Origin of the sequence: Curtobacterium sp. WHRI 8282, assembly GCF_040223925.2 — a bacterium.
GTDB lineage: Bacteria > Actinomycetota > Actinomycetes > Actinomycetales > Microbacteriaceae > Curtobacterium > Curtobacterium flaccumfaciens.
On the sequence record NZ_JBEHCD020000004.1, the window covers coordinates 1 to 56,930 of the forward strand.

Genomic DNA, 56,930 nt, shown 5'->3' on the forward strand with positions numbered 1-56,930 from the left:
CGCGCCTCCTGTCTGTCTGCAGCCCGGTTCAGAACTCGCGGTTCAGTGACCAGGCCACCCCGCGGTAGCTGTTCGGGCCCCAGATGCCGTCGATGGGGCCGCTGTACCGGTCATGGGCGGCCGCCCACCGCTGCAGCGCTGCGATGGTCAGGGGGTGCTCAGTTCCGTAGAAGTTCCCTGACTGGTAGTACCCGCCGACCGCGAGGCGCTTCGCGACGAAGAACCAAGCGGGCGAAGTCATACGACCATCGATGTCACCCGAGTACCCGGCCCTGCTGGCCATGCACTGCAGCCGCTTGTAGAAGATCGTCCCCGGGACGCCGTCGAACTCCGTCGTGGTCGTCGGGACCGAACTGCACGCGGAGCTGATCCGCGTCGTCGCAGCCTCAGCCGGAGCCGTCTGGGCGACCGTGCCGGCAGTGAACAGGGTCACGATGAGTCCACCGACCAGGGCGAGGACGAGTTTGTTGTGGTGCATGGAGCCTCCTTTGTCGGCCTTCAACATTTCAGATGTTGAATCCGAGTGGACGCTCTTGGCAACTGTTGCCATCCGTGCGCATGCAGAAGGCCGGGCCCCCTCGGGACCCGGCCTTCTGCTTCGTGCATCAGGCGATGCGCTTGAACGCCTTGTCGACGTAACGGTCGACCGTGGCACGCGCTTCACGTGCGTAGTGGTCGATGGTCGCCGTCTGCTCCGCGTCCGGCGCGTACTCCCGGCCCAGCCGTGCGGTGGCCGCAGCGAGGACGCCGTCGGTCAGCTGCGGGTTGAGCGGCAGGATCGGGCCCTGCGTGTGCGTGCCGAACGACGTGCCGACGATCGCACCCTCGACCGGGGCTCCCGCCTGGTTGCCACCACCGGACACGACGTCGGCGAACGGGCTGACCCCGGCCGCGAGCTCGATCGTGGTGGCATGGTCCTCGAAGCCGGCGAGACGCTTCGGTGCTCCGGTGAGCAACGGGTACCGGGTCTCGAGCACGAAGTAGTTCACGCGGCGCTCGGCACCGCGGACGGCCCGGGCGTCGAACACGCCGAACCCGGCGACCGGCGCACCCTCGGTCGGCACGACCTCGTTCGTCGCCAGGTCGAAGCCACCGCCGACCGCGATGACCGGTACACCGTCGGTCGCGAACGCACGGAGCGCGCCGCCGATGCGCGTGACGTCGTCGCCCAGGGACCGCATCGCGCTGAGCGGTCCGTTGCCGATCACGACGACGTCCGCCGTGGTCGGGAGCTCGTCACCGGGCGCGTACTCGACGACCTGTGTCTCGATGCCCGCAGCGGCCGCACGGAGGACCAGGGCCGCGACATTGCCACGGTCGCCCGAGACGCCCATCTGCCGGGGGTAGACGTGCAGGATGGTCAGCCGGTCGGCCGTCATGCGGTCTTCTCCATGTCCGGGTGGCCCAGGGCCTTGCGGGCGATCATCATGATCTCGTAGTTGACGATGAAGTTCTTCGTCCCGCGGGTCGTCGAGCCGAGCTGCTCCATGTGCTTGATGGCTGCTTCGACGTCGGGCTCGACCCGGCCGATGCGGACACCGGCGTGCTCGAGCGCGATCGCGATCTGCCACGCCTTGTCACCGGAGACGACGTCCACGTGGTCGAGCTTCGAGAAGTCGATGTCGTAGATCCAGGAGATGTCGGGCGTGCCCTCGTCGATCGCCATGAGGACCTGCTCGGGCTGGTCCGGCAGGGCGTCGAGGTTCAGCTGCAGGCTCGCGGCGTTCTTGAACATCGTGAACTCGGCGGACTCACCCGCGATGGGGAGTCGCTCGCCCCGGCCGTACGCCGGCTTCATCGTGCCGAAGGCCTTGGTCACGGCGTCGGCACGGAACTGCGCACCGAGGGCCGCACTCGCCGTCGCGGTGGCCGCAGCGGCGTCGACCGCGTAGTGCAGGCCGCGGGCGGGCAGCCGGACCGGGATCTCGGCGCCGTCGAAACGGATCGTCGCGCCGTCGCCCGTGTGGGCCACGACCTCGGCGTCGGCGGTGTGCTGGGCACGGTCACCGGCATCGAACGAATCGGCGTTCTGCAGACCGTTCGGTGCTGCGGCGATGACCTCGTCGCTCGCACCGAACCGCAGGACGCGCTGCCCGGGGGCGCCGGAGTAGCCGTCGAGGAACTGGTCGTCGTGGTTCGTGATGACGTTCGCCGTCGACAGCGCGGCGGTGTCGAGCATCATCGTCGCCACGCGCTCGGTCTCGAAGAACCGGTACAGCTGGTCGACCTGCACGTTGAGCATGGTCACCGTCGAGGGCGACAGGATGCCGGCGAGCTCGACCGCGAAGGCCTCGTCGACCTCGAGGATGCCGATGTCGGCCTTGAGCCGGCCGGTCAGCGAGACCTCGGACAGCAGGGCCGACGCGATGCCCTGCGGCAGGTTCGCGCCGGACGGGTTCGTGAAGACCCGCAGCCCGTGTGCGCGGACGATGTCGGAGATCATGTGCGTCGTCGTCGACTTGCCGTTCGAGCCGAGCACGAAGACGACGCCGTTCGGGAACTGCTTCGTCACGTGCTGCAGGAAGTCCGGCACGAGCTTCAGGACGATGTACCCGGGGTAGGCGGACCCGCCGCCCCTCGCACGGGCAAGGGCACGGAGGATCCGCCCGATCAGGATCGGGATCAAGAAGCGCATGCCGGCTTACTCGAGGTAGTCGCGCAGCGACTGCGACCGCGACGGGTGGCGGAGCTTCGCCATCGTCTTGGACTCGATCTGACGGATGCGCTCACGCGTCACGCCGAACGTGTCACCGATCTGGTCGAGGGTCTTCGGCTGGCCGTCACCGAGGCCGAAGCGCATGCGGATGACACCCGCCTCGCGCTCGGACAGGGAGTCGAGCAGGCTCTCGAGCTGCTTCTGCAGCATCGTGAAGCCCACCGCGTCAGCCGGCACGACCGCCTCGGTGTCCTCGATGAGGTCACCGAACTCCGAGTCGCCGTCCTCGCCCAGGGGCGTGTGCAGCGAGATCGGCTCGCGGCCGTACTTCTGGACCTCGACGACCTTCTCCGGGGTCATGTCGAGCTCGCGGGCGAGCTCTTCCGGAGTGGGTTCGCGACCGAGGTCCTGCAGCATCTGCCGCTGCACGCGGGCGAGCTTGTTGATGACCTCGACCATGTGCACCGGGATGCGGATCGTGCGGGCCTGGTCGGCCATGGCACGGGTGATGGCCTGACGGATCCACCACGTCGCGTAGGTCGAGAACTTGAAGCCCTTGGTGTAGTCGAACTTCTCGACCGCACGGATCAGGCCCAGGTTGCCCTCCTGGATGAGGTCCAGGAACTGCATGCCGCGACCGGTGTAGCGCTTCGCGAGCGAGACGACCAGGCGGAGGTTCGCACCGAGCAGGTGCGACTTCGCACGCTGACCGTCACGGGCGACCCAGCGCAGTTCGCGCTCGGCGGGCTTCGAGAGCCCGGTCGCGTGCTGCAACTTGTCCTCGGCGAACAGGCCGGCCTCGATGCGCATCGCGAGCTCGACCTCCTGCTCGGCGTTGAGCAGGGCGACCTTGCCGATCTGCTTCAGGTAGTCCTTCACCGGGTCGGCGGTGGCACCCGTGATGGTCGTCGAGTAGACCGGCGCCTCGTCGTCGTCGGTCTGCGAGATGACGAGCGCACCGGCGGCGACCGCGGCAGCGGCGTCCGGCTTGGCCGTCTTGTCGTCGGTGTCGTCGGCCTCGTCGGTCGGCTCCTCGACGGGCTCGTCTGAGGCGATCGCCTCGTCGACGGCGTCGGTCTTCTTCGCCTTGGGCGCCGCCTTCTTGGCGGGCGCCTTCTTGGCGGGGGCCTTCGTGGCGCGCTTCTTCGGCGCTGCGGTGCCCTCGGTGTCCGTGGCGTCCTCTGCCACAGCGCCCTCGGGCTCGGTGTCCTTCGTGGGATCGATCGTCGTGCTCCGGGCAGCCATGCGATCACCTCTCTCGTCGTGCCACGTTCGTGGGGTCGTGGCCTCCCTCGCCGCCCAGGTCCCGCGCCGCAGTCCCCCGCGTCGTACGAGTCCTACCGTTCCGGGCAGCACTAGGACCCATGTCAAGTCCCCCGAGTTCACCGGCGCACCGAAGTGCTCCGACAGACAGGGGTCCCGAACGGGTCCGTGATCATTATTGCACGTGCCGCTTCCGCAGGCGTGCAACGAGTGCAACCCAGAGTGGCCCGACCCGTATTCCCTCTTCCGAGTGCAGCACGCGGCGGGTCCGACGGCGGGAGTGCAGGAGCATCCCGACGCCGAAACCGACCACGACGTACTGCACCGTGAGGGCGATCCGGAAGTTCTCCCAGGCGAACACCGTGGTGCCGGTGGCCCGCGCCGCCGCGTCGAGCACAACGCCGATCAGGTACATCATCACGAAGGCCGCCAGGAACCCGCCGACGTTCACCACGCCGTTCGCCGAGCCGAGCGAGCCGACCGGGTTGAAGGTCCGGGCGAAGTCGAAGCCGATCAGGGAACCGGGCCCACCGATCCCCATCGCGACGACGAGCAGCACGAGCAACCACGTCGGCGGGTGCCCGGGCCAGAGCAGGATCGCCGTCCAGAGCACCGCGAGCAGGACGACCACGCCGAGCACCAGGTTGGACCGGCGCATCGGGAACCGCGCGCAGAGCACGCCGAGCACCGGGCCGGCGACGAACCCGACGACCACGATGATCGTGAGGAACCCCGCCGCCTCACCCGGGGAGTACCCGAGCCCCCGGAGCATCGGGACACCCCACAGCAGCGAGAACACCGTGCCCGACGACTGCGTGACGTAGTGCGACCAGAACCCGAGCTGCGTGCCCGGGCGGCGGAGCGCGTGCCCGAACGTGCTGAACGCGGCACCCCACGAGTGCGGCAGCGGGATCGTGTCCGTCCGCACCGGCACGGGACCGTTCCGCACGAAAACCGCGGCGAGCACGAGACCGACGGCACTGGCCGCGGCCGCGACGCCGAACGCCGGGGTCCAGCCCACCGTGTGCAGGAGCACCGCGAACGGGAACGCCGACAGGATCTGGCCGATCTGCCCGAGGTTGCCGGTCCACTGCGAGATCTGCGGCAGGATCCGGCCGCTGAACCACATCGGCACCAGGCGGATCACCGAGATGAAGGTCATCGCGTCACCGGCGCCGACGAGCACCCGCCCCGCGATGGCCGGTCCGATCGACGGGGACACGGCGACGATCGCCTGTCCGACGACCAGCAGCGCGGCGCCGAGGAGCACCAGCCGGCGGGGGCCGACGCGGTCGAGGGCGATCCCCACCGGGATCTGCAGCCCCGCGTAGACGGCGATCTGCACGACGGCGAGGGTGGACAGGACGGCGGCGGAGACGGCGAACCGGTCTTGCGCATCGACACCGGAGACCCCGAGCGAGGACCGCTGCACCACGGCGAGGACGTACGCGAGGACCGCGACGCCCCAGATCAGGAAGGCACGACGGGAGTTCACCGGACCAGGCTACCGACGCGTCCCCGCGTCGATACGCGACGAGCGTCGTCGAGGTGCGTCACGTCGTGCGGGCGACCAGAGGACGGCCTGGAGGCGCGGTGCGGGGCCGCCACGGGCCTCCAGACCGTCCTGTCGGGACGTCCGGATCCCGCGACGGTCAGTCGGTCGCGTCGCCCTGGGTGCGCCGGTCGGCCAGGAAGCGCTCGAGCTCGGCCGCGATCGCGTCCGCCGTCGGCACCTCGCCGTCGACGCCGGTCAGCGGCGACGCAACGGGGTTGCCCTCCATGTACGTGTCGTGCCGCTCCTCGAGCACGGAGACCAGGCGCTGGAGCTCGGGGTTGCCGGCCACCTGCTCCTCGACGCGGGTCAGGAACTCGCGACCCGACTCGCGCAGGGCGTCGGTCGGGAAGATGAGCCCGGTTGCGGCGGCGATGCCGGACAGCGCCGCGACGGCGGCGTCGGGGAACTCGGTGTCGGACAGGTAGTGGGGCACGAGCAGCACGAGCCCCGTGACCTGCGCGCCCGTCTCGGCGAGGCGGTGCTCGACCAGGTGCAGGACGTTCGCCGGCGCCTGGGTCTCGGGCTTCCAGACGCTCATCTGCTCGACGAGGTCGGCCCGGGTGCCGGAGACGGTGAGGCTGATCGGACGGGTGTGCGGGACCGGCATCGGGATGGACTGCACCCACGTGGTGTCGGCCACCTGCAGGTCGGCGGCGAGCCCGGTGACGGCCCGGACGAAGCGGTTCCACTGGAAGTCCGGCTCGTAGCCCGACAGGAACAGGAACGGCTGGCCGATCTCGTCGCGCACCAGGTGCAGGGCCAGACGGGGCGGCTCGACGGCGCTGATGTGGTCGTGCTCGAAGGTGATGACCGGCCGACGGGCCCGCCAGTCGAGCAGCACGTCGGGGTCGAACTCGGCGACGAGTTCGGTGTCGAGGTCCTCGAGGATCGAGTTCGTCACCTGCGCGACGGCCGATCCGGCATCGGCGAAACCGGTCAGCCCGGCGATCAGGTGCAACCCTGCTGGCACGGTCGGGGCGTCCGCGTCGAACGTGTAGAGCTCCTCGGGGTGGTTCACCGTCCCCATGCTAGGCGGGGCCTCCGACGTCCCCGGTGCGCGACGACCACGCCGACAGCGAACAGGCCCTCGGTAGGGTTGGAGCATGGTCCGACCGACGCTCTCCACCACCAGTTCATCCCCCGAGACCACCACCGCCGACGTGCTCGTCGTCGGGGTCCGCCCGGGCTCGTCCGGCGAGGCCGACAGCACCGCCGTGCTCGCTCCCACCGCCCTGGGCACGCTCGACGCCCTCGCCGGCCTCGACCTCGCCGCGATCGGGGTGACCGGCGCGAAGGACCAGCTCGTCCGCCTGCCCGCCACCGGCGTCGGTGCGAAGTCGGTCGCGCTGATCGGGCTCGGCTCCGCCACGGGTGCCGCGGCGATCCGCGCGGCCGCCGGCAGTGCCGTGCGACAGCTCCCCCGCGTCGACTCGATCACGCTCGCCCTGCCCACCGACTCTGCCGAGCTCGTCGACGCCGCCCTCGAGGGCGCTGCGCTCGGCGCGTACACCTTCACCCGGCACAAGGGCACCGGCACCAAGGCCCCGGCCCGCGGTGACCAGCGCATCGAGGTCGTCGCGCCCGCCGACGTCGCAGCCGACGCCGCCGTGCGCCCCGCGATCGTCGCCGACGCCGCGTCGCTCGTGCGCGACCTCGTGAACACCGCCGCGGGCGACCTCGGGCCGCAGGACGTCGCCGACGTCGCGACCGGGTTCGCCTCGGACCTGCCGCTCACCGTCGAGGTCCTCGACGAGCAGGCGCTCGAGGAGCAGGGCTTCGGCGGCATCCTCGGTGTCGGCCGCGGTTCGGCGCGTCCCCCGCGCCTGGTCGTCGTCCGGTACGCGCCGGAGTCCGCCACGAAGCACCTCGCCCTCGTGGGCAAGGGCATCACCTTCGACTCGGGCGGCCTCTCGCTCAAGCCCGCGGCGTCCATGCTCGGCATGAAGACCGACATGACCGGTGCCGCCACGGTGCTCGCCGCGACCGTCGCCGCCGCCCGCCTGGGGCTGAACGTGCGCGTGACCGCGTGGCTCGCCCTCGCCGAGAACATGCCCTCCGGCACCGCGACCCGCCCGGGCGACGTCCTGACGCTGAAGAACGGCACCACGGTCGAGGTCACGAACACCGACGCCGAGGGCCGCCTGGTGCTGGGCGACGGGATGGCCGCCGCGTCGCTCGAGCAGCCCGACGCGCTCGTCGACGTCGCCACGCTGACCGGCGCCCAGGTCGTCGCGCTCGGCGACCGCACCACCGGCCTGATGGGCAGCGACGACCTCGTCGCGAAGGTCCGTGCCGTCGCCGAGGGCGTCTCGGAGCCGATCTGGCCGATGCCGCTGCCCGAGGAGCTCGAGGCCCGGCTGTCCAGCGACGTCGCCGACATCGTCAACGCCACGGTCGGCAACCCGGCCGGCGGCATGCTGCTCGCGGGCAAGTTCCTCGAGCGCTTCGCCGGCGAGGGTGTCCCCTGGGCGCACCTCGACATCGCGGGTCCGTCGGAGAACAAGGGCGGCGGGTACGCCTGGTTGGGCAAGGGTGCGACGGGCGTGATGGTCCGGACGCTCATCGCTCTCGCAGAAGACCTCCAGTCCGAGTAGTAGGTTTGGTACCGGTGGGAACGGCGCACCGACGCGCCTCCCACCGGTACTGCACGGGACGGGACCGGAACCACGCGGTCCGACCGTCGGACGCCGCCCTCCGCGGTGTCCACGTAGGGCCCGATCGGCCCGACACGCACGAGGGAGTTGCACCAGGTGACGGAACAGACTTACGACGTCGTTGTCCTCGGTGGCGGGAGTGGTGGGTACGCCGCTGCGCTCCGGGCCGCCGAACTCGGCATGAGCGTCGCGCTCATCGAGGGCGACAAGCTCGGAGGGACGTGCCTGCACCGCGGCTGCATCCCGACCAAGGCGCTGCTGCACGCCGCCGAGATCGCCGACGGCACGCGGGACGCCGAGAAGTACGGCGTGATCGCGGAGTTCGCCGGTGTCGACGTGCCCAAGGTGATCGACTACCAGCAGGGCGTCATCAACTCCAAGTACAAGGGCCTGCAGGGCCTGATCAAGGCCCGCGGCATCACCGTGGTCGAGGGCTGGGGACGTCTGACCTCGCAGAACACCGTGCAGGTCGGCGACCAGACCGTCACCGGCAAGAACATCGTGCTCGCGACCGGCTCCTACTCGAAGTCCCTTCCAGGGCTCGAGATCGGCGGTCGCGTGATCACCTCCGAGACCGCACTCCGCATGGACTACGTCCCGAACAAGGTCGTCATCCTGGGCGGTGGCGTCATCGGCGTCGAGTTCGCCAGCGTCTGGAAGTCCTTCGGCGCCGAGGTCACCATCGTCGAGGGACTGCCGCACCTGGTCCCCGCCGAGGACGAGTCGATGTCGAAGCAGCTCGAGCGTGCGTTCCGCAAGCGCGGCATCGAGTTCTCGCTCGGTGTCCGGTTCCAGGGCGTCGAGCAGCACGAGAACGGCGTCGTCGTCACGCTGGAGGACGGCAAGACCTTCGACGGTGACGTCCTGCTCGTCGCCGTCGGCCGTGGCCCCGTCACGCAGAACGTCGGCTACGACGAGGTCGGCGTGGCGATGGACCGCGGGTTCGTCACCACGAACGAGCGTCTCGCCACGAACATCCCGAACGTCTACGCCGTCGGCGACATCGTCCCCGGCCTCCAGCTCGCGCACCGCGGCTTCCAGCAGGGCATCTTCGTCGCCGAGGAGATCGCCGGCCTCAACCCGGTGGTCATCGAGGACAAGAACATCCCGAAGATCACCTACTCCGACCCCGAGGTCGCGTCGGTCGGGCTCTCGCAGGCCAAGGCCGAAGAGCAGTACGGCGCCGACAAGGTCGACTCGTACGAGTACAACCTGGCCGGCAACGGCAAGAGCCACATCATCGGGACCTCCGGCTCCGTCAAGGTCGTGCGCGTCGTGGACGGCCCCGTCGTCGGGGTCAGCATGATCGGTGCCCGCGTCGGCGAGCTCATCGGCGAAGCCCAGCTCGCCGTGAACTGGGAGGCCTACCCGGAGGACATCGCTCCCCTGGTGCACGGTCACCCGACCCAGAACGAAGCCCTCGGCGAGGCGTTCCTGCACCTCGCGGGCAAGCCGCTGCACGCGCTGTGACCGGCACCGGTCAGCGCACTGTGACAATGACACCAACAACCACTGCAATCCCCCGCGAAGAGGAGTCCACCCGATGAGCGAATCCGTCAACCTCCCGGCGCTCGGCGAGAGCGTCACCGAGGGCACGGTGACCCGATGGCTGAAGAACGTCGGTGACCGGGTCGAGGTCGACGAGCCGCTGCTCGAGGTCTCGACCGACAAGGTCGACACCGAGATCCCGTCGCCGATCGCCGGCGTCGTCGAGGAGATCCTGGTCCAAGAGGACGAGACCGTCGAGGTCGGCACCGCCCTCGTGAAGATCGGTGACGGCTCCAGCTCGTCCGACGGCGGTTCGGACTCGTCCGACTCCGGCGCCGACGACGCGAACGCCGCCGCTGCCGACGCCGAGGAGCCCGAAGGTGCTCCGAGCACGGAGCAGGAGGCCGAGACCCCCGCCCCCGAGCCCACCGAGCCCGAGCCCGCCCCCGCCGGTCAGACGCAGCCCGCCGCCCCGCAGGCACCGTCCGCCCCGCCCGCAGCAGCGCCGGTCCCGGCCGCCGCTCCGGTCCCGCCGCCCGCAGCCGCACCGCCGGCAGCCGTGCCGGCCCAGGCCGCTCCGGCAGCCGCACCGGCTCCGGCGTCCGCGCCGAGCGCCACGGCCGCCGCCGCGGTGCCGAACCCCACGCAGGACGGCGCAGCCTCCGGCTACGTCACCCCGCTGGTGCGCAAGCTCGCCAACGAGCAGGGCGTCGACCTGTCCACGGTCACGGGCTCCGGTGTCGGGGGGCGCATCCGCAAGGAGGACGTCCTCGCCGCCGCCGCGAAGGCCCCGGCCGCCTCGGCTGCAGCAGCACCCGCCGCCGCTTCCGGCCCGTTCGTCGCCGAGGTCTCGCCGCTGCGCGGAACCCGCGAGAAGATGACCCGCCTGCGCAAGGTCGTCGCCGAGCGTGCCGTGCAGTCGATGACCTCGACCGCACAGCTCACGAGCGTCGTCGAGGTCGACGTCACGAAGGTGGCGCAGTTCCGCGATGCCCACAAGGCGGAGTTCCTCGAGAAGACCGGCTCGAAGCTCTCCTTCATGCCGTTCTTCGCCCTCGCGGCGTCCGAGGCGCTGAAGGCCCACCCGAAGATCAACTCCACGGTCGAGGGTGACGAGATCGTCTACCCGGAGACCGAGAACGTCTCGATCGCGGTGGACACCGAGCGCGGGCTGCTGACCCCGGTCATCAAGGACGCGGCCTCGCTGGACCTGGCGCAGTTCTCGAAGTCCATCGCGGACCTCGCCGAGCGCACCCGGAACAACCAGCTGAAGCCCGACGAGCTCGCAGGCGGCACGTTCACGCTGACCAACACCGGTTCGCGTGGCGCGCTGTTCGACACCCCCGTGGTGTTCCTGCCGCAGTCGGCGATCCTCGGCACCGGCATCGTCACGAAGCGCCCGGCGGTCGTGAAGGTCGACGGCCAGGAGGCCATCGCCATCCGCTCGTTCGTCTACCTGGCGCTGTCGTACGACCACCGGATCATCGACGGTGCGGACGCCTCGCGGTACCTCGTCGCGGTGAAGAACCGTCTCGAAGAGGGCAACTTCGCCCCGAACCTCGGGTACTGATCACCAGCAGCACGGCCGACGGCCCCGGTTCCCCTCGTGGGAGCCGGGGCCGTTCCCGTTCCCGGTCGGGTTCGGCGTCACCCGCCGCCGAGCAGGGTCAGCGCGGCGACCGCCGACCCGACGGTGACGACGAGCCCCACGAGGACACGGCGGAGCGGGAGTCGTCGTCCGGCTCCGAGTGGGACGCCGTGCTCGACCACGTCCCGCAGACGATCGAGCAGTCCGTCCTGCCCATCCGGTGTCGGCGGTTCGCCGAACACGAGGTCGCTCGGCACGGGGGTCCACCGGAACGGGCGGGGCGCTGCGGCGGCACGGACGACGTCGAGTGCTGCTCGTGCGCTCGGCCCGTCACCGTCGAGGGCGTCCTGCAGCGCGCCGAGCACCTGGGCCTGGGCGGGGTCGGCCGGGTCAACGCGGTCCCACACGCTCCGGGCTGCGAGCACGAGGGTCCGGGTCGCGTCCGCCGGGTGCGCGGTGCGCGTCGGGGTCGTCGCGTCAGTCGGGTTGGTCGGGCTCGCCGCGTTCGTCGGGCGGTCGCAGAGGACGACCGCACCGGAGTCGTCCACCAGCACGTCGTCGATGCCGGCGGTACCGAGCAGGACCGCGCCGTCGTGCACGGCCACCAGGAGCTCCAGGAGCGGGACCGTCAGGGTCACCGCGACCCCGGTCGTCGGGGTGCCGAGCCGGTCGAGCGCCGGCGCGAGCGGCGTACCCGTGGGCCGGTCGAGGTCGACCACGAGACGCCCAGTCGGCGTCCGACCGACCGCGGACACCGGGACGAGGTGGCGCTCGGCGGCTGCGGAGCGGTCGGCGACCCACGTGAGCACGTCGTGCTCGTCGTGCCCGTCGTGCCCGTCGTGCCCGGCGTGCCCGTCGTGTTCCTCGTGCTCGTCGCGCTCGTTGCCGGTCGCGATCCAGCGATCCGGGTGGTGGTCGGTGCTCGTCTCCATGGCGAGCAGCGTGGCGGTGGCGCGGCGGGCCTCCAGGCTCTCCCGCACCATCTGTGGACAAGACGTGTTCGCGCACAGCCGGACACGCGACGGTCTCCCCCGGCGCACGGAGGCCGTATCCTGTTCGCATGGCACGCAGCTCTTCCACAGACAAGAAGGCGAAGGAGCCGGGGCGTCTCAAGCAGATGTTCCAGGTCTTCCAGATGACCCGAAAGGCCGACCCGTCGTCGGTCTGGTGGTTCGCCCTCGCCTTCGTCGGTCCGGTCGTCCTCGGTGTCCTGCTGGCGCTGCTCCTGCCGGGGCAGAACTGGCTCGCGATCGTCCTGTGGATCGTCGCCGGTGTGCTGCTCGGTGTGCTGCTCTTCCTCATCGTGCTCGGTCGTCTGGCCGAACGTGCCGCGTACTCGCAGATCGAAGGCCAGCCCGGCGCCGTCGGTGCCGTGCTGTCGAACTCGCTCCGTCGCCAGTGGCGCTCGAGCGAGATGCCGGTCGCGGTGCACGGTCGCTCGCAGGCAGCGGTCTACCGCGCCGTGGGTCGCCCGGGTGTCGTCCTGATCACCGAGGGCCAGCGTGGCAACCTCAACCGCCAGGTCGACGAGGAGCGCCGCAAGGTCCAGCGCATCGTCCCGAACGTCGCCGTGCACGTGCTGCACGTGGGTGACGGTACCGGTGAGAGCCTGACGCTGCACAAGCTGCCCCGCGCCATGAACAAGCTCAAGAAGTCGCTCAACCGCAACGAGGTCCTGGCGGTCGCGAACCGTCTCGACTCGCTGACGCAGAGCCCCGCGGCCTCGATCCCGAAGGGCATGGACCCGATGCGGGCCCGTGCCGGACGGCCGCGCTGACCGAAGCCCCACACACGACACGAGGACGCCCCCGACCACCTGGTCGGGGGCGTTCTCGTGCGTGCCGGGTGCGTGCGGGGTGCGTGCCTCGCTCGAAGCCGGTCTTGCACGGTGCGAGGTTCCGTACTCGGTGCGGGAAGCGCAGGCGGGCACCGAGTACGGAACCTCGCACCACGCAGCCCGGCTCAGCGCCGGACGAGCACCGTCCCGGCGATGCGGTCGTGCGCACCCCGACTGTCGCGGTCGATGATGAGCGCCGGGACCACCAGGCAGAGCAGCACCGTCCGGAGGATCGGCCGCCACACCCCCACGTAGCCCCCGCGCATCGGGACGACCCGCAGTCCGACGCAGATGTGACCGAACGACCCGGACAACAGGCAGATGAACAGGATCTGCAGCACGGCGAAGATGGCGATCTGCACCCAGGAGTGCGCGATGTCGCCCGAACCGTTCACCGGCGACCACACGCCGGTGACGTAGGCGACCAGGTCGGCCAGCGCGCCGTCGATCAGCAGCGCCACGACCCGCCGGCCGATCCGCCCGACACTCCGGGGGCCGGACTCCGGCAGACCGAGGTCCTTGCCCGGCCACCCGTCCGGGTGCTCGGAGGGCGCGGACGGACTGGGAGTGCTGCGGGCCATGGTCCCCAGCGTAGGCGACGGCCCGGGCGTAACACGCCCGAAACAAACCAGTCATGTCCGGGAAACCCCGTGTCAATAGCCTCGTCGGAGGTGCCTTGACCGGTGCCTCCGACATCACCCAACCCATTGGAGATCGGCCCCATGTTCAGCGATTCCTCCGAGGTCCTGGCCTTCATCAAGGACACCGACGTCAAGTTCCTCGACATCCGCTTCACGGACCTGCCCGGTGTGCAGCAGCACTTCAACATCCCGGCATCCACCGTCGACGAGGACTTCTTCTCGGTCGGCCAGCTGTTCGACGGCTCCTCGATCCGTGGGTTCGCGTCGATCCACGAGTCCGACATGCAGCTGATCCCCGATGTGACCACGGCGTACGTCGACCAGTTCCGCGCCGAGCGCACGCTCATCATGATCTTCGACATCTACAACCCGCGGAACGGCGAGATCTACGGCCGTGACCCGCGCCAGGTGGCGAAGAAGGCTGAGAAGTACCTCGCGTCGACGGGCATCGCGGACACCGCGTTCTTCGCCCCCGAGGCCGAGTTCTACATCTTCGACGACGTCCGCTACTCGGTCACGCAGAACGAGTCCTTCTACGCGGTCGACTCCGAAGAGGGCGCCTGGAACACCGGTCGCGACGAAGAGGGCGGCAACCTCGCCAACAAGACCCCGTACAAGGGCGGCTACTTCCCCGTGTCGCCGGTCGACAAGACCGCCGACCTGCGCGACGACATCACCCTCAAGCTGATCGACGCCGGCTTCGAGCTCGAGCGCTCGCACCACGAGGTGGGCACGGGCGGCCAGCAGGAGATCAACTACAAGTTCGACACGATGGTCCACGCCGCGGACGACATCCTGAAGTTCAAGTACATCGTCAAGAACACCGCTGACCAGTGGGGCAAGGTCGCCACGTTCATGCCGAAGCCGCTCTTCGGCGACAACGGCTCGGGCATGCACACCCACCAGTCGCTCTGGTCGGACGGCAAGCCGCTCTTCTACGACGAGAACGGCTACGGCGGGCTGTCGGACCTCGCCCGCTGGTACATCGGCGGCATCCTGAAGCACGCCTCGGCGCTGCTCGCCTTCACCAACCCGTCGATCAACTCGTACCACCGACTGGTCAAGGGCTTCGAGGCGCCGGTCAACCTGGTCTACTCGGCCGGCAACCGCTCGGCGGCGATCCGCATCCCGATCACGGGCACCAACCCGAAGGCCAAGCGCATCGAGTTCCGCGCGCCCGACGCCTCCGGCAACCCGTACCTGGCCTTCGCCGCGCAGCTGATGGCGGGCCTCGACGGCATCCAGAACCGCATCGAGCCGCACGAGCCGGTCGACAAGGACCTCTACGAGCTCCCGCCGGAAGAGGCGAAGGGCATCCCCCAGGTCCCCGGCTCCCTCGACGAGGCGCTCGACGCGCTCGAGGCGGACCACGAGTTCCTCACGAAGGGCAACGTCTTCACCGAGGACCTCATCCAGACCTGGATCGACTACAAGCGCGAGAACGAGATCCTCCCGCTGGCCCAGCGCCCGCACCCGTTCGAGTACGAGCTGTACTTCGGCGTCTGAGTTCCGCTGACACCACACGAAGGGCCCCGCACCGTCAGGTGCGGGGCCCTTCGCCGTACCGGCCACGTTTCGGGGTGGGCGACACCTCACGGGCTGCGCCGCCCGTGAGGTGTCGCCCAGCGCGAGAGGCCGCGGCCACCGTCAGCGCGGGGTGCTGACGCGACCGCCTGGAGGCCCGGTGCCGGTCCGGCGGGCGGGCGCCGGGCCTCCAGGCGGTCGCGACGCACGTTCCTTCCCATCGCAGCTGGACTGGAAAGCGGAATCGGGGGGTCCTGGTGGGCAAGTGCCACCACGGACGCCCCCGTCGGCCCGGGACGGCCGGGGGGGCCCGGCCCCCCCCCCCCCTCCCGTCTGCCGTCCGGTCGCGACCAGGACACCTAGGCGACCGCGTCCGCCGGCTCGCGCTTCTGCAACCGCTGCCCGACGACCGCCGAGACGCCGTCCTGCCGCATCGACACCCCGTACAGGGCGTCGGCGATCTCCATCGTCCGCTTCTGGTGCGTGATGACGATGAGCTGCGACGACTCGCGCAGACGCTCGAACACGGTCAGCAGGCGGCCCAGGTTGGCGTCGTCGAGTGCCGCCTCGACCTCGTCCATGATGTAGAACGGCGACGGCCGCGCGGTGAAGATCGCGACGAGGAGCGCCACCGCCGCCAGGGACCGCTCGCCGCCGGACAGCAGGGTCAGGCGGTCGATCTTCTTGCCGGCGGGCTTCACCTGCACGTCGATCCCGGTGCCGAGCAGGTCGGTCGGGTCGGTCAGGTTGATGGACCCCGAGCCGCCCGGGAACAGGATCGGGAAGATGACGTCGAACGCTTCCTTCGTGTCGTTGAACGCGGACTCGAAGATCGTCTGCATCTTCGTGTCGAGCTCGTCGATGATCGTCAGCAGGTCCGTCCGGGTCTTCTGCAGGTCCTCGAGCTGCTCGGCGAGGAACGCGTGCCGCTGCTCGAGCGCCTGGAACTCCTCGAGCGCGAGCGGGTTCACCTTGCCGAGCTGTCCGAGGTCGCGCTCCGCGGCCTTGAGCCGGCGCTCCTGTTCGGCACGGACGTAGGGCACGGTCTCGACGTCGGCGGGGTCGATCTCGTCGGTCGTGTCGAACTCGGGCAGCGCCGGGCCGCCGGGCAGGGTGGACTCCGCGTCGACGAGGGCCACGTCGTCGGTGTCGGCACCCGCTTCTGCCGCTGCTTCCTCCGGCTCGGTCACGCCCGCGGCCTCGGTGGCGGCGGCCGCAGCCGCGCGCTCCGCCTCGCGGTGCTTCCGCGCGCGCACCCGCGGGTCCACGAGCACGTCGACGGGCACCGGCACGTGCGGCCCGTACTCGGCCACCAGCACGGCCTCGGACAGCCCGAGCTCGCTCTGCGCCCGGTCGAGGACGCCGGACACGTGCAGCTTCTTCTCGTAGATCTCCATCTCGAGCGAGTGCACGCCGTCGGTGATGGTCTGCAGGCGGTCCCGGAGCTCGCGCTCCTCGTTGCGAATCGTCTGCAGCTCGGTGTTGCGCTTCGACCGCTCGGCTTCCTCCGTCGCCAGCTGCACCCGCGCTTCGGCCAGCGAGCGGTCGACCGCTCCGAGCACCCCGGGCAGGTCGGCGAGGACGGCTTCGGCGGTCCGGATCTGACCACGGCGGATGACGGCGAGCCGCGCGGCCTCCTCGGCGGCGGCGCGCTCGGCCTCGAGCTGGCGGTCGAGCTGGTCGGCGCGGTTCCGTTCGGCGCGCACACGCTCGCGCACGGTCTCCACCTGGATCCGCTGCTCGACCTCGGCGGCACGTGCGGCCTCGAGCGCGTCCTGCAGCGCGGGACGCTCGGACGCGTCGACCACGGGGCGCTCCTGGTCGGTGAAGGCACGGTGCGCCGACTCGGCCTCGGCCAGCACCGCCTCGGCGGTCTCGACGGCGCCGTCGGTCTCGGCCAGCGCGGCACGCAGCCGCTCGACCTCGGCCGCGGCGTTCTCCGCCTTCGCACGCGTCGACGCACTCGTGCGGTCGTACTCGGCCTTCGCCCGCGTGTAGGCGCGGGAGGCTGCATCGGCCTCGTCCGCACGGCGGCGTGCGTCCTCGACGGCGCTGCGCGCGGCCTGGAGGCCCGTGGCCGCGTCCTCGGCGTCGGTCGCGATCGCGTCGCGTCGCGTCACGGCGTCGTCGCGCTCCGCGACGAGCTCGATGCGCGAGGTCACGCGCTCCCCGCCGCCGGTCACGCGGACCGCACGGACGAGGTCGCCGGACCGCGTGACCACCGTGGCGTGCGGGGCGGCCGTGAGCACGGCCTCCAGGTCGAGGTCGTCGGTCTCCGCGACCAGCGTGTCCCGCAGGATCGACGCGAGCGCCAGCGGTCCCTGCACCAGGTCCGTGGCACGGCGGACGCCGGCCGGCAGGGTCTCGGGCAGGGCCGCTGGGACGGACGCGGCGTCCGCGACGACGACGTCGATCCGGCCGAGGTCGGCAGCGCGGGCGTGGTCGACGGCGTCGAGCGCCGCACCGCGGTCGTCGGCGAGGACGGCGTCGGCGAGTCCCTCGAGCGCGGTGGCGATCGCGGCCTCGAACCCGGGCGACACCGTCAGGCTGTCGGCCAGGCGACCGACGATGCCCGCGCGACCGGCGTCGATCAGTGCCTGCGAACCGTCGCGGACCTCGATCGACATGCCGAGCGCGGTGACCCGCGCGTCGAGGGCGTCCCGCTCGCGTTCGAGGGCGTGGAGCCGGTCGCGCTGCTCGTCGCGCGCGGTCTGGGCCCGTTCGAGCTCGGCGCGCGCCTGCTCGAGTGTCTGCGCGAGCGCGGTCTCGTCGACCCCCTCGGACGGGTCGACACCGAGTTCGGCGAGGGCCGCCGCGGCACGCTCGGCACGCTCCCCCGCCTCGGCCAGAGCCCGCTCCCGCCGCTCGCGGTCGGCGACGGCGGAACCGCGCTTCGACCGGGCGACGTCGACGGCGCTGGCGAGCCGCTGCGCCTCGAGGTCGTGCTGCGAGACACGGGCAGCCTGGGCGGCGATGCGCTCGTCCAGGGCGTCCAGCGAGGCGCGGGCGTCCCGCACCGCGCGGGCGGTCGTCGCCGAACCGCCCTGCATCTCGTCGGCGCGGGCGGCGAGGCGGTCGGCCTCGGCTCGGACCCCGGCGACCTGCTCCTGGGTGACGGTCGGGCCCTGCTGCGGTGCGTCGGCCTGCTGCGCGAGGAACATCAGGCGCTGGTTCGCCAGGCTCGACAGGCCGCGGAGGCGCTCCTGCACGCTCTCGAGCCGGTGCACGACGGTGCGGGCGCGGTCGACGTCGTCCCCGACCATGCTCTGCTCGACGTGCTGCTGGCGCACCCGGGTCTGGTCGAGCCGCTCGGTCAGGACGATGCGCTCGGACTTGCGGCCCGCCTCGACCTCCTGGTGGTCGTGCAGCTCACGGCGCAGGCGCACCACGTCGTCGGCGAGGATGCGGGCCTTGGCGTCGCGGAAGACCGCGGCCACCGACTGGGCCTTGCGTGCCACCTCGGCCTGCCGCCCGAGGGGCTTCAGCTGCCGCCGGATCTCACCGGCCAGGTCGGACAGGCGGGTCAGGTTCGTCTGCATCGCGTCGAGCTTGCGGAGGGTCTTCTCCTTGCGACGGCGGTGCTTCAGGATCCCCGCGGCCTCCTCGATGAAGCCGCGGCGGTCCTCCGGGGTGGCGTGCAGCACCTTGTCGAGCTGCCCCTGCCCGACGATCACGTGCATCTCACGGCCGAGGCCGGTGTCGCTCAGCAGCTCCTGCACGTCGAGCAGCCGGCAGTTCTCGCCGTTGATGGCGTACTCGCTGCCGCCGTTGCGGAACAGCGTGCGCGCGATCGTCACCTCGGAGTACTCGATCGGCAGCAGGCCGTCGCTGTTGTCGATGGTCAGCAGCACCTGGGCACGACCGAGCGGACCGCGGGTCGAGGTGCCGGCGAAGATGACGTCCTCCATCTTGCCGCCGCGCAGGGTCTTCGCCCCCTGCTCCCCCATCACCCAGGCCAGGGCGTCCACCACGTTCGACTTGCCGGAGCCGTTCGGACCGACGATGCACGTCACGCCCGGCTCGAACGCGAACGTCGTCGGCTGCGCGAAGGACTTGAACCCCTTGATGGTCAGGCTCTTCAAGTACATGCGGTCTCCGGATGCTCTGGTTGGCGTCAGGCTAACGCGTGCGGGCGCGGGGACGGGGTTGGCACACGGGGCAGATGTGGCTCGACCGGTTCATGAAGGCCTCGCGCACGATCGTCGTGCCGCAGCGGGGACACGGCTTCCCCTGCTGCCCGTAGACGTTCAGACGCTGCGAGAAGTACCCGGACTGCCCGTTGACGTTGACGTACTGGGCATCGAAGCTCGTGCCGCCGTCCTCGAGCGCCCGGCGCAGGATGGCGCGGACCTCGTCGAGCAGCCGACGCAGGTCGGCACGGGTGAGGCGGTCGGCGGCGCGGCCGTAGTGCAGCTTCGCGGCCCAGAGCGACTCGTCGGCGTAGATGTTGCCGATGCCGCTCACGACGCCCTGGTCGAGCAGCACCCGCTTGATGCCGCTCGACCGCTTCCGTGCCATCGCGGTGAACCGGTCGTCGTCGAAAGCGGGGTCGAGCGGGTCACGGGCGATGTGCGACACCTGCCCGGGCACCCACCGACGCCACACGGCATCGGGGTCGATCGCGTCGACCTGCCCGCTGAACCCGGCTGGAGCACCGTCGATCGTCGGCACCATCGCGTCGATCGCCATCGAGCCGAACGTGCGCTGGTCGACGAACTCGAGTTCCACCGGGGGCTCCGCCGCACCTGCGCGGTCGGTGCCCGAGGGCTGTACGTCGATGAGGATCCGACGGTGCTTGGCCGCCGGTCGACCACGGCCGAGCAGGATCTGCCCGCTCATGCCGAGGTGGGCGACGAGTGCCTCGGGGCGGTCCCCGTCGTGCTCGGGCTGCAGCGGCATCCAGAGGAACTTGCCCCGGCGGACGGCAGCGGCGATCGTGCGACCGGTCAGTCGGTCGGCGAAGTCCTCGGCGGGGCCGTCGTGCCGGGTGAGGGCACGGTCGTCGACCACGTCGACGTGCAGGACCCGCGCGCCGCTGACGGCGGGTTCGAGGCCGGCGCGGACGACCTCGACCTCGGGGAGTTCGGGCACGCGGTCAGGCCGCTCGGCCGGACAGCCGGGTCCAGGCGTCGAGCGCTGCGGCCATCTCGGCGGCCTTCTTGCTCGACCCGGTGCCGGTGGCGATGTCCTCGCCCTGCAGGACGACCGTCGCCATGAAGGTCTTGTCGTGGTCCGGGCCGGTCTCGGTGACGCGGTACGCCGGGTTGCCGAGCGAACGACTCGAGGCGAGCTCCTGCAGGCTCGTCTTCGGGTCCATCGCGGCGCCGAAGCGGTCCGGGTCGATCATGAGCGGTTCGACCAGGCGGAGGACGAGCTCGGTGGCCGGGTCGGGACCGGCCGACAGGTACGTCGCGCCGATGACGGCTTCGACCGTGTCGGCCAGGATCGACGACTTGTCGCGCCCACCGGTCTGTTCCTCGCCCTTGCCGAGGCGCAGGTAGCGGCCGAGCCCGATCATCCGGGCGATCTCGGCCAGCGCCACGGTCGACACCAGGCTCGCCCGACGCTTGGCGAGGTCACCCTCGTCGAGGTCGGGGAAGGACCGGTAGAGCTTCACGGTCACGGCCTGGCCGAGGATCGAGTCCCCGAGGAACTCGAGGCGCTCGTTGTGCTTGATGCCCCCGTGCTCGTAGGCGTAGGAGCGGTGCGTCAGGGCGAGCTGGAGCAACTCGAGGTCGATGTCGGCCCCGAGGATGCCCTGCAGACGAACGACGTCCGGCCCCGCGGGGCGAGACCCCGCAGCGCCGGACGTTGTCGTCATGCGTTCGGTCCGATCAGACGTCGGCGACCTTGCGGCCCTTGTACTCCATGTACAGGGGCGTGCCGGCCGAGTCCTCGACGACCTTCGCGCGGTGCGGGAGGCTGTAGGTGACCTGACCGTTCTCGATCGTCTTCACGAGCTGGATCGGCGTGGCCTTCCACTGCGAACGACGGGCGTGCGTGTTCGCACGGGACTGCTTGCGCTTGGGAACGGCCATGGTGAATCTCTTTCGGTTGGTCGGTGGTCGGTACGGGGGCTGGCGGTGTCGGGACCTACTCGGTCTCGGCCCGCTCCTCGCCCTCGGTGGTCTTCGGTGCGGTGGTGTCACCGTCGGTGCTGTCGTCGAGCTCGATCGCGCTGAGCGCTGCCCAGCGGGGATCCAGCACCTGACGAGCGGGCTGCTCGCCGAGGTCGGCCAGACGCTCGCCCGTCACCGGGTCGAGTCCTGGGCAGTCCGGTCGACAGACCGGCTGGAACGGCAGCGACAGCACCACCGCATCTCGAACGACCTGTTCGGTGTCCACGTGGTCATCGCGAACGAAGAAGTCGAAATCCTCCGAGGCATCATACGCGAACAGCTCGGCGAAATCGACCTCGATCGGTTCGCTGATGTCGATGAGGCAGCGCGAGCACTCCCCCGTGGCGTCGGCCGAAGCGTGTCCGGACACGAGGACGCCCTCGTGCAGGCCTTCGAGCTTGACGTCGATGTGCAGTTCGGCTCCCTGTCGGACGCCGATCAGACCGGCCCCCATCGCGTCGGGCACCTCGATGTCGAGCGAGTGCTCGCGCATCTCACCCGGCCGGTGCGCGAGGTCGCGCACGCGCAGGGCGTAGGGGCTGTTCACGGGGGAAGACACGATCGACAAGCCTAGCGCGATCGGGGCCGAGAGTCGAGGTGGCGACAGGCGTGTCCGGACGCGGTGGGCGCCGTGCGCGTGCCGGCCGGGCTGTGCAGGCGCGCTCAGCGGGCCGCGAGCGCGTCGGCGACCGTCTTCGGCACGTAGGGCGTGACGTCTCCGCCGAGCGATGACACCTGCCGGATCAGCGAGCTCGACACGTGCGACCGCGACGCCTCGGGCAGCAGGAACACCGTCTCGACGTCGGCCAGGTGGCGGTTCATGATGGCCATCGGGGTCTCGTAGGCGACGTCCTCGCCGGACCGCACGCCCTTCACCAGGACCTTGGCCCCGACCTGGCGGCAGTAGTCCACCAGCAGGCCGGACGTCCACTCGCCCACCGTGACCGTGTCCGGCGCGCCGACCTCGACCAGCGAGTCGCGGATGAGCCGCACCCGGTCGACCGCCTCGAACATCGCCGGCTTCTTGTCGGGGTTGTGCACCACGAGGACGTGCACCTCGTCGAAGAGCCCGGCCGCGCGGCCGATGACGTCGAGGTGCCCGAGGGTGACGGGGTCGAAGGAACCGGGGACCACCGCGATCTGCGCCATGGCAGCGACGATACCGCGCGTGCCGTCGTGCTCCGGGGTCAGTTCTTGCCGAGGAACGCCGCGTCGGACTCGTCGAGGCGCCGGGCGAGGGCGTCACGGAGGGCCGGGGACCCCTCGAGCTCGGGATCGGGTTCGAGCACGCGCTCCGCTTCTCCGCGCGCGTCGACGATGAGGTCGGCGTGCTCGACCACCCGGAGCAGGTTGAGCGAGGACCGCCCACCGGACTGCCGTTCGCCCAGGACGTCACCTTCGCGTCGGAGCTCGAGGTCGACCCGGGCGAGCTCGAACCCGTCGTCCGAGGCGGCCACCGCGTCGACGCGCTCGCGCGAGGTGGTCTCGAGCTCGGCCGAGGTGACCAGCAGGCAGACCCCGGCCCACTGCCCACGACCGATGCGGCCGCGGAGCTGGTGGAGCTGCGAGACCCCGAACCGGTCGGCGTCGAGGACGGCCATCATCGCCGCGTTCGGGACGTCGACGCCGACCTCGATCACGGTCGTCGCCACGACCACGTCGAGGTCGCCGGCGGCGAAGGACGTCATCACGCGGTCCTTCTCGTCGGCGGTCATCCGGCCGTGCAGGACCGCGATCGAGCGCCCGTCGAGCACGGGCATGGTGCGCATCCGCTCGGCGGTGGCGAGCACGGTCGCCGGGGCACGCTTCGGGGCGTCGTCCTCGCCCTCGGCCGGCTCCGGCTCGCCGTCGTCCTCGGTGTGGGCGTCGTCGATCGCCGGGCAGACGACGAACGCCTGGCGACCCTTGGCCAGTTCTTCGGCCATGCGGGACCAGATCCGGGGTTCCCACCCGGGGTGCTCCGCCAGCGGGACCGTGAAGGTCTCGACGCCGGCGCGCCCCGCCGGCATGCCCGTGATGGTCGAGACATCGAGGTCGCCGAACACCGTCATCGCGACGGTGCGCGGGATCGGCGTCGCGGTGAGCACGAGCACGTGCGGCGGGGTCGTGCCCTTGGTGCGGAGGGCCTCGCGCTGCTCGACACCGAAGCGGTGCTGCTCGTCGACCACCACGAGCCCCAGCTCGGCGAAGTCCACCCGGTCCCCCAGGAGCGCGTGGGTGCCGACGACCAGCCGTGAGCTGCCCGACGCCGCGGCGAGCAGGGCCCGGCGACGCTCGTCGGTGGACTGCGACCCGGTCAGGATCACCGGTCGGAGCTCGGCGGCCAGGTCCGGCCCGAGGAACTTCACGATGGAGCGCAGGTGCTGGGCCGCCAGCACCTCGGTCGGGGCGATGAGCGCGGACTGGCCGCCGGACTCGGCCACCGTGAGCATCGCCCGGATCGCCACGAGGGTCTTGCCGGACCCGACCTCGCCCTGGATCAACCGGTGCATGGGCCAGGTGCGGGCGAGGTCCTGGTCGATGTCGGCACCGACGGCCCGCTGGTCGTCCGTCAACGTGAAGGGCAGGGTGGCGTCGAAGCGCTCGAGGATGCCACCCGGGGCGGCCACGCGCGGGGTGGCCGCGGTGCGACGGGCCGCGATCCGGCGCTGCACCAGGGCGGTCTGCAGCACGAACGCCTCGCGGTAGCGCAGGGCGTCCTGCGCGCGCTTGAAGTCCGCGACCTTCTCGGGGCGGTGCAGCAGCTCGAGCGCGCGGCGGAACGGCACGAGGTCGAGCCGGGACCGCGCGGACGCCGGCACCGGGTCGGGCAGGTCCGGCAGGGTGTCGAGGACGATCCCGATGGACTTCGCGATCTGCCACGACGTGAGCGAGGCCGTCGCCGGGTAGATCGGGATCGGCTGGCGCGACCAGCGGATCGCTTCGTCGGAACCGGGTTCGGCCGTGGCGCGGGGGTCGTCGGGGTCGAACAGCTCGTAGTCGGGGTGGGCGAGCTGCCGGGCACCCCGGTAGTCGCTGACCTTGCCGGAGAAGATGCCCCGGGCGCCGGGGACGAGGTCCTTCGTGCGCCAGCCCTGGTTGAAGAACGTGAGGGTGAGCAGGCCCTTGCCGTCGCCGATCTTCGCTTCGAGGATCGAGCCGCGGCGCGCGCGCATGGTGCGTTCACGGACGTCGACGACCTCGGCCACGATGGTGACGGGTTCGCCGATCGCGAGCGAGTCGAGGGCCGTCAGTGCACCACGCTCGGCGTAGCGGCGGGGCGCGTGCTCGAGGAACTCCCCCACCGTGCGGTAGCCGAAGGCCTTCTCGATCGCGGTCGCCGTCCGACCGCCGAGCACGTTCGCGAGCCGCGAGTCGAGCGGCGCCGGACCGAGGTCGGGCGCGGCCGGCGCAGCGGGGGTTCCGGAGGTGACCACGCTCCAACGGTACCGGGCACGACCGACCCCACCCGCGCCTCCCGAGCGGCCTGTGGAGAACACCGGACCGGACCCGCCGGGCCGATACGGTGGCTGCATGACCCGCATCATCGCCGGCGCCGCCGGCTCCCTGACGCTCCGGGTGCCGAAGTCCGGCACCCGCCCGACGAGCGACCGCGTGCGCGAGGCGCTGTTCTCGTCGCTCGAGGCACGGGGGCTCGTCGAGGCCACGTCGGTGGCCGACCTGTACGCGGGGACGGGCGCGCTCGGGCTCGAGGCAGCGTCCCGCGGTGCGGCCGAGGTGGTCCTGGTCGACCGGGCATCCGCCGCCGCGCAGGCCTGCCGGGCGAACGCGAAGGCCGTGCAGCAGCGGGTGCCGGGCGTCCGGATCGACGTGCAGCCCCAGCCGGTGCTCGGGTACCTGCGCGGGACCGTCCGCACCTTCGACCTGGTGTTCATCGACCCGCCCTACGACGTCACCGAGCACGAGCTCGCCGAGGTGCTCGAGGCCCTGGCGCCGAAGCTGACGCCGGATGCCGTCGTCGTGGTCGAGCGGAGCAAGCGCTCCCCCGAGCCCACCTGGCCGGCGGGGCTCGCGCCGTTCAGCAAGCGCAGCTACGGCGAGACCGTCGCGTGGGAGGCCGTCGCCGCCGGCTGAGGCAACGGGGTCAACCGGGTCAGCCGGCGGCGCCGTCCCAGTCGGCGTAGGGGTCCCAGCCGGTCGTCGGCACGACGGCACCGGCGCGCAGCAGGTCCGCGTCGCCGCGCTCCCGCACGACACCGATGCGCCGGAAGCCCCCGGGCAGGACCGCGCCGGCCGGGAACGTGGCGAGCAGTCCGTGGTCCTCGCCACCGTGCAGCGCGACCTCGTCGAGGTCGGTGGCGGCATCGAGTTCGAGCGTCACCCGGCTGGCACGGGCGAGCCGACCGGCGTCGATCGCCAGGCCGTCGGACAGGTCCAGCATCGCGGTGGCCCCGGCCCCGGCCGCGAGCGGCCCGTCGGCGATCGGGGGCACCGGGCGGCGCTGGCGTCCGACGTCGGGGTCGACGTCCGCGCCGCTCGCGACCGTCGCGGCACGGTCCGGCTCGCCCCGGCCGTCGACGCCCTCGCGGAACAGCCGGGACAGCCCACGGGCGGCACGTCCGAGCTCGCCGGACACCGCGAGCACGTCACCGACGCTCGCACCCGACCGCAGCACGGGCGCGCGGCCCAGCAGGTCGCCGAAGGCGGTGACGGCCACCGTGAACGTCGCCGAGGTGGAGAGGTCTCCCCCGACGACCCCGCACCCCGGCGCGAGCGCGTCGACGGCGAGCCGGAAGCCGTCGGCGATGCCCTCGAGGACGGCGACGGGGGTGTCCTGCGGTGCGGCGAGAGCGATCACGAGGCCGCTCGGCACGGCACCCATCGCGGCGACGTCGGAGAGGTTCGTGGCGGCCGCCTTCCAGCCGATGTCCGTCGGCGACGACCACGCCCACCGGAAGTCCGGACCGTGCACCATCATGTCCGTCGTCACGACGAAGCGGCCGTCGGGGGCGGCCACGACCGCGCAGTCGTCTCCGGGGCCGAGGATCGGCGTCCCTGCGGGCAGGCGACTCGTGATCCGGTCGAGGACGACGAGTTCGCCGAGCTCCCCCACCGTCGGTCCGGCCCAGGCGTCGTCCGTCGCATCCACACGAGAACGGTAGCCTGGACGACGATGGACACCGCGCGCCGCACCCCTCGCACCCTCGCGATCGTGGGGGCCGTGATCACCATCGCCGCCGGGCTGACCGGGTGCACGAACGCCGTGTCGATGTCCGCAGCCCCGTCGGCCAACGCAGCGGCGTGCGCCGCCGTGCAGGTCCGGTTGCCCGCGACCGTGGACTCGAAGTTCGACCTGCGGAACACGAACGCGCAGGCGACCGCTGCCTGGGGCGACCCCGAGGTGGCGATCTACCACTGCGGTGTCGCCGTCCCCACCGTGTCCGACCTGCCGTGCTTCTCACAGGGCGGCGTCGACTGGATCCGCGACGACCGGGGCGACCAGGTCGTCTTCACGACGTTCGGTCGGTCACCGGCGGTGCAGGTCGTGGTCGACTCGACGAAGACCACGTCGACGGTCGTGCAGGAGCTGTCCGACGCCGTGTCGTCGCTGCCGAAGGACGGACACGAGTGCCTCGACCCCGACGACGTGCAGGGCTGACGCCCGTCAGCGGACGGCCGCGCGACCCAGCTCGATGAGCTCGGTGACGAGCTCGCCGTAGGACACCCCCGACGCCGCCCAACAGCGCGGGTACATCGACAGCGGCGTGAAGCCCGGCATCGTGTTGACCTCGTTCACGACGAAGCCGTCGTCGGTCAGGAAGCAGTCGACACGGGCGAGCCCCGAACCACCGATGGCCTCGAACGCGCGGGCACCGATGGAGCGGATCTCGTCGGTCTGGTCGTCGGTCAGCGGTGCCGGGCAGAGCAGCGACTCGTCGCCGCCCAGGTACTTCGAGGCGAAGTCGTAGAAGCCGTCCTCGGCCACGACGATCTCGCCCGGCAGGCTCGTGCGCGGCACTCCGTCACGGCCCTCGAGCACGGCGACCTCGACCTCGCGGCCGACCACACGGGGCTCGACGATCACCTTGGAGTCGTGCTCGAATGCCAGGTCCATGGCGGCACCCAGCTGCGAGGGCTCGTCGACGCGCGAGACACCCATGCTCGACCCGGCGCGGGCCGGCTTGACGAACAGCGGCCAGCCGTGCGCGGTGATCGTCTCGGCGACGTCCACCGGGTCGGCCGCCCACTGCCGGCGCAGCACGGTGGTCCACGGTGCGACCCGCAGCCCGGCGTGCTCGAGCACGGCCTTCGCGACGTGCTTGTCCATCGCCAGTGCGCTCGCGAGCACGCCGTCGCCGACGTACGGCAGCCCGGCGATCTCGAGCAGGCCCTGGATCGTGCCGTCCTCGCCGAAGGGGCCGTGCAGGATCGGGAACACCACGTCGACCGGGATCGCGGTGACCGTGCCGTCGGGGTGGGACACGACGAGTTCGTTGGTGGCCGGCGAGGTCGGGAACGCGATCCGCGTGCCGTTGTCGGGCACCGTCGGCAGCGCGCCGTCGCGGATGGTCCACTGCGCCGGGTCGTCCGACTGCAGCGTGAAGGCACCGTCCTGGGTGATCCCGATCGGCACGAGGTCGTACTCGGCCCGGTCGACGACGTCCATGATGCCGCCGGCGGTCACGCAGCTGATCTCGTGCTCGCTCGAGCGACCGCCGAAGAGCACGGCGACGGTGGTCCTGGGCATGGGGGTTCCCTCGGGGATCGTGGGCACGGGAGTCCCTTCGTGACTCGGTGCGGGACCGGTCACTCGCCCTGCGGCTCGTCGGTCTCGGTGAGGTGCGGCGCGATGTTGCGCGGATCGAGCCTACCGGCGAGGACCTCGCCGACCTGGCTGACGATGGGCATGTCGACGCCGTTCGCCGCGGCCAGCTCGAGGATCGGGGCGACCGAGGCCAGCCCCTCCGCCGTCTGGTTCATCTGGCGGACGACCTCGTCGAACCGGTAGCCCTGGCCGAGCAACCGCCCGGCGGTGTTGTTCCGCGACAGCGGCGACTGGCACGTGGCGATGAGGTCGCCGAGGCCCGCGAGCCCGGACAGCGTCGACGACTGCGCGCCGAGCGACACCGCGAAGTCGGTCATCTCGGCGAGGCCGCGCGTGATGATCGAGGCCTTGGTGTTCTCGCCGTAGCCGACCCCGTCGACGATGCCGATCGCGACGGCGATGAGGTTCTTCAGCACGCCGCCGAACTCGGTGCCGATGACGTCGGTGTTGATGAACGACCGGAAGTACGGGTTCGTCGCGACGGCGGCGACGTCGGTGGCGGTCTCCAGCGACGACGACGACACCACGGCGGCGGTCGGCTGCCGACGGGCGATCTCGAGCGCCAGGTTCGGGCCGCTGGCCACCGCGATGCGGTCCTGGTCGATGCCGAGGCCCTGCAGCAGGACCTCGCTCATCCGCAGACCCGTGCTCTTCTCGACGCCCTTCATCAGACTGACGACCGGCACGTCCGCGGGCAGCAGCTCGCGGATCGCGGCGAGGTTCGAGCGCAGGGTCTGCGAGGGCACCGAGACGTACACCTGCGAGGCGCCGTCGAGCACGCGCTCGAGGGACGTCGACGCGGTCAGGGTGCGGGGCAGGTTGATGCCGGGCAGGTAGTCCGAGTTGCGCTTGGTCTCGGTGATCTCGCGGGCGACCTCGGGGCGTCGGGCCCACACCACGGTGGACGCACCACCCTCGGCCAGCACCTTCGCGAACGTGGTGCCCCAGCTGCCGGCACCGATCACGGCCACCCGGGGCTTGTCGGTCGACTGCATGACCACCCGGATCGCGGCGGTGTCGAAGGCCCCCGGAGCCGCGGCGGCGGGGTCGGGTCGGTCGTCGTGGGGTCGGAGGTCACTCAAACCGGCCGGTCTCCTTCTGGTTGTTCGCCGCCGGGTCCCAGCGGGTCGCGGGTGCCCGTTCGCCACGGAGCACCTCGAGCAGCGCGGTGATCTCGCGCATGACGAGTTCGGTGGCCTCGCCGAGCATCTGCTGGTCGATCTGCCGGCCGCGGTACGCCGACAGGTCGACCGGGTCACCGATGATCACGTCGACGCGGGACGGCGGGAACAGCCGGAGCTTCTTGCCGTACCTGGCCATGATGTTCTGCGTACCCCAGTGGGCCATCGGGATGAGCGGCACGTCGTTCTCGAGCGCGATCCGCACCGCGCCCGTCTTGCCGCGCATCGGCCACAGGTCGGGGTCGCGGGTGAGCGTGCCCTCGGGGTAGACGATGATCGCCCCGCCCTGCTCGACCAGGGACCGGCCTCCACCGAGCGGGTCGCTCAGGCGCGTCCGGCCGGAGCGTTCGACCGGGATCTGCCCCATGCCGGACATGAGCTTGCCGACCACGGGCACCTTGAACAGCGACGCCTTCGCCAGGAACCGCGGCGCCCGCTTCGAGATGTACACGGCGGTGCCCACGACCAGGGGGTCGATGTTCGTGAAGTGGTTCGGTGCGAGCACGAACGCGCCCTCCGCCGGCAGGCGGTTCGGGCCGTGCCAGTGGTAGCGCGCCGAGAACCGGAACGTCGGGATGACGATCGAGGCGACGATCCGGAACGCGGTGTTCAGCTCACCGCGGCTCCACCGGCGCCCACGCACGGGGAGGCCGGTCGTGACCTGCGCGTCGGAGCCGCCACGGGCCTCCAGACCGTCGCCTCTCGCTTCTGCCGGCACCGTGCCTACCCAGCGAAGTCGAAGTCGGCGCCGAGCTTGCGCAGCTTCGGGATGAAGTGCTCGTAGCCGCGGCTGATGATGCCGACGTTGGTGATGTGCGACTCGCCGTCGGCGGTCAGCGCCGCGATGAGGTGGCTGAACCCGCCACGCAGGTCGGGGACGCGGACGTTGGCGGCGTGCAGCTTCGTCGGACCGGTGATGACGGCGGCCTGCTCGAACGGGCGGCGGGCCACGCGGCGGTCGTGGCCGGGCAGCCCCTCCTTGTGCACGACGATGTCGGCACCCATCTCGTTCAGCGCGTCGGTGAAGCCGAAGCGGTTCTCGTAGACGGTCTCGTGAACGATGCTCTGGCCCTCGGCCTGGGTCAGCGCGACGACGAGCGGCTGCTGCCAGTCCGTCATGAAGCCGGGGTGCACGTCGGTCTCGATGACGACGGGCTTCAGGGTGTCCAGCTCGCGGTAGAACCGGATGCCGTCCTCCTGGATGTCGAACCCGCCGCCGACCTTGCGGAAGACGTTGAGGAACGTCATGAGCTCCTGCTGGTTCGCGCCCTCGACGAAGATGTCGCCGTTGGTGGCGAGCGCGGCGGAGGCCCAGCTCGCGGCCTCGTTGCGGTCGTTGATCGCGCGGTGTGTGTAGCCACGGAGCGACTCGACGCCTTCGATGAAGATGACGCGGTTCGGCTCGACCGAGACGATGGCGCCCATCTTCTGCAGGATCGCGATGAGGTCCATGATCTCGGGCTCGATCGCGGCGTTCCGCAGCTCCGTGACGCCCTTGGCGAGGGTCGCCGAGAGCAGGACCTGCTCGGTGGCGCCGACGCTCGGGTACGGCAGCTCGATCGAGGCACCCTTCAGGCCGTCCGGGGCCGTCAGGTGGATGCCGTTGACCTGCTTGTCGACGACCGCACCCATGGCGCGGAGGGCGTCGAGGTGGAAGTCGATCGGACGGTCGCCGATGCGGCAGCCGCCGAGGTCGGGGATGAACGCCTCGCCGAGCTTGTGCAGCAGCGGACCGCAGAACAGGATCGGGATGCGGCTCGACCCGGCGTGCGCGTCGATCTCGGCGAAGTGCGCCGACTCGACCCGCGACGGGTCGAGGATGAGTTCGCCTCGTGCAGGATCGGTGATGCGCACGCCGTGCACCTCGAGCAGCCCGCGGACCACCTTGACGTCGGAGATGTCCGGCACGTCACGGAGGATCGACGGGGTGTCACCGAGCAGCGACGCCACCATGGCCTTGGTCGCGAGGTTCTTCGCCCCACGGACCTCGATGCGTCCCACGAGCGGCTTGCCCCCGCGGATGACGATCTCGTCCGACTTGAGGCCCACGCGCGCCCCTGCGGCCGCTGCGTCCTGTACGAGAGAGTTCACTACTTCACCGGCAATGTCTTCGGCCGCCAACTGGAGCGGCGGGATTCGAACTCCGTGATCGAGGTCTCGTCACGGAGGGTGAGCCCGATGTCGTCGAGCCCTTCCATCAACCGCCAACGAGTGTAAGCGTCGATCTCGAAGGGGACGTCCACATCCCCCAGCGACACGCGCTGCGTCTCGAGGTCGACCGTCGCCTCGATGCCCGGGTTCGCCTCGATGGCGACCCACAGGCGCTCGACCTCCGGTTCGGTCACGATCGCCGTGACCAGGCCCTGCTTGCCGGCGTTGCCCTTGAAGATGTCCGCGAAACGGGGCGAGACGACCACCGTGAAGCCGAAGTCACGGAGCGCCCAGACGGCGTGCTCGCGGGACGAGCCGGTGCCGAAGTCCGGCCCGGCGACGAGCACACGGGCGCCCTGGTAGCGCTCCTGGTTCAGCACGAAGTCGGGGTCCTGCCGCCACCCGGCGAACAGGGCGTCCTCGAAGCCGGTCTTGGTGACGCGCTTCAGGTAGACCGCGGGGATGATCTGGTCGGTGTCGACGTTCGACCGCTTGAGCGGCGCGGCGATGCCGGAGACGGTGGTGATCTTGTCCATCAGAAGGTCCCCTCGGTGGCGGTGGCGGACGTCGCCGCCGCGATCTCGTCGTCGGTCTCCAGGTCCCACGGGCTGGACAGCGTGCCCCGCACCGCGGTGGCCGCGGCGACGAGCGGCGAGACCAGGTGTGTGCGGCCGCCCTTGCCCTGGCGACCCTCGAAGTTGCGGTTCGAGGTGCTCGCGCAGCGCTCCCCCGGTGCCAACTGGTCCGGGTTCATCCCGAGGCACATCGAGCAGCCGGCGAACCGCCACTCGGCACCGAACTCGGTGAACACCTTGTCGAGCCCCTCGGCTTCGGCTTCGAGCCGGACCCGCGCGGAGCCGGGCACGACCATCACCCGGACGCCGTCGGCCTTGGTGCGGCCCTTGATGATCGACGCGAAGGCCCGCAGGTCCTCGATGCGCGAGTTCGTGCAGGAGCCCATGAACACCGCATCGACGGCGATGCCCTTCATCGGGGTGCCGGCGGTGATGTCCATGTACTCCAGGGCGCGGCGTGCGGCGGCCTGGTCGTTGGGGTCGCTGTAAGCGGCCGGGTCCGGCACGCTCTCGGACAGCGAGACGCCCTGGCCGGGGTTCGTGCCCCAGGTGACGAAGGGCTCGAGATCGTCCGCGTCGATGAACACCTCGGCGTCGAAGACGGCGTCCTCGTCGGTGGCGAGCGTCTCCCAGTACGCGACGGCGTCGTCCCAGTCCTGCCCGGTGGGCGCGTGGTCGCGGCCCTGCACGTAGTCGTAGGTGGTCTGGTCGGGGGCGACCATGCCGGCGCGGGCACCGGCCTCGATCGACATGTTGCAGATCGTCATGCGGCCCTCCATCGAGAGGGCGCGGATCGCGGAGCCGCGGTACTCGAGCACGTAGCCCTGCCCGCCGCCGGTGCCGATCTTCGCGATCACGGCGAGGATGATGTCCTTCGCCGTCACCCCCGGGCGCAGCGTGCCCTCGACCGTGATCGCCATCGTCTTGAAGGGCTTGAGCGGCAGGGTCTGCGTGGCGAGGACGTGCTCGACCTCGGACGTGCCGATGCCGAACGCCATCGCGCCGAAGGCTCCGTGGGTGCTGGTGTGCGAGTCGCCGCAGACCACGGTGATGCCGGGCATGGTCAGGCCGAGCTGCGGGCCGACCACGTGGACGATGCCCTGCTCCTTGTCGCCCAGGGAGTGCAGCCGGACGCCGAACTCCTCGCAGTTGCGACGGAGGGTCTCGATCTGGATCCGGCTCGTCGGGTCCGCGATGGGGCGGTCGATGGCGAGCGTCGGGGTGTTGTGGTCCTCGGTCGCGATCGTCAGGTCGAGGCGGCGCACCGGTCGCCCGGCCTGCCGCAGGCCGTCGAACGCCTGCGGACTCGTCACCTCGTGCACGAGGTGGAGGTCGATGTAGAGGAGGTCGGGGTTGCCGTCCTCGCCCTTGACCACGACGTGGTCGTCCCACACCTTCTCGGCGAGCGTCTTTCCCATCAGCTCAGCCCTCCTCGTCCTCGTCGTTGCGCCGCGACCGCGGCCCGATCAGGCGACTCTACCATTGGTATACCAACGCGCGGCACCCCGCCCGTCGCGGGTTCGTCACCCCTCGGCGGCACAGCCTGGAGGCCCGTGGCGACTCCCCGACACCCGTCGCGGTGGGAAGATGGTGACGACATGACGACACCTGCGCACTCGACCCGGACCATCAACCTCGAGGGCGCGGCACGCGCCGCGATCGCCGGTGGCGCACCGCTCGCGCTGCTCATCGCCCTCGGCATGCCGGGGTACGCAGCCTTCGCCATGTTCGCCGGGTTCACCGCCATCTTCGGTGCGACCGAGCCCTACCGGCAGCGTGCGGTCACCACCGGTGTCGCTGGTGCACTGCAGGCGCTCTGCATGTTCGCCGGCATCGGGGTCGGGCTCGTCGGGTCGCCGCTCTGGCTGCAGGCCGTGGGTCTCGTCGTCGTCCTGGTGGTCGCGGTCTGTACCCTCTCCACGCTCCGGGCGATCCCCGCGCAGCCGATCTTCCCGGTGTTCGCGTTCGTCGTGTCCGCACTCGTGCCGATGCGCCCGGCGGACGTCCCGCTCGTCACGACGATCATCGTCTGCTCGGTGGTCTGGGCCTGGCTCGTCGCGATGTCCGGTGCGGTCCTCCGTCGGGTGTTCCACCCGCACGCCCCGCACCGGTTCCGCCCGCTGGCCGACCGCAAGCACCGGTCGCTCGCGATCCTCGGGACCCCGGCGCTGTGGGAGACCGTCGCGCTCAACGTCGTCGGGTCACTCGTCGCCGGTGCCGTCGCGGAGTCGATCCCCGGGCTCGGACACCCCTACTGGGCGGTCATCGCGGTGGTCTCGACCCTGCCGGCGATTCGCCAGCGGCACACCGTGGTCCGCGCCGGGCAGCGTGTGGTCGGCACGATCGGCGGCACGGTCATCGCGGTCGGCATCCTGCTGCTCGAGCCGTCGGCGTGGTGGATCGTCGTGCTGGCCGTCGTCGGACAGTTCTTCGCCGAGATCTTCGTCGCCCGGAACTACGCCGTGTGCCTGCTGTTCCTCACCCCGCTCGCCCTGGCGGTGTCGTGGTTGAGCCTGCCCGAGGCACCCCAGCTGCTGGCGCTCGACCGCATCGCGCAGACCGTGCTCGGTGCCGTGGTCAGCGTGGGGCTGCTGCTCGTCGGGCGTGCGATCGAACGCCGGCGTGGCCGTGCCCTGGGTGCGACGAGCGCGATCCGGACCGTCTGACGCGCCCGGTCGTTCCGGGCGTACCTGGTCGAACCGGGCGTACCTGGTCGAACCGGGCGTACCGGGTCGAACCGGGCGTACCGGGTCGAACCGGGCGTACCGGGTCGAACCGGGCGTACCGGGTCGTTCCTTTCGACCAGGAACGCCCGATTCCGCCTGCCATCGCGCGTGACAGGGGAAGGAACGGGCGCGGACGGCGGACGGGAGGCCCGTGGCGGCGCCGCCACGGGCCTCCCGTCCGTCCGTGGTCGCGACCACCGCGTCCGTCGCTGACGCGAGCCCGCCAGCCCCACCCCCGCGTCAGTCGCGCGGCTGGATGTTCCAGGCGTCGATGACGGGGCGACCGTGCTCGTAGCCGAGGATGCTGACCGAGGCGGTGCCGAGCTTCAGCACGGCGCCGTCCTGCGGCGCGAGCCGGATCCACGCGGCACCGAGTGCCCGCAGCACGTGGCCGTGGGCGATGAACACCGCGTCGTGGCCCTCGGCGAGCACCGGGCGGGCGCGGTTCAGGATGCGCTCGACGCGGACCCGGACCTCGGCGGCGTTCTCACCGGGGGTGTCGCCGGCGGGGACCCCGTCGGTCCAGAGGTCCCACGGTCCGTGGCGCAGCACCTTGATCTGCGGGGTGGTGAGGCCCTCGTACGCGCCGTAGTCCCACTCGTACAGGTCCTCGTCGAGCTCGGGCTCGACGCCGATCAGGTGCGCGGTGTCGCGGGCGCGCTGCAGCGGGCTCGACAGCGCCAGCGCGAACGACCGGTCCCCGAGGTACCGGCCCGCGCGCTTCGCCTGCTCGACACCGTTGTCGGTGAGCGGGATGTCGGTGCGGCCGGTGTGCTGCCCGCTCTTCGACCACTCCGTCTCTCCGTGACGGACGAGGACGAGTTCGCCGGGGCGTTCCGAGGTCATGAGTTCCTTCCGATCCAGAGGCCGAGCGCAGCTGCGCCGACCGAGACGACGAGCATCCCGAGGCCGTTCAGGACGGCGAGCCGGGTCTTGCCGGATCGGAGGAGCTGTACGGTCTCGACGCTCGCCGTCGAGAACGTCGTGTACCCACCCATCATGCCCGTCCCGAGCACAGCGACCGTCGAGGCGGGGACGGCGCCCGCCTGCCCGAGGCCCGTCAGGACCCCGAGCACGAGCGACCCGGACACGTTGATGAGCAGGGTCCCGACCGGGAACCCGGCGAACCGGGAACCGGCGAGGCGGCCCTTGACGACCCCGTCGAGCACGAAGCGCAGGGCGGCGCCGGCTCCCCCGCCGACGGCGACCAGGACCAGTTCGACCGGGCTCATCGGGCGTCCTGCAGCGGTTCGGGGCGGGTGCGGGGCCGGGTGGCCGCGGCGACCCACAGACCGAGGACGACCGCGACGAGTCCGAGCACGACCGAGAGCAGGGCGTACCCGCTGCCCGCCGTCCAGCGGCCGAGGTCGAGCAACTGCGCGGTGTCGTCCGCCAGCGTGCTGTAGGTCGTGAAACCGCCGAGGACGCCCGTGCCGACGAACAGCCGGACCGCGCGACGACGACCGACGTCCGGGCCGCGGCGTGCGAGCGCGTCGAGCAGGAAGCCGAGGCAGAACGCCCCGGCGACGTTGATCACGAGGATGGCCCAGCTGATCCCGTCGTGCGCGGGGAACGCCGCGGCGAGGAGTGCGCGGACGGCCGTCCCGATCGCGCCGCCGAGGGCGACGAGGGCGACGAGCCTCCAGCGCAGGTGCAGTGGGCGTTCGGCGTGCATCGTGCTCCCGTCGCGAGGCGATCGTTCCCCGGGCGACGGGGACGATCCAGGCTAGCCGAGACGACGAAACCCCCGCCGAGCCGGAGCTGGACGGGGGTTTGCGTGCTGGTGACCCCAGCGGGATTCGAACCCGCGTTACCGCCGTGAGAGGGCAGCGTACTAGGCCGCTATACGATGGGGCCGCGGCTGTTGTCGGACTCGGAGCATGTCACCTGTGGTGACCCCAGCGGGATTCGAACCCGCGTTACCGCCGTGAGAGGGCAGCGTACTAGGCCGCTATACGATGGGGCCGTTCCGACAACTCGACAAGTATTGCACAAGGCTCGCATCCGCACCAAAACGGGGCGTGTCGCCCGGGTGTGCCGCCATGTCGGAGCAGGCATACGGTGGATCGATGACGGCGGACCACGACGCGATCGCAGCGCCTCGACACGTCGGCGGCAGCCCCTCGGCCACGGTCCGGATCGGCCTGTCCGGGTGGCAGTACGACGGCTGGCGTGGGGACTTCTACCCCGAGGGCCTCGCGAGGCGGCGGTGGCTCGAGCACGTGGCGTCGCGGTTCCCGACGGTGGAGCTGAACGGATCCTTCTACTCGCTGCAGCGTCCGGCGCGGTACCGGGCGTGGCGTGCGGCCTCGGGCGGGCAGCCGTTCCGGTTCGCGGTCAAGGGCGGCCGGTACGTCACGCACATGCTGCGGCTGCGGAACGTCGAGACCGCGCTGGCGAACTTCTTCGCCTCGGGTCCGCTGGAGCTCGGGGACACCCTCGGGCCCGTCCTCTGGCAACTGCCCGAGCGCCTGCTGCCGACGCCGGAGGTGCTCGACGCGTTCCTCGGGGTGCTCCCCCGGACGCACGGTGCGGCCGCTGAACTCGCACGCCACCACGACGACAAGGTCCCCGCCGAACCGGACGGTCTCGTGGAGCCGGAGGAACCGGCGAGGCCGATCCACCACGCGCTCGAGGTCCGGGCGGCCGGCTTCGGGAACGAGCACCTCGACGTGCTGCGCCGGCACCGCGTCGCCCTCGTCGACTCGCACGCCGGCGACTTCCCCCGCTTCCGGGCGGACACCGGGGCACCGCTCGCGTACCTCCGGCTGCACGGCGCACCCCGGACCTACCACGACGGGTACTCACCCCGGGCACTCGGCGGGTGGGCGACGACGGTCCTCGAGCACGCCGAGGCCGGCCGTGACGTCTACGTGTACTTCGACAACGACGCCGAGCGGCACGCTCCGTGGGACGCCCTGACGCTCGACCGCCTGGTCGCGGCGCGACTGCGCCGCGCTTCGTGAGCAGAGATGGTCGCCTCGGGCGCACGGACCCGACCGTTCCTGCACACGATGCGGACAGGAGGCGCGTGGCGGCGCCGCCACGGGCCTCCAGGCCGCGCAGCGCAGCGCAGCCCTAGAGCGTGAGCGACTCCCCCGGACGCAGCACGACGAGCGACCCGGCGGGCTCGACGGCCTCGCGGAGCCGCCCCGTGTGCATGCCGAGCCCGACCTCGGACAGGGTGGCCTCGTGGATCGGGTACGCGCGGGACGGCGCGATCGCGGCGACGTAGTCCATCATCTCGGCGACCTTGAGCCACGGCGCCCCGACGGGTGCCGCGAGGACCTCGACCGGGACGCCCGGGTCCGTGTAGGAATCGCCGGGGTGGAACAGCCGGCCGTCCACGAGCACGCCGGTGTTGTCGACGATCGGCACCGAGGCGTGGATCAGCTGGTGCCGAGTGCCGTGGAAGGTGAGCGCGAAGGGCCCGATCGTCCGGTGGTCACCGTCCGTGACGACGTCCACCGTGACACCCGCCTCGGCGAGCGCCGCGCGGACCCCTTCCGGTCCGATGACGACGGCACGGGGGTTGGCGTCGAGGATGCGCCGGACCTGCTCGGGGGTGACGTGGTCCGGGTGCTCGTGCGTGACGACGACGGCGACGACCCCGGTCACGTCGACCGGTCGGGTGAAGTTCCCCGGGTCGAGGACCAGGCGGGCGTCCCCCTCGGCGATGACCTGGCAGGCGTGTTCGAGTTTGGTGACCTCCATGCGGGCGACCCTACGCGGCACCGTGCGAGCGGGGACCCGTGGTCGCGCGGACGACCAGGTGCGCGGGTGCCGCCGCGATCGGGCCGGCGACACCGCCGTCGACCTCGGCGAGCACCGCCCGTGCAGCGGTGCGTCCCTGGGCCACCGGGTCCTGCGCGACCGTGGTGAGTCCGACGGTGGCGCCGTACTCGTGGCCGTCGATCCCCATCACGGACACGTCCTCCGGGACCGCGAGACCGGCTCGGCGTGCGGCGAGCAGGACGCCGAGGGCCATCTCGTCCGAGGCGCAGAGCACCGCCGTCGGTCGCTCCGACGCGGGCTCGGCGAACAGCACGGCCCCGGCGGCGGTCCCGCCGGCGAACGAGAACCGGCCGTCGAGGGACCACCGTTCCGGCACGGCCTGTCCCGACGACCGCACGGCGTCGAGGAACCCGTCCCGCCGCAGGTGCGGCACGGCGACGTTCATGCCGGCCTCGTCCTGCCCGCCGACGTAGGCGATGCGCCGGTGGCCGAGGCCGTGCAGGTGCTCGACCGCGATCCGGGTGACCTCGCGGTCGTCGACGCCCACGTTCCGCAGGCCCGGTGCCGGGCCGCCGATGACGACGATGGGGTGCCGGCTGAGTTCGAGTTCGGCCCGTTCGGTGGCGTCGAGCACCAGGGAGAGCAGGACGAGGCCGTCGACGCGGTGCCGCAGCATCGAGCGTCGGAACGCCCGGTCGCGGTCGCCGCCCGGGCCGCCGAGGTTGTAGAGGACCAGGTCGTACCCGGCCTGGCGGAGCTCCGCGTCGACACCGCCGAGCGCCTTGACGTAGAACCAGCGGTCGATGACGGGCACGACCACCCCGACGGCGCGCTGACGACCGGTGGCGAGGCCGGCCGCCGCCGAGCTCGGGACGTACCCGAGTTCGTCGGCGACCCGCTGCACCTGCTCGATCGTGGTGTCGGCCACGTTCGACATGCCGCGGAGCGCCCGCGACACCGTGGACTTCGACAGCCCCGTGACGGTCGCGATCTCCTGGATCCCCATCGGTGCGACCCGGGAGGCCGTCAGCCGTCCGTGCCGTGCGTCACGTCCGCCGGTGCGTCGGGTCCACGGCGTCGGGCAGCCACCGCGGGCACGCCGCGGTCCGCCCGGCGTTCCGGTACCCGTGCGGTGCGCGCCTGCCGTCGTGCAGCCGGAGCGACCTCGTCCCAGCCGGCGTGCTGGTGCACCCGTCCGTCCGCGCCGGGTCGAGGCCTGCGACCGGTGGGGTCGGTGACCGACGTGTGCACCGGGGCCACCGCGGGCGCAGCACCGACGCCCCGGGGTACGGACGCACCCGTGCCGTCCTGCGGTGCGGTGCGGCGGAGGACGGCGACCCGCCACCGGTCCAGGGCGACGACGCCGAGCACGCACACGAGCAGGGTGAGCGCCCAGCCGAGCGCCGGTCGCCCGGTGAGCTCGCAGAACACCGTCACGCCGAGGAACAGGACGCCGAACATCCCGACGAAGCCGATCGACTCCTCGATGCGGGCGGTGGGACGGGTGGGTCCGCGCTGCGCCATGGTCGTCAGCCCTTCACGCCGCCGGCGGTGAGCCCCGCCACGATGCGCCGCTGGAAGATCAGGACGAGGACCACGAGCGGGATCGTGACGATCGTGCCGGCGGCCATCACCGCCGTGTAGGGCTCCTGGTGCGGCTGCGACCCGGCGAACGAGGCGATCGCCACGGTCACCGGCTGGGTCGCGTCGCTCGACAGCTGCGACGAGATGAGGTACTCGTTCCAGCTCGAGATGAACGCCAGGATCGCCGTGGTGAACACCGCGGGCGCCGCGAGCGGCAGGATGATCCGCCGGAACGCCTGCACCCGGGTGCACCCGTCGATGCGGGCTGCTTCTTCCAGGTCCCACGGCATCTCGCGGAAGAACGACGCGAGCGTGTACACGGTCAGCGGCAGCACGAACGAGATGCTCGGCAGGATGAGCGCCTGGTACGACCCCATCCACCCGATGTCGGTGAACAGCTGGAACAGCGGCGAGATGAGGGCGACGCCGGGGAACATCGACGCGGCCAGGATCGCGCCGGCGATGAGCGACTTGCCGCGGAACTCGAGCCGGGCGAGGGCGTACGCCGCCGTGGTGCCGACGAGCAGGGCGATGATCGTCACGACGCCGCCGATGAGCAGGCTGTTGGCGAGTGCCCGACCGAGGTGGTTGCCGAGCGACGTGGAGAACGCCGTCGCGTAGTTGTCGAGCGTGACGTGCGTCGGCCACGGGGTGGCGTCGAACGTGAACCCGACGTCGCGGAAGCTCGTCACCACCATCCAGTAGAACGGCAGGAGGCACCACACGGCGATGACGATCGCCTGCACGGCCGTGCGGATGCGCGGCCCGGTGTCGCGGCGCACGCGCACCTCGGTGCGGTCGACGGCGCGGTCGCGTGCTGCTGCGGTGGACCGGGGGCGGTCTGCTGCGAGGGTCACTTGAGTTCACCCTTCTGCTGGGCGGCCTGCGTCTGCACGACGTTGGCGCCGAGGAACCGGACGAAGACGAACGCCACGATGAAGATCACCAGGAAGGTGATGGTCGACAGCGCCGACGCGGAGTTGAAGCCCTGCCGGATCTGTTCGACGACCAGGATCGACAGGGTCGTGGTGGCGTTGCCGGAACCACCGCCACCGCCGGTGAGGATCGCGGGCAGGTCGTACATGCGCAGCGCGTCGAGCACGCGGAACAGGATCGCGACCATCAGCGCGGGCTTGATGAGCGGCAGGGTGATGAGCACGAAGCGCTGGAACGTCGAGGCGCCGTCCATCTTGCCGGCCTCGTAGACCTCCTCCGGGATCAGCTGCAGGCCCGCCAGGATGAGCAGCGCCATGAACGGCGTGGTCTTCCAGGTGTCGGCGATGATGACCGCCCACCGGGACGCCCACTCGCCGCTCGTCCACAGGATCTGCTGCCCGAGGACGTGGTTCAGCACGCCGTTCGCGTCGAAGATGAAGTACCAGAGCTTCGCGGTGACGGCCGTCGGGATCGCCCACGGCACCAGGATCGCGGCACGGACGAGGGCGCGGCCCTTGAAGTTGCGGTTCATGATGATGGCCATCCACACGCCGATGACCGTCTCGGCGAGCACGGTGACGACGGTGAAGAAGAACGTGTTGCCCATCGACACCCAGAACTGGGAACCGAGGCTGCCGGGCGGGCACGTGACGTTGCCGCACTGCTGACCGAGCCAGTGCGCGTAGTTCGTGATGCCGGCGAACCCGCCCTGCACGAACAGGCCGGTGGCCTTGTCGAGGCCCTGGTCGAGCTGGAACGACTGGATGATCGCACTGACGACCGGGTAGCCGATGACGATCGCGAGGAGCAGGATCGTCGGGCCGATGAGGTACACGGCCCACCGGCCGTGCTCGGCGTTGAGTCCGCCCTTGCGCCGTCGGCGCTTCGGTTCCATGCCCGTCGGGTTGGGGATGGCTGCGGGGATCTCGGTTGCTGCTGACACGTGTCGGCCTCCTTGCCGGGGGTGTCGGAACACAAGTACGGGGCGGACGGGAGGCCCGTGGCGGACCCGCCACGGGCCTCCCGTCCGATGCGGCGTGAGCCGCTGTGTGTCAGCTGCTGGTCGCCGACTTCAGGGCGTCCTGCATGTCCTTCATGGCTTCGTCGACCGACTTCGATCCCTTGAGCGCCGCGTAGGTGTTGTCCTGGATCGCCTTCGTCACCGCCGGGTAGAACGGCGTGACCGGGCGCGGCTCCGCCGACTCGATCGACTTGAGCAGCGTCGGCAGGTAGGGCAGCTTCGCCGTCAGCTCGGAGTCGGTGTAGAGGTCACCGACGACCGGGGCGAGCGACCCCTGCGTCGCGAAGAACTTCTGCGTGTCGTTCGAGATGAGGAACTCGAGGAAGTCGTGCGCCGTCGCCTTGTGCTTCGAGTACACGCTGATCGCCGCGTTGTGCCCACCGAGCGTGGAGGCACCGACGCCGTCGGCACCGGGGATCGGCGCGATGCCGAACGTGTCCTTGACCTTGCTCGAACCGTCGGTCTTCGCCAGGTTGTAGACGTACGGCCAGTTGCGCAGGAACAGCAGCTTGCCGGCTTCGAACGCGGTGCGGCCCTGCTCCTCCTGGTAGGTGATCGCCTCGGCCGGGATGTTCCCGTCCTCGAACGCGTCGACCAGGTTCTGCAGGCCGGCCTTGGCGTCCGAGGTGTCGACGTCCGGGTCGCCGCTCTTGCTGAGCACCGAACCACCGGAGCCGTTGATCGCCTCGGAGGCGTTCACCGTCAGACCCTCGTACTTCGCGAACTGCCCGGCGTAGCAGCCGATGCCGGCGTCCTTCGCGATCTTGCAGTCGGCCATCATCTCCTTCCACGTGGTCGGAGGCGTCTTGACGAGGTCCTTGCGGTAGTAGAGCAGCGCGCCGTCCGAGGTCTGCGGCGCGGCGTAGAGGGTGTCGTTGTAGGTGGCGGTCTTCACCGTCGACGGCAGGAGCTTCGAGGTGTCGATCTTCATGTCGCCGGTCAGCGGCGTCAACCAGCTCTTCGCGGCGAACTCGGCGGTCCAGACGACATCAACGTCGACGACGTCGTAGTTCGCGTCCTTGGCCTGGAAGTGCTGCACGAGGTCGTCGTGCTGCTGGTCGGCCTGGTCGGACTGCTCCTTGAAGGTGACCTTCTCGTCCTTGTGGGCCTTGTTCCACTTCGCGATGAGCGGGCGGACGACGTTCGAGTTGTCCTTGCCCTGCACGTAGGTGATGGGTCCGCGGCTGTCCTGGCCGCTCTTGGCGTCGTCCGAGCCGGCGCCGGAGCTCCCGCTCGAGCAGCCGGTGAGCACGAGGCCGATGACGGCGACCCCGGCAACGGATGCGAACCGCACCCTTGAGCGTGTTGTCTTCACAGCGTTGTCTCCTCGTTGAGATCACCAGGGGGCATCGACCGGGTTCGACGACACTGCCCTGGAGCAAGCGCCGCTGCCTGCTGGTGGAGGAAGCTACGCCCGGTCCAGCGGGAGCGCAACCGGTTGCATCGGTTCCGTGACCTGAGCGTGACCCATGAGGTTCCCGTGGCTTCCTGGGTGAGCGCTCACCCCCGTCGGGGGCACACGCGCCGCGCTGCGGAACCCCGCACGAACCCCGCCACTGCGGGTCCGGTCCGTTGTCCGGACACCGCGGGCGGTCGTAGCGTCCCGACCATGACCCTGCACTCCTCCGTCACCGTGCCCGGCCCCCGTCGGGTCGTCAGCGTCGACCTCGACGCTCCGCTGCCGCGCCTGGTCGCCGACGAGTCGGGTACCTCCGCGCTCGTCGTCGGTTACCGCGACGGCTTCCCCGTCACCACCCTCGACGTGCTGCTCACCGCGGACCCGGCCGACGCCGCCCGCGCTATGGCGCCCCTGGTGGACGGCCTCGCACGGACCTCCGGTGCGACCCAGACCCCCATCCCCGACCTCGACCTCCCGCTCATCTCGATCGTCGTGTCGACCATCGTCACCCGGGTCGAGGACATCCGGAAGCTGCTCGACTTCCTCGAGCACCTCGACTACCCGCGGTACGAGGTCATCCTCGTCGACAACCGCGTGAAGCTGCCCGAGGTCGACGCCCTGCCCGGGCTGCTCGAGGGCCGCGACGTCCGGCTGGTCACCGAACGCCGTCCGGGCTGCTCCGCCGGTCGCAACGCCGGGGTCGCCGCGGCGCACGGCGAGATCATCGCGTTCACCGACGACGACGTCCGGGTCGACGCACAGTGGCTCCGGTCCATCGGCACGCGTTTCGTCCGCGAGCCCGAGGTCGCCGCGGTCACCGGGATGATCCTGCCCGTCGAGCTCGAGACCCCCGCGCAGATCTGGTACGAGGCGTACTACGGCGGCTTCAGCGGCGAGCGCACCTTCCAGCCGGTGACGATCGTGCCGGACGACGTCCCCGGGGTCATGCGTCACGCGCAGGCCCGGGCCGTCCGCCCCGATGGCTCGGTGCAGAAGCACTTCGCCGTGTACGGCATCGGCGGCTACGGCGCCGGCGCGAACTGGGCGGTCCGACGGTCGGCCTTCGACGCCGTCGGCGGGTTCGACCCCGTGCTCGGTGCCGGTGTGCCCGCCCGCGGTGGCGAGGACCTGGCGATCTTCATCGACATCCTGTGGAGCGGTGGCCGGATCGGCTTCGAACCCCGCGCGGTCGTGCACCACCGGCACCGACAGGACCTCGCCGGGCTGCACGGGCAGCTCCACTCGAACGGCGTCGGGTTCACGGCGCTGATGTGCGAGCTCATCGCGAAGGACCGCCGGCACGCGATCGTGCTCGCGCGGCTGATGCCCCGCGCCGGCAAGATCAAGCTGAAGCAGCTCGTGTCACGACTGGCCGGCCGGCGTGACGCCGCGGCCGAGAGCATCACCGAGGCCTCCACGACCCGGATCCCGCGCTCGCTGGCCTACCACGAGTTCCGCGGCTTCCCGGCGGGCCCGGCGGCGTACTTCCGCAGCCGTCGGTTCTGGCGCGAGGTCGAGGAGGGCCGCTTCCGCCCGTAGGCGGCGTGCAGGAGACGTCCGCACCGGAACGGACGGGAGGCCCGTGGCAGCGTCGCCACGGGCCTCCCGTCCGTTCCGGTGCGTGCTGTGGAGCAGTGCACGCGGTGCGTGCCGTGCACGCGAAGCGCGGTCACCCGCGCCGCGGTCACCCGCGCCGCGACCGCCCGACGACGTACCGCCACGGTCCGCCCAGCGCCGCCACGAGCTCGACGCGCTTGAGGCCGGCCGTCGCCTCGCGGAACGCGTCGTCGACGGGCCACCCGCCGACGGCGTCCACCGCGGCGGACACCTGGTCCGCATCCGCGCCGGCGCCCTGTCCGAGCGCCCCGAGCTGCCGCAGCGCCCCGACCGCCCGACGGAGCACGGCCAGTGCGGTGCGGGGTCGCAGCATGAGCTTCGCGACCCACGCACCGAGGCCGGTGCCGTAGCCGAGCGCCTGCGAGCGCAGCGCCGCACGGTCCGGCCGGTGCTTGTGCCAGACGACGGCCGAGGGCTCCACCGCGAGCGCACCGCCGGAGAACAGCACCCGGGTGAACAGGTCGGGGTCCTCGCCGGCGCGGGCCAGGGTGCCCGGGCCGAGTGCGACGTCGAACCCGCCCAGGGCGAGCGCGGCCGAACGGCGGAGCGACATGTTGGCACCGGTGCCGAACGCGCCGACCGAGAACGGGAACAGCGGCAGGTCCGCCGGCGGCGCCGACGTGCGGAACACCCGGCGGTCGGTGTTGCGCGCCCAGGTCACGCGCTCGTCGAAGTACCGCTGCGTGGGGGTCCGGAGTTCGCCGCTGGGCACGAGGCCGGTCACGCAGACGACGTCCGCGTCGCGGGCGTACGCGTCGGCGAGCGCTGCGAGCCAGTGCCGGTCGACGACGACGTCGTCGTCGACGAAGGCGACCACGGCCCCGGACGCGAGGGCGAGTCCGGCGTTCCGTGCGCGCGAGACACCGGGTCGGGCCTCCAGGACGTACCGCAGGCGCGGATCCGCGAGCGACGTGACCACGTCGCGGGTGGCGGTGGTGGTGGGCGCGTTGTCGACGACCAGCACCTCGAAGTCGTCGTGCTCGGACGCGAGCACCGAGCGCACGCAGCGGCGCAGGTCCTCGGGCCGGTCGCGGGTCCCGATGACGACGGAGACGCGTCCGACCGGCGGCCCCGCGGGGGCGGCCGGGAGGCCCGTGGTGCGCAGGGCGCGCAGGGCCGGTCCCAGCTCGGCCGGGTCCACGCCGCCGTCCGCGTCGACGCCGACGTCGACGAACCCGGCGATCTCGCGTCCGTCGCGGACGAGCAGGCGGGCGCGGCGGAAGCCGGTGGCGCCGGCGAGTCCGACGGCGGACGCGGCGAGCGCCTCCTGTCGGTCGACGGCGCCGACCCAGGCCGCGCCGGCCCAGGCGGGCACGTCCGGGGACGGCATCGCGGGCGTGAGCGTGAGCACGCGGGTGGTGGTGGCCTGCTGGTCGGTCATGGTCCGATGCTCCGGTGGGGCTGCTGCAGGGTCAACGGCGGCCGCCCGCGGTTGCGGCGACGGTCGTCCGACTTGCGGTTTGCCGCCAGCACACGCCCCCGGACGGTAGGATCGTGAGGACGACTCGGCGGCAGCACGCCGGGCACGAGGAGGACGCATGTCGATGGGCCCCACCGACGAGCTCGGCGCCGTGCTCCCCTCGGAACAGAGCGTCTTCGTGGTCGACTCCGTGACCTGCGTCTGCGGCCACGTGCAGGACGCCCACGAGCACTACCGTCCGGGCACGGACTGCGCCCTCTGCGACTGCCAGAAGTTCCGCAAGAAGCGCTGATCAGGCCTTCCGGGCACTGATCGATCGGGGGCGGTGCGGGAAACCGCCGCTTCCCCGCAGACGGGCACGGGTCGCCTTGTCGGCCCCGGAACGGCGCGGTTAGCGTCGCGTCCATGGCCATCTCCCCCGCGGTCCCCGCGTGCATCGTCCTCGCCCACGAGGACCCGGCACACGTGCGCCGACTCGTCGAGGCGCTCGACCCGTTCCCGGTGTTCCTGCACTGCGACGCGCGCACCCCCGAGACGGTGTTCCGCGCCATGACCGACGGACTGCCTGATCGTGTCCGGCTGCTCCCCCGGATCCGGACCGGCTGGGCGCGCTGGGAGAACGTCGCCGCCGAGGTGTCCGGCTACCGGGCTGCCCTGGCCGAGACCGACGCCTCGCACGTGGCCGTGCTGACCGGCAGCGACTACCCGCTCGCGAACCCCGCCGAGATCACGGCCCTGCTCGAGGCGCACCGCGAGGAGTCGTTCATCTCGGTCAACCCGCTGCCGTTCGCACCGTGGGGCCGTGACGGCGGCATCTCCCGCATCCGCTTCCGGCACTGGGCGTGGCGGAAGCACATGCTCCGGCTGCCGGTCCCCCGCCGCGTGCCGGCGAACGTCTCCTTCGCCGGGGGCTCACAGCTCAAGGTCCTCGCCCGCCGGCACGCCGCCGCCGTCGTGGACACCGTCGACCAGCGCCCCGACCTGGTCCGGTTCTGGCAGCGCACCTGGGTCGCCGACGAGACCTTCGTGCCGTCGGTGCTCAACTCGCCGTCGCTGACGCCGGGGTTCGCCGACGAGCACGTCTCCCAGCCGCTCTGGTGGATCGGGTGGGACGGCACCGCGCGGAAGAGCCCGCCGTGGTTGACCGTCGCCGACGCGGGGCAGCTGCTCGAGCGTCGGACGGACGCGGACGTCGAGGTGCAGCACCTGTTCGCACGGAAGTTCTCGACCGACCGGAGCGGTGACCTGCTCGACGTCGTGGACGCAGCCTTCGGGCTGCGCCAGGGCGCGGCGTCGGCGTCGGCACGGCGGGACGCGGCAGCGGTGGTCGCACCGTGAGCTTCCCCCCGCAGACCCGCCGCGAGGCCCGCGCAGCGCGCGAGGCCGAGGCGCCCGCGCCCATCGCCCGGGAGCCCATCGTCCCGGAAGCCACCGCACCCGTGCCCGAGTCGCTCGACACCGGATCGGTCGCCGTGCGGAAGGGCGCCTCCGTCCTGTTCGGCCGCGGCCTGCTGTACGTCGTCGTCTGGTCGATGCAGCTCGTCGTCTCGTCGCTCATCTCTCCGGTGCTCGCACACCTCATGCCGCCGGCCGAGTTCGGCGTCCTCGCCTCGGCCATCGCCCTGTACCAGGCCCTCGTCGTCCTGGCCGTCCTCGGCATCGACCAGGCGTCGGTGCTGCAGCGGGCCGAGGACGGCGACGACCGCCGGGCGCGCGGCCTGCTCGCCGTCGGCATGGTCACCGCGATCATCGTCACCGTCGCGGCGCTCACCACGATCCCGGTCTGGGCAGACGCCGCCGGCTTCGTCGGCAACCACCCGCTGCTCCTCGTCGCGGTGCTCTGGACCGGCCCCGCCGCCATCGTGCAGATCTCCCTCGCGCTGCTCGTTGCCCAGGACCGCATCCGGGTCTTCGCGGTCACGAGCCTGCTGTCCTCGATCGGCGGCTCGGTCATCGGCCTCGGGCTCCTCACCTGGGTGCAGGCCGACGCGACCACCTACGCGTGGGGCGGCGTCGTCGCCCAGGGCGTGGCGATGGTCATCGGCATCGCGGCGACCCGTCCGCGTCTCGCCGGCCTGTTCGACCGCAAGACCACGGCCCGGGCGTTCCGCCTCGGCGTGCCGATCGCCCTCGGCAACCTGTCGTACTTCGTGCTGAACGCCGGCGACCGGATCGTCGTCCAGCGGCTGCTCGGCCCGGACGAGGTGGCCCGCTACCAGATCGCCTACGTCGTCGGCTCGGCCGTCATCCTGCTCCTGACCTTCACCAACCAGGCGTGGGCGCCGCACTTCGCCGCCCTCCGCGACCCGGTCGCCCGCCGGCAGCTCGCGATGCACTCCCGCGACGAGCTGTACCGGATGCTCGGACCGGTCCTGCTCGCGGTGACCCTGGTGTCACCGGTCGCGCTGCCGATCCTCGCCCCGGCGTCGTACCGCGTGCAGGAGCTCTCGGTCGTCGTCTTCGTCGTCGCGATCACCGCGTTCCCCGTCGTCGCCAGCGGTGCGACCGGACGCCTGCTCCTGGTCGAACGCCGCGGTGTCGCCGTCGGGGTGATCGCCGCGATCGCCGGCGCAGTGAACATCGGCGCGAACCTCGTGCTCGTGCCCGTGCTCGGCATCGCCGGCGCGGGCCTGGCCACCGTCGTCGCCTACGCGATCCTGGCCGCCATGCAGCTGCTGGCCCTGCCCGACCGCCGTGAGTGGCGCGGACCGGGTGCCCGGATCGTCCTGACGACCCTCGCCGCGCTCGTCGTGGCCGCCGCGTCCCTGCTCCTGCCGCAGGACGTCCTCTGGAACTGGGTCCGCATCGCCGGGGTGGTCGCCTGCCTCCCCTGGTTCCTCCGCCGACTGAAGACCGCAAGGGGTGGTGTCTCGTGAGACCGCGACAGACTGCACACGACGGCACCCGCCGACTCCGCGTCGGCGTCCTGGTGACCGGACTCGCCATCACCGGCGGACTCGAACGCTGTGTGCTCGAGGACACCCGCGAGCTCGTCGCCGCCGGCCACGAGGTCGAGGTCTGGCACCGGAACGCCCAGTCGCCGCGCGCCGCCGAGGGCCCACCGCCCTACGAGGCGATGGGCGTGGAGCTGGTGGAGGCCACCGACTACCGGTTCGGGATCACGACCGCGCTCCGCGACGCCTGGCGGTTCGCCCGCGAGGGGCTGCGGATCCGACGGTCGCACCTCGACGTCCTCTGGTTGAACCGGCCCGAGTACCTGCCGTTCGGCCGGGTCGCGTCGCTCGTCTCCGGAGTCCCGCTCGCGGTGCACCTGCACCACGCGCCGAACTACCGGCGGCTCGGCCCGATCGCCGGCGGCCGCACCCGCTACTTCGCCGTCTCGCACGCGATGGCGCGCGCCTGGGCGGAGTCCGGCGTGCCGACGGACCGCATCACGATCGTGCCGAACGGTGTCGACACCGACGCGTTCCCGGCCGCCACCCCGGCATCGGTGCACGACGCCCGCGCGGCACTCGGCATCCCCGAGGACACCCCGACGGTGCTGTACTACGGTCGGCTCACCCGGTCGAAGGGCGTGCTCGCCCTCCTGGAGGCATGGGGTCGCGTCCGCACGGCCGCTGCGGCACGCGTGCCGGTCACCACTCCCCCCGTGGCCGGTCACGCGGCGCCCGCGCCGCTCCTCGTGCTGGCCGGTGCGCTCTACCCGGAAGAGGCCGACGCCGTGCACGCCGCGATCGATGCGCTCCCCGCCGGTTCCGTGCTCGTGCTCCCCGAGCGGGACGACGTCGTCCCGCTCCTGCACGCCGCCGACGTCGTGGTGGCGCCGTCCCTCGAGCCCGAGGGCTTCGGGCGGGTCGTGGTCGAGGCGATGTCCGCCGGCCGTCCGGTCGTCGCCGCCGCATCGGGCGGCACCGGGGAGATCCTGTCGGGCGACTGGGCGCGCTACACCGTCGACCCAGCCGACCCCGACGCACTGGCGGAGAAGCTGCTCGACACCCTCGACGACGCCGAGCTCGACCCGTCCCTCGCCGCACGGTGCCGCGCGTGGGTCCGTGACCGCTACGGGCGCGAGCCGCACGTGCGAGCGCTGCTGCTGGCGCTGCTGGCACACGCCCGGCGCTGACCGCGCCGGGCTCGGCGCCGTCAGCCGGCGGCGGGGCCCGTGGACGGCAGCGTGGCCCGGGGGCTCTCGCCGTCGGCAGGCACGTCGATCGTCATCCAGTCGACCAGCAACGACCCGGCGGCGTCCCGGGGCGGCAGGCCCTCGAGGGATCCCGTCTGCACGACCAGGTGCATGCGTTCCACGGGGATGTCCTGCGTGGTGCTCCCGACGACCTCGTCGTCGACCAGGAACGACATCCGCGACGGCGTCCACTCGATCGTGTACGTGTGCCAGTCGGCCAGCGACGCGTCGGTCTCGTGGTGGACGCACTTCTCGGCCGGGTCGACCAGACAGTGCACGTTCAGCCAGGCGGGCGCACCGAGCGCGCCCTCGGGGAAGTCGATCTCGCCGTGCGCCCAGACGTTCTCGTCGCTCCAGAGCAGCACCGCCACCCCGTACCCGTCGACCTCGTCGCTCTTCATCCGGATGCTGTAGCGCCCGGAGGTCTGACCACCCCATCGTCCGTCGACGAGCGGGACGACCCCGCCGGCGAGCGGGGTGCCCGCCTTCGTCGTGCGCAGGTGCATGTCGAGCATCCCGTCGTGGGCGCTCAGCGTGGACGCCTGGTACCGACCGGTCCCCGCGGTGTCCGCGAAGCCGTGGTAGACGGTGAACCGGTCGTCGTAGGCCGCCTCGAACCCGCCCGACGGGGTGGTGTCGTCGAAGTCCTCCGAGAACACCCGCTTCCAGCCGTCACCGTCGCCGGTCGGCATCGCGACCCCGCTGGGTCCGGGGCCGACGGACGTCGTGCCGGTGGTCGCCGCGGCGACGGCACCGACCGCGACCACCAGGGCCGCGGCCACGATCGCGACCCGTCGTCCTCGTGTCCGGAGCGGGGTGCGGTGGCGGGAGGCGCCGAGGCCGTGCGCCGGTGCGGCACCGTGCGCGGCGGCCGACTGCTCGGCGACGGGGCGGGGGCCGTCCTCGTCCGGGGTCATCCAGCTGCCCACGCGCGGACCTCCGAGAGACCGACGTTGATCGTGCTGTTCGAAACCCCGGTGGTGGTGAACCGCACCCAGGTGACGTTCCGGGCGGTGAAGTCCACCGTCCGGGCGCTGCCGTCGTTCGGGAGCTCGCCCACGGCGACCTGGCTGCCGTCCGAGAACGTCAGCGTGCCGCTCGTGATCTGGTCGTCGCTGTTCGGACGGTCGTGCAGGACGATGCGCTGGAGCGCGACCGGGGCGGCCCAGTCGAGCTGTATCCAGATGCCGGTCCGTCCCCAGGGCACGGCCCACTCGGCGGTGTGGTCGACCGGGTGGCCGGACACCACGCCGTCGACGGCCTTCGCGACGGTCTGGCCGTCGGCCGGGTTGTCGGCGATCGCCGTCGGGGTGGCCGAGCCGGTGACGTCCCGCAGGCCCGGAGCGGGCGTGGGCGTGGGCGTCGGCGTCGGCGTCGGGGTCGGGGTCGGGGTCGGCGTCGGCGTCGGCGTCGGCGTCGTGCCGCCGCTGCTGCTCGCCGGCGACAGCGCGCGGATCTCGGCGAGGCCCACGTTCTGCGTGCCGCCACTGACCGAGGTCACCGTGAACCGCACCCACGTGACACTGCGCGCCGCGAACGTGACCCGCTGCACCGCACCACCGTTACTCAACGCCGGCACCTGCACACTCGAGCCGTCCGAGAACGTCAACGTCCCGCCCAGCACCTGGTCCACCGAGTTCGGCCGATCAGCGAGGTCGACCGCGTCCAACGCCGTCGCCTTCGCCCACCCGAGCTGGATCCACGTCCCCGCACGACCAGAGGGCGCGACCCACTCCGCCGTCGGCGCATCCGGGTACCCGCTCACCACACCATCGACCGCCTTCACGGCCGTCTGACCGTCAGCCGGGTTCTCCGCACTCGCCGACACCGACGCCGAACCCGTCACGTCCGTCCGCGTCGGGGTCGGGTCCGTGGGGTCGGTGGGGTCGGTGGGGTTCGTCGGCACCGGCGAGCCGGCGGTGTACTGCCTGCTGAGCCACGAGGTCTCCGGTCGCGCCGAGCAGGCCTGGTACGACGCGCAGGTCTCACTGTCATGGGCGGCGTAGGTGAAGAACGCGTCGGCCTTCGCCTGGGTCTGGGCCGTCGTCAGGTTCGCCGGACGGTCGGCGATCGGGTACCCCATGTACCCGGTGAAGCCGTGCGCGCCGGTGTACTGCCGCTGCACCTGGTCGGTCAGGTACGCGACCGTGTGGTGGTCGCTGTGGTCCCCGTCGCCGTACTCGCCCTCGTGGTCGAGGGTGTGGATGTCCGTCGGTGCGAAGTCCTGCACGATCCCCTGCAGCGTCGCCCGGAGCTGCGCGAGCGTGTACGTGGCGCTGTGCGGGGCGTCGGCGACGGTGTGCAGGGTGTCCATGTCGCCCGTGTACAGGCGCTGGAGGCTCTCGTACCCGTTCGCCCAGAAGCCGTTGCCCTCGACGTTGCCGTCCGGCAGGTCCATGAAGACCAGGCTGATCCGCGGGTCGGCAGTGAGGGTCTCGGTGAGCAGGGTCCGTCCGGCGACCGTCGTGGAGCCGGTCGTCGACGCCGGGTCGACGCCGGCCATGCTCGCGTAGGCGGCCATCAGCCCGACCTGGCGTTCCTGCCAGTACCAGTCGGGCTTGCCGGCGTCACCGGCGGTGACGATCACGGAGCGCACGCAGCGTCCCGCGTCGATGTCCTTCCGCAGGTCCGTGCCCTGGAAGAGCAGGTCGTCGTCGGGGTGGGCGACGACGTTGAGCACCCGCCCGGCGCTGCAGTCCGCCGCCGCGGCCACGGCGGGCTGGACCGCGAGGTTCGGCGCGACCAGCACGGCGAGCACCGTGGCGACCACGCCCGCGACGGACGCGACGGTGGCCCGTCGCGTCCGTCGCGGTCTGTCGGAGGTCGGTTCAGTCGGTTGCATGGCGCAGGCCCTCCGTCGTCAGTTCGTACATCGCGGTCGTCCCCGACGACCAGACCCGCTTCCAGTAGGGCGAGGACGCCATGGCGGCGGCGAGCTCCTGGTAGTCGGCGTCGCTCTGGTAGCCGTACCGCTCGTCGTAGGCGCCGAAGGGCTCCGCGACCAGGGCGTAGTAGCCGGTGGCCGACCAGTTCACGACCAGTTCCCGCGTCACGTTCGACAGGTCGGCCTCGGCGTCGTAGCCGCCGGTCGGGTCCGGGTACGGGCCGAGTGCTTCGCGGGACAGGTAGCCCACGTCGAAGTACCGTGCGCCGGTGTTGCTCGGGACGGCGTTGGCCGAACCGGTGAGCAGCATCACGGAGCCCGCGGGCGCCGTGCGGTCGTAGTACTGCGTCGCTGCGGACTGGCTCCGGGTCATGACGCGGTTCCAGTCGAGCGAGGTCTGCCCGAACGCACCGATCGCGACGAGCGCTGCCACCGCTGCTCCGGCGACCGCGAACCGCACGGCGGACGGGCGCATCCCCCGCTGCAGGACCGCCGCGACCGGGGCGAACCGACCGGCGGGCATCGGGAGCGCCGCCGCCAGGATCGCGATCCACGGCGTCGCGAAGAGCACGACGCGGAAGACGCCTTCCTGGCCGTAGTTCGTGGCGACGAGCAGCGAGATCGGGCTCGCGGCGGTGGCGAGCAGCGCCCAGTGCGTCCGGTCGCGCCGCATCAGCACGGTCACCAGGGCGATGAGCCCGAGCACCACGAGCGCGGCTGCCGGGATGTCGAACGCCAGGCGCGTGACGAGCGGCTTCGGCAGGACGGTCATGTCGTGCGCGGGCGGCTGCACGTTGTCGAGCACGCGTCCGACCGCAGCGAGCGACAGGAACCGTCCGAGGATGTCACCGTTCAGCGCGGCGAAGACCACCGCCGGCACGAGCACGACGACGGGCAGCCACCAGGGGCGGAGCATCCGGAAGACGATGAGCGTGACGAGTGCGGCGACCGTCAGGTACGGCGAGATCTGGTGCGTCACGGCGAGCACGATGCCGATGAGGGTGATCGCGATGATCCGCGAGAGCCCCACCCGCCGTGCCCGCGGCTTGGCGGCGACCGAGCCGTCGGCGGTGGTGACGGCGGCGTCGCGCAGCGGTCCGGTGGCGAGCACGAGGATCACGATCGACATCAGGATGCCGGTCGACTGCGGCGAGAAGTACGTGGTGTTGAGCGAACCGGTCATTGCGGTCAGCAGCGCTGCGATCCACGGCCGACGGGCGCCGGGCAGCCAGTGCGCCGCCAGGACCCCGACCGCGATGGTCGTGCTGAACGCGAGCAGGACCGGCACCCAGGCGGCGATGAGGATCGTGTTGACGATGCCCCCGACGTCGGCGACCCAGGCGGCGCCCGCGAACAGGCCGGACCACGTCTGGAAGATGTCGGCCGACGGGTTGGTCCCACCGAACTGGCGGATGTACTCGACGACACCGATGTGCCGGGCCGCGGCGGTCACGGTCGGCACGCCGTACGTGATCGCCTGGGCGAGCTGCACGACACCGCCGAGCACGACGACGGGCACGGCGAGCCCGCGGCCGCGCACCAGGGCGATGACCGCGGCGGCGACGACGAGCACGAGGCCGACGACCAGGCCCGGGCCGAGCGAGCCGAACAGTCCGGCCGGCACCGGGTCGCCCATGTGGGTGAGCGCGGCGACGACCACGACGACGAGCCCGCCGAGCGAGAGCGCCGTCACGGTGGCGGTCGTGCTCCACCGGGGCCGAGCGGTCGCACGGTGCATGAGTCCGGCGCGACGGAGCTCTGCCACGTCACGGGGTACCGAGACGGCGAGCGCCGCCGCGGTGAGCACGACGACACCGACGAAGGGGGCCGCCGGCGCCCAGATGTGGAAGGTCGCCATGGTGTACCCGATGGCGATCGTGCCGACGAGCGACCCGGTGACGGCGAGGACGGCGAACCGTGCGAGGGACATCGGACGGACGAGCAGCATCGGGGCGACCCCGAGCAGGGCGAACAGGAAGACCGCGACGGCGCTCGCCCGCAGCGTGGGCAGCTCGACGACGCTGCCGACGGCGGCCAGCACGAGCGTCAGCACGACGATCGCGGCGGCACCGAGTCGCGCCGCTGGCCCCATCGCGCCACCGGGGGTCGGTCGCGCCGGCCCGGCGGTGTCGAGGCCGCGCTGCAGCTCGTGGCGGCCGTGCGCCGTGCGGTCGATCGTTCCCGCGCCGCCCATGCGTTCCCGGAGCGCCAGGACCGGAGCGGTGAGCACGGAGCGCCGCTCGACGCGACGCAACCGACGCTTCGTCGCCGCGAACTCCGCGTCGACGGCGTCGACGGTGTCCGCCTCGCGCGCGGTGCTCGTCCCGTGGCCGTTCGCCGGAGCAGCGTCGGCAGCGTCGTCGCCCTGCTCGAGGCCGAGGCGCGCGAAGGCGCTGATGGCCTCCGGTGCCGCGTCCACCGAGGCGGTCAGCGTGTCGCGGTCGAGTGCGTTCTTGGTCATCCAGGCTCCGAGTCCGTGGCCGTGCGCGGCAGCGGCGGCGCGGAGCGACGCGACGTCGTCCGCCGATCGCTGCCACGCGATCGCGGCCGGTTCGACGGCGATCGCGGATCCGGCGAACAGCAGTCGTGTGAAGAGGTCGAGGTCGTCGCCGCCGCCGACGCGGGTGCCGGGGCCGAAGGCGGTGTCGAACCCACCGATCCGGAGCGCGGTCGCGCGGTGCACGGCGAGGTTCGCGCCGGTGCCGTAGGCCGAGGCGGCGAAGGGGTGCAGCGGGAGGTCGTCGACCGGGTCGTCGAGCCGGAACACCCGGCGGCGGACGGTTCGCCCACCGGGGGTGCGGTCGTCGTGCCAGCGCTGCGCCGGCGTCCGGAGCTCGGCACTCGGCACGAGCCCGGTGACGCAGGCCACGTCCGGGTCGGCCGCGAAGGCACGGGCGATCGCGGCGATCCAGCCGCCGTCCACGACGGCGCCCTCGTCCACGAACGCGACGACGTCGCCGGTCGCGACGAGCAGGCCGGCGTTCCGCGCGGCGGCGAGGCCGCCGTCGGGCGCGGCGATGGTGGTGACGCGGCGTCCGCCGATGTCGACGGTCGCCACACCGCCGTCGTCGGCGCCGTGCGAGACGACGACGACGTCGAAGTCGGGGTGCCCGTTCGCGAGCACCGACCGCATGGTCGTGCCGGCGGCACCGTCCGTGCAGAGCACCACGGTGACGGACGGCAGCACCAGACCTGCTGCCGGCCGACGCTCGGGTGCCGGCATGGGCCGAATCGCGCGCTGCAGCGCACGGACGTCGATGGTGCCGCCGATGCGGCGGCGTTCGGTGATCTCGGCCTCGACGAAGCCGAGCGGCTCGCCGTGGTCGCGCACGAGCAGTCGTGCACGCCCGTACCCGGTCGATCCCTGCAGGGCGATGACGTCCCGGTGGCTCGACGCGTGCACGTCGGCACGGTCGACCTCGCCGACCCAGAGCGCGCCGTCCCAGGTGGGGACGAGCGGCCCGGT

General features: G+C 71.7%; 49 protein-coding genes and 2 tRNA genes (1 of these 51 running past the window's edge). 14 read left to right on the top strand and 37 right to left on the bottom strand.

Going from position 1 to position 56,930, the window contains the following annotated elements; genetic code table 11:
• Positions 1-28: 28 nt before the first annotated feature.
• The 6 genes from ABRP24_RS13940 to ABRP24_RS13965 all read right to left on the bottom strand — a co-directional run bounded on the left by ABRP24_RS13940 (position 29) and on the right by ABRP24_RS13965 (position 6,501).
• Positions 29-478, bottom strand: a complete 450-nt coding sequence (locus ABRP24_RS13940) for a hypothetical protein (RefSeq protein WP_349850056.1) — start codon at positions 476-478, stop codon at positions 29-31.
• Positions 479-605: 127 nt separating this feature from the next.
• Positions 606-1,379 carry a type 1 glutamine amidotransferase gene (locus ABRP24_RS13945; RefSeq protein WP_301630407.1) on the bottom strand — a complete coding sequence of 258 codons (774 nt, stop codon included), beginning with the start codon at positions 1,377-1,379 and terminating at the stop codon, positions 606-608.
• Complete coding sequence (locus ABRP24_RS13950; RefSeq protein WP_232749517.1) at positions 1,376-2,635, bottom strand: MurT ligase domain-containing protein; 1,260 nt, start codon at positions 2,633-2,635, stop codon at positions 1,376-1,378. Before ABRP24_RS13950 ends, ABRP24_RS13945 begins: the two co-directional genes overlap by 4 nt.
• Before the next feature lie 6 nt (positions 2,636-2,641).
• Positions 2,642-3,901, bottom strand: coding sequence for an RNA polymerase sigma factor (locus ABRP24_RS13955; RefSeq protein WP_027465462.1), 1,260 nt, complete (start codon positions 3,899-3,901; stop codon positions 2,642-2,644).
• 193 nt (positions 3,902-4,094) lie between these two features.
• Positions 4,095-5,414: a nitrate/nitrite transporter gene (locus ABRP24_RS13960; protein WP_027465461.1), complete on the bottom strand. Its 1,320-nt coding sequence runs from the start codon at positions 5,412-5,414 to the stop codon at positions 4,095-4,097.
• Positions 5,415-5,571: 157 nt separating this feature from the next.
• Positions 5,572-6,501 carry a proteasome assembly chaperone family protein gene (locus ABRP24_RS13965; protein ID WP_027465460.1) on the bottom strand — a complete coding sequence of 310 codons (930 nt, stop codon included), beginning with the start codon at positions 6,499-6,501 and terminating at the stop codon, positions 5,572-5,574.
• A 76-nt stretch (positions 6,502-6,577) separates the two neighbouring features.
• Between ABRP24_RS13965 and ABRP24_RS13970 the strand changes: the two genes are divergently transcribed.
• The 3 genes from ABRP24_RS13970 (at position 6,578) to sucB (ending at position 11,186) form a co-directional block, all read left to right on the top strand.
• On the top strand, positions 6,578-8,068 hold the full coding sequence (locus ABRP24_RS13970; RefSeq protein WP_349850060.1) for a leucyl aminopeptidase: 1,491 nt from the start codon (positions 6,578-6,580) through the stop codon (positions 8,066-8,068).
• 156 nt (positions 8,069-8,224) lie between these two features.
• Complete coding sequence (gene lpdA, locus ABRP24_RS13975; protein ID WP_027465458.1) at positions 8,225-9,598, top strand: dihydrolipoyl dehydrogenase; 1,374 nt, start codon at positions 8,225-8,227, stop codon at positions 9,596-9,598.
• A 73-nt stretch (positions 9,599-9,671) separates the two neighbouring features.
• Positions 9,672-11,186, top strand: coding sequence for a 2-oxoglutarate dehydrogenase, E2 component, dihydrolipoamide succinyltransferase (sucB, locus tag ABRP24_RS13980; RefSeq protein ID WP_349850062.1), 1,515 nt, complete (start codon positions 9,672-9,674; stop codon positions 11,184-11,186).
• A 77-nt stretch (positions 11,187-11,263) separates the two neighbouring features.
• On the opposite strand, the gene ABRP24_RS13985 is transcribed toward sucB, so the two are convergent.
• Entirely contained in the window at positions 11,264-12,187 is a 924-nt protein-coding gene (locus ABRP24_RS13985; protein ID WP_349850064.1) for a hypothetical protein, read from the bottom strand.
• 77 nt (positions 12,188-12,264) lie between these two features.
• Between ABRP24_RS13985 and ABRP24_RS13990 the strand changes: the two genes are divergently transcribed.
• A complete protein-coding gene (locus tag ABRP24_RS13990; protein ID WP_027465455.1) occupies positions 12,265-12,981 on the top strand; it encodes a DUF4191 domain-containing protein in 717 nt (238 codons plus the stop codon).
• Between the two features lie 185 nt (positions 12,982-13,166).
• Here the strand turns inward: ABRP24_RS13990 and ABRP24_RS13995 are convergent, their stop codons facing one another.
• Positions 13,167-13,622, bottom strand: a complete 456-nt coding sequence (locus ABRP24_RS13995; RefSeq protein WP_027465454.1) for an RDD family protein — start codon at positions 13,620-13,622, stop codon at positions 13,167-13,169.
• Positions 13,623-13,763: 141 nt separating this feature from the next.
• Here ABRP24_RS13995 and glnA point away from each other — a divergent pair, with 141 nt between their 5' ends.
• Entirely contained in the window at positions 13,764-15,188 is a 1,425-nt protein-coding gene (gene glnA / locus ABRP24_RS14000; protein WP_027465453.1) for a type I glutamate--ammonia ligase, read from the top strand.
• Between the two features lie 377 nt (positions 15,189-15,565).
• Here the strand turns inward: glnA and ABRP24_RS14005 are convergent, their stop codons facing one another.
• The 7 genes from ABRP24_RS14005 to ABRP24_RS14035 form a co-directional block, all read right to left on the bottom strand.
• Entirely contained in the window at positions 15,566-19,294 is a 3,729-nt protein-coding gene (locus ABRP24_RS14005; RefSeq protein WP_349848832.1) for an AAA family ATPase, read from the bottom strand.
• 31 nt (positions 19,295-19,325) lie between these two features.
• A complete protein-coding gene (gene mutM / locus ABRP24_RS14010) occupies positions 19,326-20,297 on the bottom strand; it encodes a bifunctional DNA-formamidopyrimidine glycosylase/DNA-(apurinic or apyrimidinic site) lyase (protein ID WP_349848834.1) in 972 nt (323 codons plus the stop codon).
• A gap of 4 nt (positions 20,298-20,301) precedes the next feature.
• Positions 20,302-21,027: a ribonuclease III gene (gene rnc, locus ABRP24_RS14015; protein ID WP_173034235.1), complete on the bottom strand. Its 726-nt coding sequence runs from the start codon at positions 21,025-21,027 to the stop codon at positions 20,302-20,304.
• 13 nt (positions 21,028-21,040) lie between these two features.
• Positions 21,041-21,244 carry a 50S ribosomal protein L32 gene (gene rpmF, locus ABRP24_RS14020; RefSeq protein ID WP_017888273.1) on the bottom strand — a complete coding sequence of 68 codons (204 nt, stop codon included), beginning with the start codon at positions 21,242-21,244 and terminating at the stop codon, positions 21,041-21,043.
• Between the two features lie 55 nt (positions 21,245-21,299).
• The gene (locus ABRP24_RS14025; RefSeq protein ID WP_071405664.1) at positions 21,300-21,872 is read right to left on the bottom strand and encodes a DUF177 domain-containing protein; all 573 of its coding nucleotides are present in this window, start codon (positions 21,870-21,872) and stop codon (positions 21,300-21,302) included.
• Positions 21,873-21,988: 116 nt separating this feature from the next.
• A complete protein-coding gene (gene coaD / locus ABRP24_RS14030) occupies positions 21,989-22,474 on the bottom strand; it encodes a pantetheine-phosphate adenylyltransferase (protein ID WP_349848837.1) in 486 nt (161 codons plus the stop codon).
• 38 nt (positions 22,475-22,512) lie between these two features.
• Positions 22,513-24,741 (bottom strand): ATP-dependent DNA helicase RecG, encoded by a 2,229-nt coding sequence (locus ABRP24_RS14035; protein ID WP_349848839.1) that lies wholly within the window; start codon positions 24,739-24,741, stop codon positions 22,513-22,515.
• Positions 24,742-24,838: 97 nt separating this feature from the next.
• Here ABRP24_RS14035 and ABRP24_RS14040 point away from each other — a divergent pair, with 97 nt between their 5' ends.
• Entirely contained in the window at positions 24,839-25,399 is a 561-nt protein-coding gene (locus ABRP24_RS14040) for an RsmD family RNA methyltransferase (RefSeq protein WP_027465899.1), read from the top strand.
• A gap of 19 nt (positions 25,400-25,418) precedes the next feature.
• On the opposite strand, the gene thiL is transcribed toward ABRP24_RS14040, so the two are convergent.
• Entirely contained in the window at positions 25,419-26,414 is a 996-nt protein-coding gene (gene thiL / locus ABRP24_RS14045; RefSeq protein ID WP_349848842.1) for a thiamine-phosphate kinase, read from the bottom strand.
• 24 nt (positions 26,415-26,438) lie between these two features.
• Here thiL and ABRP24_RS14050 point away from each other — a divergent pair, with 24 nt between their 5' ends.
• Positions 26,439-26,924, top strand: coding sequence for a DUF3515 family protein (locus tag ABRP24_RS14050; RefSeq protein ID WP_071244872.1), 486 nt, complete (start codon positions 26,439-26,441; stop codon positions 26,922-26,924).
• Positions 26,925-26,930: 6 nt separating this feature from the next.
• On the opposite strand, the gene ABRP24_RS14055 is transcribed toward ABRP24_RS14050, so the two are convergent.
• From ABRP24_RS14055 to leuC, 6 genes are all read right to left on the bottom strand, one after another.
• On the bottom strand, positions 26,931-28,013 hold the full coding sequence (locus tag ABRP24_RS14055) for a D-alanine--D-alanine ligase family protein (protein WP_349848844.1): 1,083 nt from the start codon (positions 28,011-28,013) through the stop codon (positions 26,931-26,933).
• A gap of 59 nt (positions 28,014-28,072) precedes the next feature.
• Positions 28,073-29,086, bottom strand: coding sequence for an NAD(P)H-dependent glycerol-3-phosphate dehydrogenase (locus ABRP24_RS14060; RefSeq protein WP_031259730.1), 1,014 nt, complete (start codon positions 29,084-29,086; stop codon positions 28,073-28,075).
• A gap of 79 nt (positions 29,087-29,165) precedes the next feature.
• Positions 29,166-29,990 (bottom strand): lysophospholipid acyltransferase family protein, encoded by an 825-nt coding sequence (locus tag ABRP24_RS14065; RefSeq protein ID WP_349848846.1) that lies wholly within the window; start codon positions 29,988-29,990, stop codon positions 29,166-29,168.
• Positions 29,991-29,995: 5 nt separating this feature from the next.
• The gene (gene murA, locus ABRP24_RS14070; protein ID WP_071244875.1) at positions 29,996-31,363 is read right to left on the bottom strand and encodes a UDP-N-acetylglucosamine 1-carboxyvinyltransferase; all 1,368 of its coding nucleotides are present in this window, start codon (positions 31,361-31,363) and stop codon (positions 29,996-29,998) included.
• Positions 31,363-31,959 carry a 3-isopropylmalate dehydratase small subunit gene (gene leuD, locus ABRP24_RS14075; RefSeq protein ID WP_301581250.1) on the bottom strand — a complete coding sequence of 199 codons (597 nt, stop codon included), beginning with the start codon at positions 31,957-31,959 and terminating at the stop codon, positions 31,363-31,365. The genes murA and leuD overlap by 1 nt, the downstream gene beginning before the upstream one ends.
• Entirely contained in the window at positions 31,959-33,416 is a 1,458-nt protein-coding gene (gene leuC / locus ABRP24_RS14080) for a 3-isopropylmalate dehydratase large subunit (RefSeq protein WP_349848849.1), read from the bottom strand. The genes leuD and leuC overlap by 1 nt, the downstream gene beginning before the upstream one ends.
• A gap of 180 nt (positions 33,417-33,596) precedes the next feature.
• Between leuC and ABRP24_RS14085 the strand changes: the two genes are divergently transcribed.
• Entirely contained in the window at positions 33,597-34,664 is a 1,068-nt protein-coding gene (locus ABRP24_RS14085; protein WP_027465907.1) for an FUSC family protein, read from the top strand.
• A 300-nt stretch (positions 34,665-34,964) separates the two neighbouring features.
• Here ABRP24_RS14085 and ABRP24_RS14090 read toward each other — a convergent pair whose 3' ends face one another.
• The 5 genes from ABRP24_RS14090 to ABRP24_RS14110 form a co-directional block, all read right to left on the bottom strand.
• Entirely contained in the window at positions 34,965-35,570 is a 606-nt protein-coding gene (locus ABRP24_RS14090) for a histidine phosphatase family protein (RefSeq protein WP_027465908.1), read from the bottom strand.
• Positions 35,567-35,956 carry a fluoride efflux transporter CrcB gene (gene crcB, locus ABRP24_RS14095; RefSeq protein ID WP_027465909.1) on the bottom strand — a complete coding sequence of 130 codons (390 nt, stop codon included), beginning with the start codon at positions 35,954-35,956 and terminating at the stop codon, positions 35,567-35,569. The genes ABRP24_RS14090 and crcB overlap by 4 nt, the downstream gene beginning before the upstream one ends.
• A complete protein-coding gene (locus ABRP24_RS14100; RefSeq protein ID WP_214522357.1) occupies positions 35,953-36,399 on the bottom strand; it encodes a CrcB family protein in 447 nt (148 codons plus the stop codon). The genes crcB and ABRP24_RS14100 overlap by 4 nt, the downstream gene beginning before the upstream one ends.
• Positions 36,400-36,505: 106 nt before the next feature.
• Positions 36,506-36,581: transfer RNA gene (locus ABRP24_RS14105), tRNA-Glu, on the bottom strand.
• 33 nt (positions 36,582-36,614) lie between these two features.
• Positions 36,615-36,690 (bottom strand) — tRNA-Glu (locus ABRP24_RS14110).
• A 103-nt stretch (positions 36,691-36,793) separates the two neighbouring features.
• On the opposite strand from ABRP24_RS14110, the gene ABRP24_RS14115 reads away from it, so the two are divergent.
• Positions 36,794-37,690 (top strand): DUF72 domain-containing protein, encoded by an 897-nt coding sequence (locus ABRP24_RS14115; RefSeq protein WP_349848852.1) that lies wholly within the window; start codon positions 36,794-36,796, stop codon positions 37,688-37,690.
• A gap of 112 nt (positions 37,691-37,802) precedes the next feature.
• Here the strand turns inward: ABRP24_RS14115 and ABRP24_RS14120 are convergent, their stop codons facing one another.
• The 6 genes from ABRP24_RS14120 to ABRP24_RS14145 form a co-directional block, all read right to left on the bottom strand.
• Complete coding sequence (locus tag ABRP24_RS14120) at positions 37,803-38,438, bottom strand: MBL fold metallo-hydrolase (RefSeq protein WP_349848854.1); 636 nt, start codon at positions 38,436-38,438, stop codon at positions 37,803-37,805.
• A gap of 10 nt (positions 38,439-38,448) precedes the next feature.
• Positions 38,449-39,465, bottom strand: a complete 1,017-nt coding sequence (locus tag ABRP24_RS14125) for a LacI family DNA-binding transcriptional regulator (RefSeq protein WP_349848856.1) — start codon at positions 39,463-39,465, stop codon at positions 38,449-38,451.
• Between the two features lie 20 nt (positions 39,466-39,485).
• A complete protein-coding gene (locus tag ABRP24_RS14130) occupies positions 39,486-39,983 on the bottom strand; it encodes a hypothetical protein (RefSeq protein WP_349848858.1) in 498 nt (165 codons plus the stop codon).
• A gap of 5 nt (positions 39,984-39,988) precedes the next feature.
• Positions 39,989-40,900 carry a carbohydrate ABC transporter permease gene (locus ABRP24_RS14135; RefSeq protein ID WP_176708976.1) on the bottom strand — a complete coding sequence of 304 codons (912 nt, stop codon included), beginning with the start codon at positions 40,898-40,900 and terminating at the stop codon, positions 39,989-39,991.
• Positions 40,897-41,874 carry a carbohydrate ABC transporter permease gene (locus ABRP24_RS14140; RefSeq protein WP_027465915.1) on the bottom strand — a complete coding sequence of 326 codons (978 nt, stop codon included), beginning with the start codon at positions 41,872-41,874 and terminating at the stop codon, positions 40,897-40,899. The genes ABRP24_RS14135 and ABRP24_RS14140 overlap by 4 nt, the downstream gene beginning before the upstream one ends.
• A gap of 157 nt (positions 41,875-42,031) precedes the next feature.
• Positions 42,032-43,294 carry an ABC transporter substrate-binding protein gene (locus ABRP24_RS14145; RefSeq protein ID WP_027465916.1) on the bottom strand — a complete coding sequence of 421 codons (1,263 nt, stop codon included), beginning with the start codon at positions 43,292-43,294 and terminating at the stop codon, positions 42,032-42,034.
• Between the two features lie 315 nt (positions 43,295-43,609).
• Here ABRP24_RS14145 and ABRP24_RS14150 point away from each other — a divergent pair, with 315 nt between their 5' ends.
• The gene (locus ABRP24_RS14150; RefSeq protein ID WP_214522755.1) at positions 43,610-44,938 is read left to right on the top strand and encodes a glycosyltransferase; all 1,329 of its coding nucleotides are present in this window, start codon (positions 43,610-43,612) and stop codon (positions 44,936-44,938) included.
• Positions 44,939-45,083: 145 nt separating this feature from the next.
• On the opposite strand, the gene ABRP24_RS14155 is transcribed toward ABRP24_RS14150, so the two are convergent.
• Entirely contained in the window at positions 45,084-46,397 is a 1,314-nt protein-coding gene (locus tag ABRP24_RS14155) for a glycosyltransferase family 2 protein (protein ID WP_301626891.1), read from the bottom strand.
• A 157-nt stretch (positions 46,398-46,554) separates the two neighbouring features.
• Here ABRP24_RS14155 and ABRP24_RS14160 point away from each other — a divergent pair, with 157 nt between their 5' ends.
• The 4 genes from ABRP24_RS14160 (at position 46,555) to ABRP24_RS14175 (ending at position 50,520) form a co-directional block, all read left to right on the top strand.
• Entirely contained in the window at positions 46,555-46,728 is a 174-nt protein-coding gene (locus ABRP24_RS14160) for a hypothetical protein (RefSeq protein WP_155896838.1), read from the top strand.
• 113 nt (positions 46,729-46,841) lie between these two features.
• A complete protein-coding gene (locus ABRP24_RS14165) occupies positions 46,842-47,774 on the top strand; it encodes a beta-1,6-N-acetylglucosaminyltransferase (RefSeq protein WP_301627907.1) in 933 nt (310 codons plus the stop codon).
• Positions 47,771-49,312: an oligosaccharide flippase family protein gene (locus ABRP24_RS14170; RefSeq protein WP_349848862.1), complete on the top strand. Its 1,542-nt coding sequence runs from the start codon at positions 47,771-47,773 to the stop codon at positions 49,310-49,312. Before ABRP24_RS14165 ends, ABRP24_RS14170 begins: the two co-directional genes overlap by 4 nt.
• Positions 49,309-50,520 carry a glycosyltransferase family 4 protein gene (locus ABRP24_RS14175; RefSeq protein ID WP_214560557.1) on the top strand — a complete coding sequence of 404 codons (1,212 nt, stop codon included), beginning with the start codon at positions 49,309-49,311 and terminating at the stop codon, positions 50,518-50,520. The genes ABRP24_RS14170 and ABRP24_RS14175 overlap by 4 nt, the downstream gene beginning before the upstream one ends.
• A 20-nt stretch (positions 50,521-50,540) precedes the next feature.
• On the opposite strand, the gene ABRP24_RS14180 is transcribed toward ABRP24_RS14175, so the two are convergent.
• The 3 genes in view from ABRP24_RS14180 to ABRP24_RS14190 are tightly spaced (at most 58 nt apart) and all read right to left on the bottom strand, a layout consistent with a single transcriptional unit that may run on beyond the window.
• Positions 50,541-51,509 carry a glycoside hydrolase family 16 protein gene (locus ABRP24_RS14180; RefSeq protein ID WP_111056285.1) on the bottom strand — a complete coding sequence of 323 codons (969 nt, stop codon included), beginning with the start codon at positions 51,507-51,509 and terminating at the stop codon, positions 50,541-50,543.
• The gene (locus tag ABRP24_RS14185; RefSeq protein WP_371836756.1) at positions 51,494-53,350 is read right to left on the bottom strand and encodes a PIG-L family deacetylase; all 1,857 of its coding nucleotides are present in this window, start codon (positions 53,348-53,350) and stop codon (positions 51,494-51,496) included. The genes ABRP24_RS14180 and ABRP24_RS14185 overlap by 16 nt, the downstream gene beginning before the upstream one ends.
• Positions 53,351-53,408: 58 nt before the next feature.
• Positions 53,409-56,930: the 3' portion of a glycosyltransferase gene (locus ABRP24_RS14190; RefSeq protein ID WP_349848867.1), read on the bottom strand. Its footprint extends 42 nt past the window's final position; the window shows 3,522 of its 3,564 coding nt (coding positions 43-3,564); the start codon falls outside the window, past its right edge; its stop codon occupies positions 53,409-53,411.

Excerpts from the sequence above, each read along its gene's own strand:
- glnA (WP_027465453.1), top strand. The coding sequence starts at position 13,764 with ATGTTCAGCGATTCCTCCGAGGTCCTGGCCTTCATCAAGGACACCGAC.
- ABRP24_RS13950 (WP_232749517.1), bottom strand. The coding sequence starts at position 2,635 with ATGCGCTTCTTGATCCCGATCCTGATCGGGCGGATCCTCCGTGCCCTT.
- ABRP24_RS13985 (WP_349850064.1), bottom strand. The coding sequence starts at position 12,187 with ATGGTGCGGGAGAGCCTGGAGGCCCGCCGCGCCACCGCCACGCTGCTC.
- ABRP24_RS14005 (WP_349848832.1), bottom strand. The coding sequence starts at position 19,294 with ATGTACTTGAAGAGCCTGACCATCAAGGGGTTCAAGTCCTTCGCGCAG.
- ABRP24_RS14130 (WP_349848858.1), bottom strand. The coding sequence starts at position 39,983 with ATGGCGCAGCGCGGACCCACCCGTCCCACCGCCCGCATCGAGGAGTCG.
- ABRP24_RS14090 (WP_027465908.1), bottom strand. The coding sequence starts at position 35,570 with ATGACCTCGGAACGCCCCGGCGAACTCGTCCTCGTCCGTCACGGAGAG.
- ABRP24_RS14040 (WP_027465899.1), top strand. The coding sequence starts at position 24,839 with ATGACCCGCATCATCGCCGGCGCCGCCGGCTCCCTGACGCTCCGGGTG.
- ABRP24_RS14100 (WP_214522357.1), bottom strand. The coding sequence starts at position 36,399 with ATGCACGCCGAACGCCCACTGCACCTGCGCTGGAGGCTCGTCGCCCTC.
- ABRP24_RS13965 (WP_027465460.1), bottom strand. The coding sequence starts at position 6,501 with ATGGGGACGGTGAACCACCCCGAGGAGCTCTACACGTTCGACGCGGAC.
- ABRP24_RS14160 (WP_155896838.1), top strand. The coding sequence starts at position 46,555 with ATGTCGATGGGCCCCACCGACGAGCTCGGCGCCGTGCTCCCCTCGGAA.
- ABRP24_RS13940 (WP_349850056.1), bottom strand. The coding sequence starts at position 478 with ATGCACCACAACAAACTCGTCCTCGCCCTGGTCGGTGGACTCATCGTG.
- ABRP24_RS14165 (WP_301627907.1), top strand. The coding sequence starts at position 46,842 with ATGGCCATCTCCCCCGCGGTCCCCGCGTGCATCGTCCTCGCCCACGAG.
- crcB (WP_027465909.1), bottom strand. The coding sequence starts at position 35,956 with ATGAGCCCGGTCGAACTGGTCCTGGTCGCCGTCGGCGGGGGAGCCGGC.
- ABRP24_RS14125 (WP_349848856.1), bottom strand. The coding sequence starts at position 39,465 with ATGGGGATCCAGGAGATCGCGACCGTCACGGGGCTGTCGAAGTCCACG.
- ABRP24_RS14060 (WP_031259730.1), bottom strand. The coding sequence starts at position 29,086 with ATGCAGTCGACCGACAAGCCCCGGGTGGCCGTGATCGGTGCCGGCAGC.
- ABRP24_RS13995 (WP_027465454.1), bottom strand. The coding sequence starts at position 13,622 with ATGGCCCGCAGCACTCCCAGTCCGTCCGCGCCCTCCGAGCACCCGGAC.
- ABRP24_RS14155 (WP_301626891.1), bottom strand. The coding sequence starts at position 46,397 with ATGACCGACCAGCAGGCCACCACCACCCGCGTGCTCACGCTCACGCCC.
- ABRP24_RS14085 (WP_027465907.1), top strand. The coding sequence starts at position 33,597 with ATGACGACACCTGCGCACTCGACCCGGACCATCAACCTCGAGGGCGCG.
- ABRP24_RS14120 (WP_349848854.1), bottom strand. The coding sequence starts at position 38,438 with ATGGAGGTCACCAAACTCGAACACGCCTGCCAGGTCATCGCCGAGGGG.
- leuC (WP_349848849.1), bottom strand. The coding sequence starts at position 33,416 with ATGGGAAAGACGCTCGCCGAGAAGGTGTGGGACGACCACGTCGTGGTC.
- ABRP24_RS14055 (WP_349848844.1), bottom strand. The coding sequence starts at position 28,013 with ATGCCCAGGACCACCGTCGCCGTGCTCTTCGGCGGTCGCTCGAGCGAG.
- ABRP24_RS13955 (WP_027465462.1), bottom strand. The coding sequence starts at position 3,901 with ATGGCTGCCCGGAGCACGACGATCGATCCCACGAAGGACACCGAGCCC.
- ABRP24_RS14115 (WP_349848852.1), top strand. The coding sequence starts at position 36,794 with ATGACGGCGGACCACGACGCGATCGCAGCGCCTCGACACGTCGGCGGC.
- ABRP24_RS14140 (WP_027465915.1), bottom strand. The coding sequence starts at position 41,874 with ATGGAACCGAAGCGCCGACGGCGCAAGGGCGGACTCAACGCCGAGCAC.
- ABRP24_RS14150 (WP_214522755.1), top strand. The coding sequence starts at position 43,610 with ATGACCCTGCACTCCTCCGTCACCGTGCCCGGCCCCCGTCGGGTCGTC.
- rpmF (WP_017888273.1), bottom strand. The coding sequence starts at position 21,244 with ATGGCCGTTCCCAAGCGCAAGCAGTCCCGTGCGAACACGCACGCCCGT.
- sucB (WP_349850062.1), top strand. The coding sequence starts at position 9,672 with ATGAGCGAATCCGTCAACCTCCCGGCGCTCGGCGAGAGCGTCACCGAG.
- rnc (WP_173034235.1), bottom strand. The coding sequence starts at position 21,027 with ATGACGACAACGTCCGGCGCTGCGGGGTCTCGCCCCGCGGGGCCGGAC.
- ABRP24_RS13970 (WP_349850060.1), top strand. The coding sequence starts at position 6,578 with ATGGTCCGACCGACGCTCTCCACCACCAGTTCATCCCCCGAGACCACC.
- leuD (WP_301581250.1), bottom strand. The coding sequence starts at position 31,959 with ATGGACAAGATCACCACCGTCTCCGGCATCGCCGCGCCGCTCAAGCGG.
- ABRP24_RS13990 (WP_027465455.1), top strand. The coding sequence starts at position 12,265 with ATGGCACGCAGCTCTTCCACAGACAAGAAGGCGAAGGAGCCGGGGCGT.
- ABRP24_RS14050 (WP_071244872.1), top strand. The coding sequence starts at position 26,439 with ATGGACACCGCGCGCCGCACCCCTCGCACCCTCGCGATCGTGGGGGCC.
- ABRP24_RS13945 (WP_301630407.1), bottom strand. The coding sequence starts at position 1,379 with ATGACGGCCGACCGGCTGACCATCCTGCACGTCTACCCCCGGCAGATG.
- coaD (WP_349848837.1), bottom strand. The coding sequence starts at position 22,474 with ATGGCGCAGATCGCGGTGGTCCCCGGTTCCTTCGACCCCGTCACCCTC.